This is a genomic window from Verrucomicrobiia bacterium (genome assembly GCA_019634625.1).
Lineage (GTDB): Bacteria > Verrucomicrobiota > Verrucomicrobiia > Limisphaerales > CAIMTB01 > CAIMTB01.
Map to the genome: position 1 here is coordinate 1 of JAHCBA010000026.1, position 57671 is coordinate 57671.

37 protein-coding genes and 1 pseudogene (1 of these 38 running past the window's edge) are annotated in these 57671 nt (G+C 65.9%); 14 read left to right on the forward strand and 24 right to left on the reverse strand.

Annotated elements, in window-relative coordinates; genetic code table 11:
- Positions 1-328: 328 nt before the first annotated feature.
- The 5 genes from KF833_15260 (at position 329) to KF833_15280 (ending at position 7269) form a co-directional block, all read left to right on the forward strand.
- Positions 329-2233 (forward strand): DUF1549 domain-containing protein, encoded by a 1905-nt coding sequence (locus tag KF833_15260; protein MBX3746666.1) that lies wholly within the window; start codon positions 329-331, stop codon positions 2231-2233.
- 26 nt (positions 2234-2259) lie between these two features.
- Positions 2260-3570, forward strand: a complete 1311-nt coding sequence (locus tag KF833_15265) for a DUF1501 domain-containing protein (protein MBX3746667.1) — start codon at positions 2260-2262, stop codon at positions 3568-3570.
- Positions 3571-3573: 3 nt separating this feature from the next.
- Positions 3574-4647: a hypothetical protein gene (locus KF833_15270; GenBank protein MBX3746668.1), complete on the forward strand. Its 1074-nt coding sequence runs from the start codon at positions 3574-3576 to the stop codon at positions 4645-4647.
- A 260-nt stretch (positions 4648-4907) separates the two neighbouring features.
- On the forward strand, positions 4908-6467 hold the full coding sequence (locus KF833_15275; protein ID MBX3746669.1) for a serine/threonine protein kinase: 1560 nt from the start codon (positions 4908-4910) through the stop codon (positions 6465-6467).
- Positions 6468-6510: 43 nt separating this feature from the next.
- Positions 6511-7269, forward strand: a complete 759-nt coding sequence (locus KF833_15280; protein MBX3746670.1) for a sigma-70 family RNA polymerase sigma factor — start codon at positions 6511-6513, stop codon at positions 7267-7269.
- A 76-nt stretch (positions 7270-7345) separates the two neighbouring features.
- On the opposite strand, the gene KF833_15285 is transcribed toward KF833_15280, so the two are convergent.
- Positions 7346-8407, reverse strand: coding sequence for a DUF1080 domain-containing protein (locus tag KF833_15285; GenBank protein ID MBX3746671.1), 1062 nt, complete (start codon positions 8405-8407; stop codon positions 7346-7348).
- 182 nt (positions 8408-8589) lie between these two features.
- On the opposite strand from KF833_15285, the gene KF833_15290 reads away from it, so the two are divergent.
- From KF833_15290 to KF833_15300, 3 genes are read left to right on the forward strand one after another with little or no spacing between them, the layout of a single operon-like run.
- Positions 8590-11925, forward strand: coding sequence for a PD40 domain-containing protein (locus KF833_15290; protein MBX3746672.1), 3336 nt, complete (start codon positions 8590-8592; stop codon positions 11923-11925).
- Positions 11926-11962: 37 nt separating this feature from the next.
- Complete coding sequence (locus tag KF833_15295; GenBank protein MBX3746673.1) at positions 11963-12172, forward strand: hypothetical protein; 210 nt, start codon at positions 11963-11965, stop codon at positions 12170-12172.
- On the forward strand, positions 12169-13392 hold the full coding sequence (locus KF833_15300; protein ID MBX3746674.1) for a Gfo/Idh/MocA family oxidoreductase: 1224 nt from the start codon (positions 12169-12171) through the stop codon (positions 13390-13392). Before KF833_15295 ends, KF833_15300 begins: the two co-directional genes overlap by 4 nt.
- A 29-nt stretch (positions 13393-13421) precedes the next feature.
- Here KF833_15300 and KF833_15305 read toward each other — a convergent pair whose 3' ends face one another.
- From KF833_15305 to KF833_15330, 6 genes are all read right to left on the reverse strand, one after another.
- Positions 13422-14009 carry a DUF4276 family protein gene (locus tag KF833_15305; protein MBX3746675.1) on the reverse strand — a complete coding sequence of 196 codons (588 nt, stop codon included), beginning with the start codon at positions 14007-14009 and terminating at the stop codon, positions 13422-13424.
- Positions 14006-15235: an AAA family ATPase gene (locus tag KF833_15310; protein ID MBX3746676.1), complete on the reverse strand. Its 1230-nt coding sequence runs from the start codon at positions 15233-15235 to the stop codon at positions 14006-14008. Before KF833_15310 ends, KF833_15305 begins: the two co-directional genes overlap by 4 nt.
- A 279-nt stretch (positions 15236-15514) precedes the next feature.
- Positions 15515-16318 carry a formylglycine-generating enzyme family protein gene (locus KF833_15315; protein MBX3746677.1) on the reverse strand — a complete coding sequence of 268 codons (804 nt, stop codon included), beginning with the start codon at positions 16316-16318 and terminating at the stop codon, positions 15515-15517.
- A 364-nt stretch (positions 16319-16682) separates the two neighbouring features.
- A complete protein-coding gene (locus tag KF833_15320) occupies positions 16683-19526 on the reverse strand; it encodes a formylglycine-generating enzyme family protein (protein MBX3746678.1) in 2844 nt (947 codons plus the stop codon).
- Entirely contained in the window at positions 19523-20533 is a 1011-nt protein-coding gene (locus tag KF833_15325) for a MoxR family ATPase (protein ID MBX3746679.1), read from the reverse strand. The genes KF833_15320 and KF833_15325 overlap by 4 nt, the downstream gene beginning before the upstream one ends.
- Before the next feature lie 36 nt (positions 20534-20569).
- A complete protein-coding gene (locus KF833_15330) occupies positions 20570-22003 on the reverse strand; it encodes a toll/interleukin-1 receptor domain-containing protein (protein ID MBX3746680.1) in 1434 nt (477 codons plus the stop codon).
- A 2062-nt stretch (positions 22004-24065) separates the two neighbouring features.
- Here KF833_15330 and KF833_15335 point away from each other — a divergent pair.
- The 4 genes and pseudogenes from KF833_15335 to KF833_15350 all read left to right on the forward strand — a co-directional run bounded on the left by KF833_15335 (position 24066) and on the right by KF833_15350 (position 34617).
- Positions 24066-24239, forward strand: a pseudogene (locus KF833_15335) (type II secretion system protein).
- A gap of 800 nt (positions 24240-25039) precedes the next feature.
- A complete protein-coding gene (locus KF833_15340) occupies positions 25040-30256 on the forward strand; it encodes a hypothetical protein (GenBank protein ID MBX3746681.1) in 5217 nt (1738 codons plus the stop codon).
- Positions 30257-30528: 272 nt separating this feature from the next.
- On the forward strand, positions 30529-33138 hold the full coding sequence (locus KF833_15345) for a PSD1 domain-containing protein (GenBank protein MBX3746682.1): 2610 nt from the start codon (positions 30529-30531) through the stop codon (positions 33136-33138).
- Between the two features lie 39 nt (positions 33139-33177).
- Positions 33178-34617 carry a DUF1501 domain-containing protein gene (locus KF833_15350; GenBank protein ID MBX3746683.1) on the forward strand — a complete coding sequence of 480 codons (1440 nt, stop codon included), beginning with the start codon at positions 33178-33180 and terminating at the stop codon, positions 34615-34617.
- An 89-nt stretch (positions 34618-34706) separates the two neighbouring features.
- Here the strand turns inward: KF833_15350 and cysK are convergent, their stop codons facing one another.
- The 14 genes from cysK to KF833_15420 all read right to left on the reverse strand — a co-directional run bounded on the left by cysK (position 34707) and on the right by KF833_15420 (position 52631).
- Entirely contained in the window at positions 34707-35684 is a 978-nt protein-coding gene (gene cysK / locus KF833_15355; protein ID MBX3746684.1) for a cysteine synthase A, read from the reverse strand.
- 134 nt (positions 35685-35818) lie between these two features.
- Complete coding sequence (locus KF833_15360; protein MBX3746685.1) at positions 35819-35986, reverse strand: YezD family protein; 168 nt, start codon at positions 35984-35986, stop codon at positions 35819-35821.
- 156 nt (positions 35987-36142) lie between these two features.
- Positions 36143-36574 carry a biopolymer transporter ExbD gene (locus KF833_15365; GenBank protein ID MBX3746686.1) on the reverse strand — a complete coding sequence of 144 codons (432 nt, stop codon included), beginning with the start codon at positions 36572-36574 and terminating at the stop codon, positions 36143-36145.
- On the reverse strand, positions 36571-37263 hold the full coding sequence (locus tag KF833_15370) for a TonB C-terminal domain-containing protein (protein ID MBX3746687.1): 693 nt from the start codon (positions 37261-37263) through the stop codon (positions 36571-36573). The genes KF833_15365 and KF833_15370 overlap by 4 nt, the downstream gene beginning before the upstream one ends.
- Before the next feature lie 15 nt (positions 37264-37278).
- On the reverse strand, positions 37279-37686 hold the full coding sequence (locus KF833_15375) for a biopolymer transporter ExbD (GenBank protein ID MBX3746688.1): 408 nt from the start codon (positions 37684-37686) through the stop codon (positions 37279-37281).
- 17 nt (positions 37687-37703) lie between these two features.
- Entirely contained in the window at positions 37704-38483 is a 780-nt protein-coding gene (locus KF833_15380; GenBank protein MBX3746689.1) for a MotA/TolQ/ExbB proton channel family protein, read from the reverse strand.
- Positions 38484-38519: 36 nt separating this feature from the next.
- The gene (locus KF833_15385; GenBank protein ID MBX3746690.1) at positions 38520-42608 is read right to left on the reverse strand and encodes a filamentous hemagglutinin N-terminal domain-containing protein; all 4089 of its coding nucleotides are present in this window, start codon (positions 42606-42608) and stop codon (positions 38520-38522) included.
- Positions 42608-45085, reverse strand: a complete 2478-nt coding sequence (locus KF833_15390; GenBank protein ID MBX3746691.1) for a BamA/TamA family outer membrane protein — start codon at positions 45083-45085, stop codon at positions 42608-42610. The genes KF833_15385 and KF833_15390 overlap by 1 nt, the downstream gene beginning before the upstream one ends.
- 81 nt (positions 45086-45166) lie before the next feature.
- Positions 45167-46300, reverse strand: a complete 1134-nt coding sequence (locus tag KF833_15395) for a hypothetical protein (GenBank protein ID MBX3746692.1) — start codon at positions 46298-46300, stop codon at positions 45167-45169.
- A 78-nt stretch (positions 46301-46378) separates the two neighbouring features.
- Positions 46379-47389, reverse strand: coding sequence for a hypothetical protein (locus KF833_15400; protein MBX3746693.1), 1011 nt, complete (start codon positions 47387-47389; stop codon positions 46379-46381).
- A 185-nt stretch (positions 47390-47574) separates the two neighbouring features.
- The gene (locus KF833_15405; GenBank protein MBX3746694.1) at positions 47575-49338 is read right to left on the reverse strand and encodes a porin; all 1764 of its coding nucleotides are present in this window, start codon (positions 49336-49338) and stop codon (positions 47575-47577) included.
- Between the two features lie 380 nt (positions 49339-49718).
- Positions 49719-50549, reverse strand: a complete 831-nt coding sequence (locus tag KF833_15410) for a succinylglutamate desuccinylase/aspartoacylase family protein (GenBank protein MBX3746695.1) — start codon at positions 50547-50549, stop codon at positions 49719-49721.
- On the reverse strand, positions 50546-51571 hold the full coding sequence (locus tag KF833_15415; protein ID MBX3746696.1) for a sulfate ABC transporter substrate-binding protein: 1026 nt from the start codon (positions 51569-51571) through the stop codon (positions 50546-50548). Before KF833_15415 ends, KF833_15410 begins: the two co-directional genes overlap by 4 nt.
- A 40-nt stretch (positions 51572-51611) precedes the next feature.
- Positions 51612-52631: a sulfate ABC transporter substrate-binding protein gene (locus tag KF833_15420; GenBank protein MBX3746697.1), complete on the reverse strand. Its 1020-nt coding sequence runs from the start codon at positions 52629-52631 to the stop codon at positions 51612-51614.
- 291 nt (positions 52632-52922) lie between these two features.
- Here KF833_15420 and KF833_15425 point away from each other — a divergent pair, with 291 nt between their 5' ends.
- Complete coding sequence (locus KF833_15425) at positions 52923-53537, forward strand: lytic transglycosylase domain-containing protein (protein MBX3746698.1); 615 nt, start codon at positions 52923-52925, stop codon at positions 53535-53537.
- Positions 53538-53590: 53 nt separating this feature from the next.
- On the opposite strand, the gene KF833_15430 is transcribed toward KF833_15425, so the two are convergent.
- From KF833_15430 to KF833_15440, 3 genes are all read right to left on the reverse strand, one after another.
- Entirely contained in the window at positions 53591-54694 is a 1104-nt protein-coding gene (locus tag KF833_15430; protein MBX3746699.1) for a mandelate racemase/muconate lactonizing enzyme family protein, read from the reverse strand.
- A 16-nt stretch (positions 54695-54710) separates the two neighbouring features.
- Positions 54711-56081 (reverse strand): sulfatase, encoded by a 1371-nt coding sequence (locus KF833_15435; protein ID MBX3746700.1) that lies wholly within the window; start codon positions 56079-56081, stop codon positions 54711-54713.
- Between the two features lie 308 nt (positions 56082-56389).
- Positions 56390-56839, reverse strand: coding sequence for an arsenate reductase ArsC (locus tag KF833_15440; GenBank protein MBX3746701.1), 450 nt, complete (start codon positions 56837-56839; stop codon positions 56390-56392).
- 352 nt (positions 56840-57191) lie between these two features.
- Between KF833_15440 and KF833_15445 the strand changes: the two genes are divergently transcribed.
- On the forward strand, positions 57192-57671 hold the 5' portion of the coding sequence (locus KF833_15445) for an RNA methyltransferase (protein ID MBX3746702.1). 360 nt of this gene lie beyond the right edge of the window; only the first 480 of its 840 coding nucleotides appear in the window; it begins with the start codon at positions 57192-57194; the stop codon falls past the right edge of the window.

The window sequence follows — 57671 nt, forward strand, 5'->3', positions numbered from 1 at the left end:
AGCCCTGACCCTCTACATCCACTTTCCCGGCTGGAGCGAACTCCTGGACTTCATGATGCGAGGTCTCGAATTGGGGCCGTACTCGAAAAAAGCCTGACCGGGTTCTCCGCCCCACCGCGGCCTTTCGGTCCGCGGGGCTTGCGCCTGCCCGAATCTCCCCTCCGCCCTCGTCTAGGGCCCTCCTCGTCGATCACGCCACCCTTCCACTACCCACGCGTCCACCCTCGCGCTCAGGCCACTCTTCCAAAATGAGAACTGCTGCGGCAATGGATCGCAGATTGCCCCCGGGGCGGGACTGGGCCTAGGGTTCCGGCCGTTCTCCCCGACCATGCGACGCCTTGCCTCCATTCTGATTGCCTGCTGGGCCGGCTACCTGCCTGCAGGCGAGGGGTCGGAGGCCTCGGCCCTGTGGTCGGGCGGGGTGCAGCGGCTGCTCGACGTCCATTGCGTGAAGTGCCACGGGCCGATCGAGCGGAAGAGCGGGCTCGAACTCGACACCCCGGAGGCGATCTGGAAGGGGGGGTACGACGGGGCGGTGGTGGTGCCGGGGGTGCCGGAGCAGAGCCGTCTCTACACCTACCTGGCGCCGGATTCCGACCCGCACATGCCGCCGCGCAAGCAGTTGACCGAGGCGGAGCAGGAGACGATCCGCGCGTGGATTGTGGCGTTGGGTGGGGAGGAAGGTTCTCCGGAACGGGTGGAGGAGTCGGAGCCGGAGCGGGCCTTCGCGTCGGTGGAGGAGGCCATTGACGGGTTTCTTTCGGAAACGTGGGCGGCGCGGGGGATCGAACCGGCGCCGGACCTGGATGACCGGACCTGGCTGCGGCGGGTGTACCTCGACCTGGCGGGTCGGATTCCGCGGGGCGACGAGGTGGAGGCGTTCATGGCGGCGCCGGGAACCGTGGCGGAGAAGCGGGCTGAACGGGTGGACCGGCTGCTCGGTTCGGACGAGCATGCGGTGCGCCTGAGGGAATTGTGGGATGTCTTCCTGATGGGCCGGGTGCGGCGGGAGAGTCACGAGGTGCGGCGTCGCGACCGCGGCTGGTGGGCGTACCTGGAGCGGGCGTTCCGGGAGGACCGGCCCTGGAACGACGTGGTGCGGGAGCTTCTGGTCGCGCGATCGTCGGGTGAGGAGGACCGGGGGGCGTCGTGGTTTCTGTTCGAGCGGCGCAACGATCACCAGGCGATCGCGGAAGCGGTCTCCCCGGTGGTGTACGGCGTGAGGATCGACTGCGCGCAGTGCCACGACCACGCGCTGGCCCGGGAGATCAAGCAGGCGCACTACTGGGGGCTGGTGGCGGCGTTTGCCCGGAGCCGGAACGTGGAAGGCACCGGAGACGTCGGGGAATCGGCGGTCGGCGGGCACGCGAACTTCACCAATCTCGAGAAGGAATCCCAACCGGCCCGGGTCGTTCTTCTCGACGGCCGGGTGCTGGACGATGCGCTGGACGATGCGCCGGTCGAAGGAGACACGACCGGGGAGGACCGGGATGCCCTGTATGTGGATCCGGAAGCGAAGGTGCGGGTTCCGAAACATTCCCGGCGGGCGACGTTTGCGGAGGCGGTCACGCGCGACAACCCGCGGCTGGCGCGGGCGATGGTCAACCGGCTCTGGGCCGTGCTGTTCGGTCGGGGCATCGTGCAGCCGGTGGACGAAATGACGGAGCGGAACGTGCCGGGTCATCCGGAGTTGCTGGAATGGTTGGCGGAGGATTTTGCGGGGAACGGGTACCGGGTGCGCCGGGTGATCCGGGGGATGGTTCTGAGCCGCGCCTACGGACTGGCCCGGGCGGACGTGCCGGAAGGGACGTTCGCGGGAGCGGGGGAGCGGCCGCTGACCGCCGAGCAACTGGCGAGGTCGTGGCGGGTGGCGTTGGGGTTGAGCCCGGAGGACGACGCGCTGCGCCGGGCGGTGGCGGCGGCGATGCCGGACGTGCTGCCCGAGATGTATGCGGCCAGCTACCAGCAGGCGCAGTTCCTGTCGCATGCGCCGGAACTGGAGGCGTTGCTGGAACCGGGACCGGGGAGTGCGGCAGAGCGTCTGGCGGCCGTGCCGGAGGTGGCCGTGCGGGTGCGGGAGGCCTTTCTGTGGGTGCATGGGCGGGAGCCGGATGCCGAGGAGGCGGCGGGCGCGGCAGCCTTCCTGCTGGGGCGGGAGGACCGGCCGGAGACGGCGACGCGCGACCTGTTGTGGGCCCTGCTGAACAGCGCCGAATTCCTGGTGATGCCGTGAACGAATCGCATGACTCCACGGGCCTGATGCCCGGCCAATGTCCGGTGGACGAACATCGGCTGCATCGGCGGTTGTTTCTGAAGGGACTGGCCGGGGGCGGCCTGGCGTCGGTGGCGAGCTTCTCGGGGCTGTTCGAAAACGCCGCCTTTGCCGAGGCGACCCGGAAGTCCGGGCGGCATTGCATCCTGCTGTGGCTTTGCGGGGCGCCGAGCCAGTTCGAGACGTGGGATCCGAAGCCGGGGCGCCCGACCGGAGGGCCGTTCGGGAGCATTCCGACCCGGATCCCGGGGGTCCATTTCTCGTCGCTGATGCCGCAGTGCGCCTCGATGGCCGACCGGCTGAACATCGTGCGGAGCATGAAGACCGCGCAACCGGAGCATCTGCAGGCGATCAACCTGCTGCAGCGCGGGAACCCGGAGCGGGCGGGCTTCACGCGGCCGACACTGGGAAGCGCGCTGTCGGAGGCGATCGGGCGGCTCGACGCGCCCATCCCGAACTTCATCTTCATCGATCCGATCCCGGGCGGGAACGAGTTCGAAGCCTTCAAGGCGGGCAACTGGGCGGGATGGCTCGGAGCGGAGCACGCGCCGGTGCGGATCGGCGGCGATTATTCCCGCGTCGTGCAAAGCGCGACCGACGCCATCCCCGAGCACGACCGGGAAACGCGGGAGACGTTGCGCCGGTTCCTGACCGCCAAGTTCGAGCGGGACCGTGGAAGCGGGGTGGCACGCAGCCAGAATGCGGCGTTCGAACGGATGCGCGGGATGGCGGCGAGCGCGCCGCTGTTCGATCTGGAGCGACTGCCGGCGAAGGACCGGGAGCGGTACGGTCCGGGGAGCTTCGCCCAGCACGCCCTGCTGGCGCGGCACCTGGTCGAGCACGGGGCGCCGTTCGTCATGGTCGCCAACGGGATGAACTGGGACAACCACGTCTTCCAGCACGAGATCCACCAGATGCTGGTGCCTGAACTGGACCGGGTGCTGTTCCACCTTGTCCACGACCTCGAGGAGCGCGGGCTGCTCGAATCGACGCTGGTGATCGCCATGGGTGAATTCGGCCGGACCCCCTGGCTCAACGCGGCGCGCGGGCGGGACCATTATCCCGATGCCTGGAGCCTGATGATGACCGGGTGCGGCTTGAAGCGGGGCGTGGTGACGGGCGCGACGGATGCCGATGGCGTGGACGTGATCGAGCGGCCGTACGACGAGCAGAACCTGTTTGCCACGATCTTCACGGCGCTGGGGATCGATCCCCATGCCGAGTATGACCTGCCCGGAATGCCCACCTTCCGCCGGGTCGAGGACCGGGCGAAACCCATTCGTGAACTGCTGGCCTGACCCATGAAGCTCACCCTCGCGCACGAACGCACCCTGCCCACCGGGGTGCTGGGACTGGCCCTGGCACCGGAGGGAACCCGCGCCTATGCGGCCTGCGTGGACGGAACGATCCTGGCCGTGGACCTGGAGAGCAGCGCCGTCGGGACGTTCGCGACCACGCATGCCTCTTTTGCCAGCGGGTGTGTCCTGCTTCCGGACGGCCGGACCCTGATCTCGGGCGGGTACGATGGCGTGCTGCTCTGGCACGACGTGGCCACCCGGCGGGCATGGCGGCGGGTCGTGGCGCACCGGTTCTGGAGCTGGCAACTGGCGTTGTCACCGGATGGCCGCCGGGTGGCCAGCGTCACCGGCCAGTACCTGCCGGGGGGGTGGAAGTACGAACCCGCCGCGGAGACGGAATCGTCGGTGCGGGTGTTCGAGACCGCGAGCGGGGACCCGGTGGCGGCGTTTTCCCACGGACCGCCGGTGTTGAGTTGTGCCTTCTCGCCGGACGGGGGGCATCTGGCGGCCGCCAACATGATGGGCGAGATGCGGGTCTGGGATCTGGGCGCGGGTGGGGCGGGAGCGCCGGCGGGGCACTGGACGGCGCCGGACTTCACCTCGTGGGGCACGATCAAAACGCACCATTACTGCGGCGGGATCTACGGGCTGGCGTTCGCACCTGACGGGACGTCGCTGCTGGGATGCGGCATGGGGCCGATGACCGACCCGATGGCAGGCAACGGGAGAATGACCTGGGAGCGGTGGGCCTGGCGCACAGGGGAACGGCTGGACCGGATTCGCGACGGGGAGCGGGGGTCGGGTCTGATGGAGACGGTGGCGTGGCATCCGGACGGGCGGCATTTCGTCATGGCGGGCCGGCAGGCCCAGGGGACCTGGAATGCGGCGGTGTTCAACGCTGCGGAAGGCGGCCTCGTGCATTCGCTCGACAACAAGATGCGCGTCACCCAGGCACGATTTGACCGGGACGGCGGGTGGCTGGTCCTGGCGGGGGCCGTCAGCCAACCAGCCCGCAAGGACGGAGCCTGGCCGGCGTGGGGACGGTTGCAGCGTTACCGGGTGGAAGGGGCGTCCTGACGGGTGCCGGGCGGTGCATCCCCAAGTTGTCGGTAACGAGCCAGCGAATCGGAGGGACGAGCTCCGCGAGTCCTCAACCCAACGCTCCACACCGTTGCGGCCTCGTGGAACTCGACCCTCCGAAGCGCCGCTTGGCGCCATTCGCGGCTTTACCCACAACTCCGGGATGCACGGGGTGCCGGGGAAGGGCCATGAAGAATCTCTCAGCCGCCGCCGTTGTCCGGTAACCTCTCCCGCGCCGTGTCTCAGGAAGCCCTTGCATGGACACCATCCCTTCGCCCACCTGCCCCGCCTGCGGCACCGAAATCCCGGCCGACGCGCCACAAGCCCTCTGCCCGCGCTGTGCCCTCGGCGGCGCCGCCGCCCCTACCGACTCCGCCACGGCCCGCGGCGAACCGCCCTCGCTCGACGCCGTGCGCGCCGCGTTCCCCCAGCTCGAAATCCTGGGCCTGCTCGGTGCGGGCGGCATGGGCTTCGTCTTCCAGGCCCGCCAGCCGCATCTCGAACGGCTGGTGGCTCTGAAGCTCCTTCCCGTTCCCCTCGCCGCGGACCCGCACTTCTCCGAACGCTTCCTACGCGAGGGCCGTCTGCTCGCACGCCTGGCCCATCCCGGCATCGTCAGCGTGCATGACTTCGGACAGGCCGGCGGCTTCGCCTACCTCCTGATGGAATACGTGGACGGCGTGAACCTCCGGGTAGCCATGAACGCCGGACGGTTTACGCCCGCCGAGGCTCTCGCGCTGGTGCCCGGAATCTGCGAGGCCCTCCAGTACGCGCATGAACGGGGTGTCCTTCACCGCGACATCAAACCGGAAAACCTGCTGCTCGACGCGCAGGGCCGCGTGAAGATCGCCGACTTCGGCATCGCCAAGCTGGTCGGCGCCCCGGCCCGCGGGGGCACCCTCACCGCCAGCGGAGCACGCCTCGGCACACCCCAGTACATGGCGCCCGAGCAGATCGAGCAGCCCGCCGCCGTGGACCATCGCGCCGACATTTACAGCCTGGGCGTGGTCTTCTACGAGATGCTCACAGGCGAACTGCCCCTGGGCCGCTTCGCGCCGCCGTCCCGGAAGACACCGCTCGACGCACGCGTGGACCGGATCGTGCTGCGTGCGCTGGCCAAGGAACGCGAACTGCGCCAGCAGAGTGCCGCCGAGGTGAAAACCGAGGTGGAAGGACTCGCCGCTCCGGAGGGGCGGACTGCCACGATTTCAGGCAACGAGGGCTCCGACGCGACCGCCCCCGCAGGAGCCCGCCCCTCCGAGTACAAGTCCGCCCGCACGCTCTTCGGCCTCCCGCTGCTGCACATCGTTCGCGGATCGGATCCCGTCACGGGGCGGGTTCGCGAGGCGCGCGGCATCGTGGCGATCGGTGGCCATGCGACGGGCGTCCTGGCCATCGGCGGGCTGGCACGGGGTGCCATCGCCTTCGGCGGCGTGGCGTTCGGCCTCTTCGCGTTCGGCGGTCTGGCATTCGGCGTCGCCACCGTGGGCGGACTGGCCGTGGGCCTGTTCAGCTTCGGCGGGCTGGCCGTGGGACTGATCCTGGCACTGGGCGGCGTTGCGGCCGGATGGAACGGGTTTGGCGGGTTGGTGGTGGCGCACCAGGGCATCGGCGGATTCATGGCCGTCGGCCACCGGCTGCCGGCCACCGGTGCGGCAGGAACACTCATCCGCTCGCTGCCGTGGCTGTGGATTCCCATCGTGCCGCTCTCGCTGGTGCCTGGACTGGTGTCGGCGTGGGCATACCGGAAGCTGGATCGGGCCGGAGCCGGCCCGCGCCCGAACCCCTGGCCGCACGAACCGCATCGGCGCCGCTGAACCCGCATCCGTGGAAACGACATCTTCAACCCCTCGAAGCCCCGTGGCAGCAACCGCCACCCAAACCGCCTTCGCCCCCACACGATGGTCGCTCGTGCTGGCGGCGCAGGGCGACGCGCCCTCCGCGCGGGTTGCGCTGGGCGAACTCTGCGAGGCGTACTGGCCGGCCGTCATCCGCTTCCTGCGCCGCGAGGGCCGCGACGCCGATGCCGCGCAGGAACTGGCGCAGGAGTTCTTTGCCCGCGTGCTTGCGGGCCCGGGCTTCGCCGGGGCGGATCCGGCCCGCGGTCGCTTCCGAAGCTTCCTGCTCGGCGCGCTCAAACACTTCCTTGCCGACACACGAAAGCACGACCGGCGGCTGAAACGCGCCGCGGAACGGGTGCCGTTCCATGCACCCGACGACGCCACCGCAGCCGCCGCTGAACCCGTCGCGCCGGCGGACGCGGGCGACGCCTTCTTCGACCGGGCCTGGGCGCTGGCGGTGATGGACCGCGCCCTTGCGGCGCTGGCGGCCGAGGCGGCGGCGGCCGGACGGGCGGAACACTTCGCCACGCTCAAACCCTGGCTCGCCGGCGGTGCGGCAGACCTGACGCAGGCGGCGGCCGCGGCGCAGCTCGGGATGGGCGAGGGCGCGGTGAAGGTGGCCATTCACCGCCTGCGCCGGCGCTTCCGCCAGTGGGTCCGTGCCGAAGTCGCCCAAACCCTCGGCCCCGGCGACCATGTGGACGAAGAACTGCGCTACCTGGTGGACGTGCTGGCCAAGGCACAGCAGCGGGCCGGAGAGTCGGGGTCAGATCTCTGAATTTGACATTTACCGTCGAGTCGCGCCCTGGCGGGTCTCGAATTGTCAAATTCAGAGATCTGACCCCGAAGCCCCCTCAGGGCTGGCGCCGTCCCGTGCGCGCCTCCCCCGAAACGCGAAGGACCACCGACTCCGCAGTCCCGTCGGGTCCCGTCCGAAAATCGATCTCCCCATCAAAACTCCGGATGTAGAAGCGATCCCTCGACTCCGCATGCAACGGGAAGGTCATGCCCCGCCCCGGGAACCCGAAGGTCGCCTCCAGCAAATCCCCCGGCCGCGCGATCGACACCGTCAGCCCGTCCTCAAACCGGAAGGTCCCCCGAAGCCGGTCCAGCGTCGCCCGTGAAAACACCATCTCCGCCCGCCGCGCGTCCGCCCCCAGTTCGCGAACCCAGATGTTCCGGAACCGCACCGGGTTCCCGTGGTCCTGCAGCGAAAGGGGCAGCTTGTCGGCATGAGGCCGGTAGGGCTGGCGCTGCAGCCATCCGGTCGGCCCGACCAGCGCCACCTCGTGCTGCACCAGTACCCCATTGTGGAAGACCGTCATGCGCGCCGGCGACACCACCCGCCCCTCCGCATCGAACCGGGGCCTCGTGAAAATGATGTCGTAACTCTGCCACTCGCCCGCCGGGCGCGCGGCGTTGACCAGCGGCGGATGCTGCCCGTACACGGCCCCCGCCTGCCCGTCGGCGTAAGTCTCGTTGTCGTGCGAATCGAGGATCTGCACCTCGTACTGTCCCATCAGGAACACCCCGCTGTTGCCGCGCCCCTGGCTGCTCCCCCGCGGTGGCGTCGGAGCCGCCCATTCCAGATGCACCTGGCAGTCGCCAAACGCCCGCAGGCTCCGGACGTATCCCCCGCCCCGCACGCACTCCAACGCCCCGTCGCGAATCACCCATCGCGGCGGGCTCCCATCCGCCGCCACCCATCCGTCCAGACTCGACCCGTCGAACAGCACCACGGCATCGGACGGCGCACGCCCCGCGCGGTCGGGCGTGCTGGCGCTTCCGGGATCGATGATCGGCGGCAGGGGCCGCGTCCGGTCGTGCTGCGGCCAGTCAAACACCGGATTCGCCACCACCGTCAGGGTTGCCGGCACAAGGGCCGCCGCCAGGCGCAAAGTCGCAGGAAGTCTCATGGGTCGTATCGGAGTCGCGTCCAGCTTGCCGCCAATCGTCCCCCCATGACCAGCGCGGACCTATCCCCCCACGGCCTCCCGGAATGGACCGGGGCCGCTCTTGGACCGGCGCGCCCATCGCCCATCTGCTGGATCCCTCAGCCGTCCTCGCCTACCCTCCCGGCGTTCCGAAGCCCTTTGCCATGCGCCCCCATCGCCTTCCCTGCTGGTGCCCGGCCCGCGCCGCGGCCGTCTTCGTCCTTGCCACCCTTGGCGCCGGGGCGATCGATCCATCCGACACCCGCCTCGCCTCGGACCCGGCCGTCAGTGCAACCCACCTCGCCTTCGCCTACGCCAACGACCTTTGGATCGCGGCCCCCGATGGCGCCCAACCGCGCCGCCTGACCACCCATCCCGGCATCGAATCCGGCCCCGTCTTCTCGCCCGACGGTTCCCTGGTGGCCTTCACCGGCCGCTACGAAGGCAACACCGATGTCTATGTCGTCCCCTCCTCCGGCGGCGTCCCGCGTCGCCTGACCTGGCATCCCGGCGACGACATCGCATTGGGGTTCACTCCCGACGGCCGATCCATCCTCTTCAGCTCCGCCCGCGAAGTGTACACCGGCCGCTATACCCAGCTCTTCACCGTCCCCGTCGAAGGCGGCTTCCCCGCCCGGCTCCCCATCCCCAACGCCAGCCGCGCCGCCATCGCCCCGGACGGCCGCACCATCGCCTACGTCCCCCTCGCCGAACCCTTCCGCCAGTGGAAACACTACCGGGGCGGCCGGACCTCCCGCATCCTCCTCTTCGACACCACCACCCATGAGGTCGAACAGGTCCCCCAACCCCAGGGCCGCTGCAACGACACCGATCCCATGTGGCTCGGCGATCGCCTCTGCTTCCGGTCCGACCGCGATGGAGAATTCAACCTCTTCACCTTCGACCCCGCCCACCGCGCCGTCACCCGCCTGACCCACCATGCCGACTTCCCCGTCCTCGGCGCCTCGGCCGGCGGCGGTCGTATCGCCTACGAACAGGCCGGCAGCCTGCACCTCTTCCAGCCGGACACCTCCGAATCCACCCGCCTGCGCCTCGCCCTCACCACCGATCTTCTCGAAGTCCGACCCCGCTGGGCCTCCGGCACCTCCTGGCTCCGCGGCTACCACCCCTCCCCCTCCGGCAATCGCCTGGCCATCGAGTTCCGCGGCGAGATCCTCACCCTGCCCCGCGAAAAGGGCGAGGACCGCAACCTCACCCAATCGCCCGGCACCCACGACCGCTCCCCCGCCTGGTCGCCCGACGGACGCTGGATCGCCTGGTTCTCCGACACCTCCGGCAACTACGACCTCCACATCGCCCCCCAGGACGGACAGGGGCCCACCCGAATCCTCCCCCTCCGCGGCCCCGGCTTCTACGCCAACCCGAAATGGTCCCCCGACTCCCGCCGCATCAGCTTCACCGACAACGCCCATTCGATTCATTTCATCGACCTCGCCACCGCCCAGCAGACCCGCGTCTCGACCGACGCCATCTTCGGTCCCGCCCCCGCCCTCCATCACGCCTGGTCCCCCGATTCCCGATGGATCGCCCACACCCGCAACACCCCCACCTACCACCAGCAGATCTTCCTCTTCTCCGTCGCCGACGGGCGCTCCTTCGCCGTCACCGATGGCCTCGCCGACGCCCATACCCCGGTCTTCGATCCCGACGGCCGGTTCCTCTACTTCCTCGTCTCCACCGACGCCGGCCCCGTCCGCGACTGGTTCTCCCAGGCCAGCGCCGATATGCGCGCCGTCCAGCGCCCCTACCTGGCCGTCCTCCCCAGGGACGTTCCCTCTCCCCTCGCCCCCGAATCCGACGAGGAAAAGCCCGATCCCCAGCCCGCACCAGACACTGAACCCGCCTCCGACACCTCCCCCGAGGCGGGCGGGAAATCCAGGAACTCCAAAGACCCCAAAGACCCCGAAGGCTCCAAGGCTCCGCCCGAAACCCGCTTCGACCCGGAAGGCCTCGCCTCCCGCATCCTCGCTCTCCCCCTTCCCGCCGGAGCCTATGCCGACCTCGCCGTCGGAACCGCCGGCCAGCTCTTCTACCGCCGCGCCCCGACCGCCGACGCCGATTCCCAACACGCCGTCTTCCGCTACGACCTTGCCCCGCGCAAGGAAACCCGGCTGCTCGAACACGCCGACAGCCTCGAGGTCGTCCCCGGAGGCAAACGCGCCCTCCTCCGCATCAAGGAAGCCCTCCACCTCGTGGACCTCGGCGACAAGCCCGACCTCTCCCGCTTCAAGATCGATCTCGACCGGGTCCGCGTCCGCGTCGATCCGCCATCCGAATGGGCCCAGATCTTCCACGAAGCCTGGCGCATCAATCGCGATTTCTTCTACGACCCCGGCTTCCATGGCGCCAACTGGCCCGCCATGCGCGCCAGGTACGAAGCCTTCCTCCCCCACCTCACCTCCCGCGAGGACCTCTTCCGCGTCATCCAGTGGATGCTCTCCGAACTCGCCGTCGGCCACTCCTACCAGTCCCCGGGCGACCGCGCCTTCCCCGCCGACACCATTCCCGTCGGCCTGCTCGGCGCCGACTACGAGATCACCGACGGACGTTACCGCTTCCGCAAGGTCTTCGGCGGCCTCAACTGGAACCCCGACCTCCGCTCGCCCCTCACCGAACCCGGCGTCAACGTCCGGGAAGGCGAGTACCTCCTGGCCGTCGCCGGACGCGACCTCCATCCCCCCGACAACCTCTACCGCGCCTTCGAACGCCTCGCCGGTCGCCCCGTCGAGATCACCGTCGGCCCCAACCCCGACGGCACCCATGCCCGCACCGTCCGCGTGGTACCCCTCGAAAGCGAACTCGCCCTCCGCAACCGCGACTGGGTCGAAGGCAACCTCCGGCGCGTCACCGAAGCCACCGCCGGTCGCGTCGCCTACGTGTACGTCCCCAACACCGCCGCCCTCGGCCACACCTACTTCAAACGCTACTTCTTCCCCCAGGCCGATCGCGAAGCCATCATCGTGGACGAACGCCACAACGGCGGCGGTCTCGTCGCCGACTACTACATCGACATCCTCCGCCGCCCGGTGACGGCCCGCTGGGCCATGCGCTACGGACCCGACCTCAAGACCCCCATCGCCGGCATTCACGGCCCCAAGGTCATGCTCATCGACGAAACCGCTGGTTCCGGCGGCGATCTCCTTCCCTGGATGTTCCGCCAGCTCGAACTCGGCCCCCTCATCGGCAGACGCACCTGGGGCGGGCTCGTCGGCATTCTCGGCTTCCCCGTCCTCATGGACGGCGGCCGCATCACCGCCCCCAACCTCGCCTTCTGGAACAAGGACGGCTTCGGCATCGAAAACGAAGGCGTCGCCCCGGACATCGAAGTCGAACAAACCCCGAAGGAAGTCATCGCCGGCCGCGATCCCCAGCTCGAAACCGCCATCCAGGTGATCCTCCAGCAGCTCGCCGAATCCCCAACCCGCCATCCCGTCCGCCCCCCCTTCCCCGTCCGCACCCGCCCCGCCCTCAGCCCCTGACTCCACCTTCGCCCAGGGGGAACTCCGCCAACGTCCGATGGCCCTTCGGCGCCCGCCGTCGCAGGGCGTCGCCCAATCCATCCAGAAATTCCGCCGCCTCGCCGGCCGGAGGCCACATCCCGAGAAACAGCCGCATCGACGTCCAGCATCCCACGTCACCCACGGCAATGCGATTCCCGTCGCCGCCCGCATCTGGTACACGATGCCCAACCAATCCCCACGCCAGTCCACCCTCCAGCCGCCATGAACCCATCCGTTCCCTCCCCTTCCCTCCCGACCCGCCGCACCTTCCTCGCCTCGACCGGCGCCGCCGCCGCGCTCCTGGTCTCGCCCCGAACCGCCTTCGGGTCGGACGCCAACAGCCGCGTCTCCTGGGGCCTGATCGGATGCGGCGGGCGAGGCCGCTGGATCGCCGACCTGTTCAGGAAGCATGGCGGCTACGAGTTGTCGGCCGTCGCGGACTACTTCCCCGAGCGCACCTCGAGTGTTGGCAGTGAGTTCGGCGTCCCCGGGGAACGCCGGTTCTCCGGACTCTCCGGTTACCAACGTCTGCTCGAACTGTCCCTCGACGCCGTGGTCATCCAGACACCGCCGTATTTCCATCCCCAACAGGCCGCCGACGCCGTCGATGCCGGCAGGCACGTCTTCCTCGCCAAACCCGTCGCCGTCGATGTCCCGGGCTGCCTCTCCATCGAACAGTCCGGACGACGGGCCACCGACAAGCGGCTCTGTTTCCTGGTGGATTTCCAGACCCGCGCCCACCCGGCCTATCAGGAAGTGGCCCGCTGGATTCACCAGGGACGCATCGGCAGGATCGTATCCGTCGAATCCAACTACCAGACCAGCCTCATGTTCGCCCAGATGGGCGAGCAGCTCGCCCGCGACCCCGACAACCCCGAACTCCGCCTCCGCTGCTGGGCCATCGACAAGGTCCTCTCCGGCGATGTGATCACCGAGCAGAACATCCATTCCCTCGACGTCGCCACCTGGTTCCTCGACGCCAACCCCGTCCGGGCCGTCGGCACCGGCGGAAGGGTCCGTCCCTTCGGCACCTGCTGGGATCACTTCGCGGTCCTCTACACCTTCCCCGACCAGGTCATCGCCACCTTCAGCTCCAAACAGGTCGGTCACGGTTACGACGACATCCTCTGTCGTGCCTATGGCACCGAAGGGACCGCCGACACCCATTACTTCGGGGAAGTCTGGGTCCGCTCCCGCGAGGACGGCTACCACGGCGGACGCCTCGGCAATCTCTACACCGAGGGAGCCGTCAACAACATCGCCACCTTCCATCGCGACATCCTCGCCGGCCGCACCGACAATCCCACGGTCCAACCCAGCGTCCGCAGCAATCTCACCACCATCCTTGGCGGCGCCGCGGCCTACGCCCAGGGCGAAGTCACCTGGACCGGACTCCTCCGCCGCGCCGAGAAATGGGAGTTCCCCACCCACCGACTCCAATCCTGATATCTCGACCGGGTCGGGCATCCAATCCCTCATGGATCCCCGCGACGCCGCACTCTCGACTCGACTCTGTCCCAGAAATGGCGGAACGACGCGGAGTGGGGCCGCGCCCGCCCAGGGTCAAACTTGGTTGCCATGGACTTTGCGAAGTCGATCTCATTAAAGCTGGCCTGCTTGCCAAGGCGGTTCCGCAGGAGCGAGCGCACCTTGCCCTTGGCAACCCTTCCAGTATCCGAGGGTGCACTCCATGCGCATCCCGGAATCACGGCGTTGATCGCGGCCGCATCAGCCAGGTACCATGATTCCAGTTCCTTGACCGCAATGCACACCTGAAGGAAGCGGGCGCCCTTGTCTGGAAGAAGCACGACACTCCGGACTGCCGCATCAAACAGTTCAAAGACACTTCCCAGGCAGGGGTCGTCGTCGAGATCCACAAGGACGAATCCAGCCGTGTAGCGGCAGTCGCGGAAAGTCTCCAGCAGTTTTGGCGTTTCGCGGATGAGTTTGTCGCGGTTCTTCATGTTTCTCACGTCAAACCTGCAACCGCGAAAATGCTTGTGGAAAACCTTGTTCCAGAACTGATAGTCCGAAGGTCCCTCGACCCCGATGCCGATGGTCATGGTATCCCTCCCAGGGTCCCCTGCTCCCATAGTTCACCCAGACGGAAGTGTTTGCGAAAGGACTTGATCTCCGCCACCTCCGAGGCGTGGCGGACCACCGTGAATCCTTCAGCCTTGTCACATAAAAGCACTTCCTCCGGCTCCAGTTCGTCGAGGAAATCCGGATTGTGAGTTGTGACGAGCACCTGACGGGTTTCCGAGGCCGTACGAAGCAGTTCCACAATGTGCCCGGACAGGTGCGGGTGCAGGCCATTCTCCGGTTCCTCGATGGCAAGCAGCGTCGATCGGCGGGCCGACCAGTGCGCGATGACCATCAAGGCCAGCAGGCGGATGGTGCCATCGGAAACGGACCGGGGATTAATGGCACCACGGATGCGGTCCTCAACCACTTGAAAAGTCCACTTGCCCTCAACTTCGAGCGGCTTTGTCCGTACGCTCTTGAATCCCGGCACGGCACCGCGAAGACCGTTCAGAATCTGATCCAGCGAACCCTCATCCCCGTGTTGCTTCTCCAATTTGTGCAAAATGGCGGCAAGGAACTCCCCCGATTCGCCAAGCGCCAGCTCGGGCACTTCCTTGCACGGCTGCCGGGCAATCGAGGGGCTGATGTTGTAAAAGGACCACCCTTCGATGTAGTCGCGGAACAAAACCAGCGGTGGGCTCAAAAACGCCGCGCCAGCCGCCAGCCGCGAGCTGTCCCGGGCCTCGATGGGAATCGACTCGGTTGGAGTCTTGCGAAAAATGCCGTCGTGGAGGATGACCTCACTCCGGGTGCGCTCCATCCTGTATCGCAACTCGGTTTCACTCCCTTCCGTGGCTTCAACCATGACCACCCCAAGATTCTCTCGCAGCACGAGTGGCTCTTCATCATTCGACCGGACATCGATCTCCACAAGGTAATCGAACGACCTGACATTCAGGGGGGCCGCCTTCACACGCCGGAATGTTCCCAGCTTCGCACCATCGATCCTGAGAAGCAGCCGGACTGGCTTCGCCTCCTTGCGTTCACGCTGGATCTTGTTGCGAACCTCGCCCGGCCCTTCAAACTCGCCCACCGCAATCTCCACGTTCTGCAGCAATGCGATCTTCAGGAAACGGAGTGCTGAGAGAAGATTCGTCTTGCCAGAAGCATTGGCACCTACAACGAAATTCAGGGGTCGCAGAGATAGCGGATTCATCTCAGAACCGAAACTCTTGAAGTTCTCGACCTGAAGACGGGTGATCATAACGACCGTGCGATGGTCGCGGAGGAGCCAGTCGTTGTAAACGCCATACCGGAGGGATGACAGTCATTGGTCGCGGGTCGAACCCCGGCCAATTTCTGGAACCCCTCCCGATTTCACCGTCGGTCCTTCCGCGCAATGGATGTCCCGCCCCCTCATCGAACCTCAAAATCCCGCCCGCCGCTCCGCGGCGGGCGGGGCCTCCGGGCTTCGTCCCTCAGCCCCGGCTCCGCCTCTCCGGCCCCCCAATCCGGTCGCTCCGCTCCCTCCCGGCTCCGCCGCCTAAAGCTCCTGACCTGCGGCCAAGCGAAAGCCCCGGAAGTAGTCCCGGAAGCCAGGGTCCCTGAGGGACCGGAAGGCGGCACGGCAGTCGCGCGCGCGGTCGATCCACGAGCCGCCGCGGACCACCCGGTTGGCGCCATCCTCTGCGGGGTCATGCTCAGGATCCACCACCTCCTCCGCACCGTACGAGGACCACCCATCCCGGCACCACTCCCAGACGTTCCCGTGCATGTCGTAAAGCCCCCATGCATTGGGACGCTTCTCCTTCACGTCGTGGGTTTGCCCTCCGCTGTTTTCGCCATACCACCCCAGCCGCTCCAGGGCCGGGTCCTTCCCTCCCGGCACCGTGCAGGCCGAGCCGTCATGAAACGCTCCCGTCGTCCCGGCCCGGCACGCATACTCCCACTGCGCCTCCGTCGGCAGGGTGGCAGACAGGCCGGGAACCGCTTCCGACAATTGTGCGGCGAACGCGACCCCCTCGCGCCACGTCACCCGCTCCACGGGACGCCGTTCGCCCTGGAACTGGCTGGGATTCTCTCCCATCAGCGCCATCCACTGTGCCTGGGTCACCGGCGTCTCCCCCATCCAGAATCCCTGGGTCAGGGTGACCTCGTGCTGTGGCCCCTCATCGTCCCAGCGCCCCGTCTCGTCCTCCGGCGATCCCATGCGAAACCGCCCTCTCGGAATCCAGCGCCACACGAACTCCACGCCCTTCAAGGTGAACGCCGCAAACACCCCATGCCGATCCTCCCCGAACACCTCCGCCCACACGGGCGGAAAGAAGGGGATCAACGGTGCCTCGATGACGTCGGGTTTGCTCACGGGAGAACCAGCGCCGCCAACCCTCGCCTCCTCCACCCCATGCGCCCCTCCTCCGCCATCCCGGAGGGATGACAGACATTAGCCGGGGGTCGAACCCGGCCCCGCGGGTTCGACCCCCGGTTCCCATCCCATTTCGTCCTCACCCCGGCCGGGGTGACACCGACACCGCCCCATGGAACCTCCCATCGCCTCCACACCCCCTGCGACCCCGTCCGGGGTCGGCTCGTCCGTTGCGCTACCCGCTCCGGGGGTATCCCCCGCGGACGCGGGCTCAACCCCCGGCTAATCTCTGGAAACCCTCCGGGTTTCGCCGTCGTTCGCTCCAAGGGATGGAAGAACCGCATTCTCATGTCGCCTCGAATATCTTGCCGCCGCTCCGCGGCGGGCGGGGCCTCCGGGCTTCGTCCCTCAGCCCCGGCTCCGCCTCTCCGGCCCCCGATCCGGGCGCTCCGCTCCCTCGCGGCTCCGCCGCCCCGAGCTCCTGACCTGCGGCCAAGCGAAAGCCCCGGCCGTTGCCCCGGTCGCCAGGGTCCCAGCGGTACCGGTAGGCGGCACGGCAGACGCGCGCGTGGGGGCCCCACGAGCCGCCGCGGACCACCCGGCTGGCGCCGGCCTTGGTTTCGAGGACCGGATTCACCCCCGACTCGGTCTCATACCGGTCACGCCACCCATCCCGACACCATTCCCAGACATTGCCCAGCATGTCGTACAGCCCCCACGGATTCGGGTCCTTCAGCCGGACCCGATGGGTGCCGGCCCCCTCGTGCGGGTGCCGCTTGTTCGGCCAGTCCCGGCTGTCGTGGGGATTTCTCACCTCGACATCGAGCCCACTGTTCCCTCCATACCACGCAATAGGATCCAGTTCCGGCGCATTGTTCTCGCCCTCGATGGTGATACCCCCCGTGTACAGGGCTGTGGTCGTCCCCGCCCGGCATGCGTACTCCCATTGCGCCTCAGTGGGCAATCCGAACCCCGGCCCCATGGGCAGCACCCCATCCAGCAGCCGGCAAAACGCCTCGCAGTCGGTGTGGCTCACCTGCTCGACCGGAAGGTCGACCGGCCCCTGGAAGTAGCTGGGCGAAGGATTCACCCCCCCGGCCTCGCGACCCGCCGCCTCGACCACCGCCCGCCACTGCGCCTGCGTCACCGGCGTCTCGCCCAGCCAGAACCCCCGCGACAGCGTCACCTCATGCTGCGGACCCTCCCAGTCGGCGCGGCCCGGCTCGTCCTCGGGCGATCCCATGAGAAACGTCCCCGGCGGAATCCATCGCAGCCCAAACCTCACCCCCCCCACCTCGAACTCCGCGGCGAGGCCAAACCGGTCGTACGTCATCCGCTCCGCCCATGGCGGGCGTTCGAGGGCCTCGAAGCGGACGCGATGGATATCCGAGACAAGCGTCATGGCGGTCGGTCTCTCGATCTTCGGAAGCTCAATCACCTCGCCCGGCTCCGTGATGCGGTAGCTGTGGTGTCCTCCCGCGGGCGACGGGAACCCAACATGGATCCGGGGACTCGCGGCCCGAAATCCCCCCAGCGGAACCGCTTGGCCTCCCGCGCTGCCCGACACCGCCGGGATGAGCCGCAACGACGCGAAGCGGGCCTGCCCGGCCAATTCGATCCGGTACTCGACAGGCTCGGGATAGCGGCTCGCCGCCTCGTCCGTGATCTGCCGAAAGGTCTCCTCATCGACACCTTCCGGGACGCGCACATGCACGCTCTTCAAGGCGGCATGCGCGAGGGCGAGTCCCTGGGCCACCAGTTCCCTGGCCGCGGGATCTCCCCGCATCGTCGGCGACAACCGTCCGACCATGTCGATGAACCACCTCGGAATCGCGCCCTCCGAAGGCGCCCGATCGGCGGTCGATGTCGCCAGCAACCAGAGCCGATCCACCACGGACCGGAGAATCCCCTTCGCCCTTTCCATCGCGGTGTCATCCGGCGACCCGCTCAGGCAGGCGCGCAATTCCGCCTCGACTGCAATAGCCAGGCTCACGGACCGGTGATGCTCGCGAATGAGCCTCCCAACGTCCTTGAAGAGCGCCGGGTCCTTCCTGCCCGAGGTTGAGCGACGTTGAAGCCGGCTGTCATACGACTCACCCGGGGAAAGCCCGAAGCAATCCGGCCCCCGCCAGCAGTCCGCGTGGTGCCAGGCGTCCCACTCGGTGCCGGCATCCGCACCAGCCCCCAGCCGCAGTCGGGCCGCGCGAAGCAGCGGAGCCTCGATCCGGCTGGACGGTGCCAGCAGATCCAGGAGTCCGTCCGCGGTGGAACTGTCATCCTCAATCGAAACCGCCGCCGGCTGCCGCAGACCGCCATGCCGGGGAAGGCGATGTCGCCGATCCCAGACCGCACCGGGCCAGGCCCTCGCGACCTCCTTCTTCCAGCGCCCCCTCGGACATGGCGTCAGCACTTGTATCGGGTGGCCACGAGACGCCAGATAGCCGGCCAACGCCCGCCAGGCGGCCATCGTTTCCCCGGACCGAATGAACTGTCCCAGCGCGGAGAGAAGCACAATGGGCGTTCCCGGTGGAATCCCCGCCACCTGGGCCGGTGCGGGAACCGAACGAAAGACGCGAACGCCCAACCCGCCGGCACCGCGCTCCCGCTTCAATCGCTGGATCGCCCACTCGATGTCGCACCGGAACGGGTCCATCTCCGAAGTGGCATCCCACCAGATCGCGGCCTGGGGTGCCCATGCCAGCCGCGACCGACGAGGCAGGGCCGTGACCGGCAGCCCCTCGCCGATGTGCCTCGTCAACCGGCGCAGGTCGATGCGCGTGCTGGCCGTCACCGCACCCAGCCGTCGCTTCAGGAATGGCGCCAGCCGCGCCCAAGGATTCAGAGGCCGAATCGCCGGATCCGGTACCGCCCAGTTCACCTCCAGAGCTGCATCCGAAATCGGGTTCCCCCGCGGGCGGGCACGCTTCTGGGAAGGCGTGGTCTCGGCCTTGACGGCGACGAGGAATCGCAACCGCCCGCGTTCGGCAGGGATGGAAGGTGGAACCGGCAACGACCCGCCCTGGCTTCCGCTTGCCTCGACTCCGTCGTCGGGCTTTCTCCCGGACCCGACATGACTCCCGGCCTCGGCAAGACGCTCGTACCCGAGCAAGCGCGCCATCGCCTCGAAGTCACCCGTCTTGCCTCGCAAACGAAGCAGATCCGCTCGACCGAGAGCCGGGAAGGTCTTCATACCCCGTCGGACAAGTCCTTCTTCAAGGCAAATGGGGCGATCTCCTTCAGCGCCCCGCGCTGCCGCTCCGCATCGCCAGGGTACATCTCCACCAGGGCCCGGATCAGATCGAGGAACTCCGCCGCGCCCGGGACGATCAGCGAATCCCTCGCGGCACTCGTCCGCTCGGCCAACAACTGATCCACCACGATGCGACAGACGGCGTCGTTGATCTGTTCGGGTCCCCAGAAGACCCGCGCCCGCTCCTCGATCAGGAAGTGCTCCGCCTCCTCGCGTCCCGCCGGAAATGGCATCTTCAGGACGAGGCATCGCCTCATGAACGCAGGTGGCAGTTCACGCTCGCGATTGGTCGTGATGATGACCAACGGAGCCGGCGCACCCGGCTTCAAGGCAACGGGCTTATCAAGCTGGGCCGTTCGAAATCCTCGCCCCCCCAGGGCCTCAAGAAGTCCGTTCGGAACCGAGGGATCGGCCTTGTCGATCTCGTCCACCAGCACCACCGGCCCGCACGGTCGGGCCGCATCGGGGGACCAATCGTCGGGCTTCGCAGGCACCTCGCAGGTTCGGCAATGTCTCGAAAAGGTCTCTGCCTGCCTTTGCGCATCCGCCCATGCGAATGCCCACCACAGGATGCCCGGCCGGATGAAGTTCGGCTCGGCCAGTCTTGCCCGCCAGCCATCGGCGTCCCTGCCGGCCGTCACCGCACTCACCTGGGCCTCCGCCAGCCTCGCAACCGCATCGTACGAGTACATCAGGTCGTCGCGTTCGGTGCGTTCGTCCACGACGTGATACAGGAAGGGCACTCGAACGGCCTGGGCCACGGCCCGCGCCACCTGGCTCTTCCCAATCCCCGATTCGCCTCCAAGCAGCAACGGGCGTTGCGCCGCGATCGCCGCCTGCACCGCCCAAACGGTCTGAGGATCGAACCGATGCCGGGTTGGCGGCCAGGAATCCTGCTGGGGAATCTCGATCGGCGTTGACAGGTCTGGGGAGAAGTCGAGGGGCATGGGGACTGGATTCGGACTCGGTTGGGTGAGCGTTTGCTAGGTCGCCCGGGAACTCTTCCGGGCCTCGACCTCCTCATAGATCTTCCACAGGAATCGCAGCGCCCGTACGTAATCCGTCAGCAGGCCCTGCGGGTCATCCCCGCTGGGATGAATGAGCAGGAGGTCCTCGACCTTCAGTTCGCGACGTATCAGTTCGGTCAGTTCGCGGTAGCCGTCTCCGCTGGCCACGTAAGGGGTCCGATCATCCCGGTAGGCTGCGGAAATCACCGCCTTGGCCCGATTAAACTGAATCTCGATCCGCCGGGCGTCCCCGGCATCGACAGGCTCGTCCTTCAGGATGTACCGGATGAAGTGCAGCTTGATCTCCCGGGCCAGATCGCCGGGCAGTATCCCCTTCATCACCTTGGAAACGCCAGGCATGCGAAACTCGTCGAGTGGCGGCCTTCCAAACACCTTCTCGAGCCGGGCCATGCCGCCCGCCAACGCGCAGCCGGCGACGTGAAGGAGATTGGCCGTGCGTCCTCCGCCCACTCCGATCGATTCGTCATCCGCCGGATACTCCGCACTCTGGCACCGGGCCGCTTGGCGGCTGCGGAGAACCCACTCCCGATCGACGGCCAGAACCACCAGTCCACCCGCCCATTCACCCAGCGCGCCCCAATCCAGCCGGTCTCCGTGGAAGTCCGGCAATCCGCCGACGATGGCACCGAGATGAGGACATACATCGAAGCGTCGTGAGGCGACGTCTTGCGAGAGACGCCACCTTGCCCCCTCCCACCGGACGAGTCCGGTCGTCGTTCGCTCCAGGAACTCCCGCAGGACCTGACGCCTCGCCAGAAGCGCCTCCATCTCGCTGACCGTCTGGGCGTAGATCTCGGCCAGTTGCGTTGCGTCCGGGAAACTCTCATCGACCCACTGACGGTACGCCTCCGCCGAACCCGGCGAGAGCTGGTCGGCAATGAACTGCAGTATCGCGTCCACGTTGTCGGCGATCTCCTTGATCCTGAAGAACTCCGCCAGCGTTCCGGGAGCCAGCCCGTCGGTGGCATTCCTCTCGATGACCGGCTTCACCCGTTCCCTCTCGGCTCGCCAATGGTCGAGATACATTGCACGCGAGACGATGTCCCGTATTCCCGTCGCGTCCGGCATCACCCAAGCCTTGACCTGTCGGCGGAAGCTCTCGGTGTCCTCTCCACTTCGCTTCCAGGCGATCAGGAGTTCATACATGCAGTTGGGCGACCGCAGGTAGGCCTCGCTGAGGAAGACGCACAGGAAGTCCGATGCGCCGATCGTTCGCATGAACCCGGTCAACGAGTCCCCGTGCCGAACCCGATCCGTGTCGCGAATCACCTCGACACCTCGCGACCCGAGGTGCGTGCAAAACGCATCCACGGCTCCGCGACAAGTCCCATCCCTCTCCTCCTTCCAGGAGTACGAGACCGCGACTTTGGGTTGGCCGTCGGGCGACATGGCGTTCTGGGCGATGCCCGCGTTGCCTACCCGTTTTGCCCCGCCGCCGCAAGGGCGGCAATGGGGCCAACTCCTTGCACGATGCATCCCGGAGTTGTGGGGGAGCAGGCAGCGCATCGGAGGGACGAGCTCCGCGAGTCCTCAACCCAATGCACCACACCCTTGCGGCCTCGTGGAACTCGGCCCTCCGATCTCACCACCCTGCTTCACCCTTCGGAGGGACGAGCTCCGCGAGTCCTCATTCCAATGCACCACTCCATTTCCCCCTCTCCCGTCCTCGTACTCAGCCCGAAGGGCGGTACTCGTACTCGTTCTCGTCCTCGACTCGCAGGCACACCGTTTCAGCGTCGCCTCATGGCTGGCCCGATGGGTTCGATCCTGTTCGCACCTCCCATGCCGCATGCGAACAGGGCAGGGCGATTACGAGTACGAGCACGAGCACGAGCACGAGCACGAGCACGAGCACGAGCACGAGCACGAGCACGAGTACGAGTACGAGTACGAGGTTCTGCTGCAAAAAGGCTGAGGTGCGCTGGCAGGGCAGGGACGTGGAGGGGGCAAAGGCTGGGACGGACTCTGTTGGGTGTGCACGCTGTAGCGTGTCGGGGCGGATGTGGGAGGCTCACGCTGAAGCGTGGACACCCAACGGCCCCTCCGATCCCACCTCTTCCGCTTCACCCTTCGGAGGGACGAGCTCCGCGAGTCCTCATTCCATTGCTCCACTCTCTTTCCCCCTCCCACGTCCTCGTACTCAGCCCGAAGGGCGGTACTCGTAATCGTCCTCGTCCTCGACTCGCAGGCACACCGTTTCAGCGTCGCCTCATGGCTGGCCCGATGGGTTCGATCCTGTTCGAACCTCCCATTCCGCATGCGAACAGGGCAGGGCAATTACGATTACGATTACGATTACGAGGACGAGGACGATTACGAGGACGAGTACGAGGCCCGCTGCAAGAGTCTGAGATGCGCTGGGAGGGCGGGGACGTGGTGGGGGGGGTAGAGGCTGGGTCGAACTCTGTTGGGTGTGCACGCTTTAGCGTGTCGGGGCGGATTTGGGAGGCTCACGCTGAAGCGTGGACACCCAACGGTCCCTCCGATCCCACCTCTTCCGCTTCACCCTTCGGAGGGACGAGCTCCGCGAGTCCTCATCCCAATGCTCCAATCCCTTTCCCCTTCCCCGGGACTCGTACTCAGCCCGAAGGGCGGTACTCGTACTCGTTCTCGTCCTCGACTCGCAGGCACACCGTCTCAGCGTCGCCTCCTGGCGGGTCCGATGGGTTCGATCCTGCTCGCACCTCCGATTCCGCACGCGAACAGGGCAGGGCGAGTACGATTACGATTACGAGTACCAGCGGCGCACCGGGGTCAAATCCGTACATTGACAATTCGACTCCCGAGCGTCGTTGGGGCTGCGCCCTTCCTGCTCCCCATCGAGTACGAGCACAAGTCCGAATCCCACCCTCAGGAATCCGCCTTTTGCCGCCATCCCGGAGGGATGACAGACATTCGCCCGGGGTCGAACCCCGCTCCGCGGGTTCGACCCCAGGTTCCCATCCCATTTCATCCTCACCCCGGCAGGCGCCCTTCGTTCCCCCCGGCCGATGTCGATGGTCCCCTCGGCCAACATTGCATATTTTTTCTATAGACAATGTAGCCTGATTTCTCCAACCTCTCTTCCGCGACATCGGCTCCGATGAGCGTTGCGACCCCGGACGGTGCACCGACTGGTCCTCCAGAAGTTCCCTCCATGAAATCGATCATGAGCTTGAACCTATGGAACCTACGTACTACCCGGGGCCTCTCCCGTTCGGCCCCTCGCCTCTCGGACCGGATTCGGACTCCTTGACGCCGCGGCACCCTTCCGATTCCGCCGCGACGCATCCCCCCACTGCTTCGGCGTTTTGGCGGACTTCTCAGTCCTTTTCGGAACGTCCGACTTCCCCTGCCTCCACCGGACGAACCGGGTCCGGCCCTTCGCTCCACCTTCGGGACCCCGATTCTCTGCGGGCGCCCGTTGGCTATCCGTCCAGGCCCGCCTACACCGACTGATCCCATGCAGGCCATGAAGACTCGTTATTGCAACGTCGCGGGCCCTGCCCCACGCAAGGGATTCACGCTGATCGAACTCCTGGTGGTGATCGCGATCATCGCGATTCTCGCCAGCATGCTGCTGCCTGCCCTGGCCAAGGCCAAGGGGAAGGCTCACGCCGCCTCATGCCTCTCCAACCTGCGTCAGTGGGGAGTGACGTGGCATCTGTACGGCCAGGATCACGAGGACAAGCTGCCGACGGGCTCCACCGTATCCTGGGCCCGCGGAGAATGGTTCAACGCCCTGCAGCGACGGATCGGCGAACGCAAGGATCTCCTGCTGTGCCCGGTAGCCACCCGCCGTCGCCCGATCCCGAACGCGAAGGGCTTCGAGGCCTTCGGCGGTGTGCAGTACGCCTACGAAATGGGCCTGGGCGAACACGCTGAGGGCGAAGCGGCCAGCTACGGTGCCAATCTGTGGATGTACAAGGCCGACGACGACATCCAGGGCCGCATGCGGGAATGGCATTGGGGCACCCTTACTCCCGTGGCCAACGTCACTGAGATCCCACTCATGGGCGACTCGATGTGGCGCGGCGGGGGCCCGCACTACGCCAGCCGCATCGCCTACAGTCCGCCCGAGCAACCGGGGACCTACTCCAGCATCGAGGGCTTCGCCTCATACGAGATGCAGCACTTCGCCCTGCCCCGCCACGATCGCCGGGTCCAATTCGTGTACTTCGACGGCTCCGCACGGGCGATCCGCCCGCGCCAACTGTGGGCACAGCAATGGCACCGCGAGTGGGATCCAGAGGCTTACAAGACCATTGTCTCCTTCCCCGCCTGGTTGCGCGGCAACTGACGGATTCCACCGACTCGAATCGCACCGCTGCGCCAACCCGGCGTCGCTGGCGCAAGGTGACATCCGCCGCCCGATACCTACCCCATGATACATCCCAATGACCTATGACTTTTTCGAAAGAATCCACAAACCATGCAGGTTCTGACTTGGGCCGCCGGCTGCTTCTGCTGGCCCTGGTTGTCCTTGCTCCCGTCCGGCCTGCATCGGCGGGCTCGGTGGTCCGTCTCTACTACGACAATCTCTCCGTCAGTTCCTCGCCGACAATCTTCCGCATCGGACTGGCCTCGCTCACAAACTCAACCCGGTTCCCGGACCAACCCTCGTTCCGGGAGCAGCTCGACGACTTCACGGCCCTTCCGGGGTCGCCCCTGAGGGCCGGGCTCCAGGGGAAGGACAATTCCGGCAACGACTTCGGCTCCTATATCAGGGGCTATATCGAGGCCCCAGTCACCGGAGAATATCTGTTCAACGTCGCCAGCGACGATAACTCGGCCCTCCTGTTGAGCACGGACCACACCGAGGCGAACAAGCGAACCATCGCCTTCGAGACGGAGAGCGGGGCGCCCCTGTTCGGCGGTCCGCGACAGGACCAGCGCCTTTCGGCGCCCATCTCGCTGGTGCGCGGCCGGAAGTACTACTTCGAGGTGCTTCACAAGCAGGCCGGAGGATCAAGTTACATCCAGGTCGGCTGGCAACGTCCCGACGGAGTTCAGGAGATCGTCCCCGCATTGCACCTTGCCCAGTACCCGATCGATCCCTTCCTGGGCACCGGCCAAACCGACCTCGCTCCTGTCTTTAATGTCAGGGGGCGCGAGGGCGGGAACCTGCCCGCCTCGGTAAGTCTGGAGGAGGGAAGCGCACTGCTCCTCGAGTTGGATGTGGTGGCCGCCCAACCGACCGTCTTTCGATGGACCATCGACGGCGAGGTCATCCCTGACGAGAACCTGTCCTTCCTTTCCATTCCACGGGTCCCGGCCACCCTTCACGGCAAGCGCATCGCCGCACGGGTCGAGAATGCCTTCGGCTCCCTTGATTCCGCCGTCGCGACGCTGTCCGTGAAGCCCGATACCACCCGCCCCTCCGTCATCGGAGTCGAGACAGGGGGGAATCCGAATCTCCTGCGGATCACCTACAGCGAACCCGTGGAGCCCGCATCGGCGCTCGATGTCGCCAACTACGAGGTCCGGAGCGTCGGGGGGGACACCTTGACCGTCGGGTCCGCCGTGTCCGTTTCGGGCGACCGGGTCGTGGAGCTATCGGGCGCGTTCGGTTTCCGGGCCGGGGTGGATTACCATGTCACGGTTCGAAACGTACGCGACCGGGCCACTGCCCCCAATCCGATTGCGCCGGATCCCACCACGGTGGCGTTCGTCTTCTCCGCGCCGATCGGGACCACTTACACCTTCGATGGGGGACGTCCGTCCGGATTCCGATTCTTCGGGTCCGCCGATGTCATCTCGACCGGAAGTCACGACGGCAGCGGCTTCCTGCAACTCACCGACGCCTTCCGGAATCGAAACGGCGCCGTTCTCCTGGAGGAGCGCCGCGATGTGGACCAGGTCCGAATCCGGTTCAAGGCCCGGTTCGGGGACGGGGATTCGACCAGCGGTCTCGATCTTCCGGGCGACGGAATGAGCGTCAACGTGGCCGGAGATCTCCCCCTGGGAACGCTCACCGCACCGGAGGAGGGATTTGCACCCGACGTGCCCGGGGACCGGATCGCCTTCACCTTCGACACTCATCCCGACAGCTCCATCGATCCCGTGGCCTTTGGCGTTGTCTTCAACAACCAGGTTCTCACAAACGTTCTCGCGGGCACGAACGGTTTAACCCTGAACGGCATTCCGCCCATCACCCGACTCGATGGGCGCTGGGTGGACGTGGACATCGACCTTCGCCGCAACGGACTCCTCACCCTGCGCTTCGACGGTGTCACGATTCTGGACGAGTTCCCCACCCCGTTTGAGATCGTACGCAACGCCCAGATCGGATTGGCAGCACGCACGCGGTCGTGGTTCCAGACCCACTGGATCGACGACCTCAACATCAATTACGGCGAGGGAGACATCGGCGATGTCGGCCTCTCCTCCGACAGTATTCTCGGCGGCGAATTCCCGGAGGGTTCCGAGGTGCGACTCGAGGCCCTGCCCGTCGGGGCGGGACCGTTCGTATACGAATGGGTCAGGAACGGAGTGGCGATCCCGAACGAATCCTCTCGCATCCTCCGATTCCCCGCCACCGCCGGGGCCGGCGGCCAGTTCTCGGTTCGCGTTCGCAATGCGTTCAGCGAGTTCACCAGCGAGCCCCGAAGCGTCTCCGTCCTGGCGGATCTGCAACCGCCCGAATTGATCGCGATCCGCGGACTGGCCGGCGGCGTGAACCGTATCGAACTGACCTTCGACGAACCGCTCGATCCCGTCACCGCAACGGATCCGGCGACGTACTCCTCGCCTCTGCTTCGGGTCGGCTCCGCCACGCTGGGCGCGGATGGGCGAACCGTCGTCCTCGAGACAACGCCGCAACGCGTGGGCATCACCTATCCCGTGGTCATCCGGGGTCTTCGAGACCGGGCTGTCGCCGGCAATTCGTTGAACACTGATGTGTCGTTCGTCTCGGCCATCACCTATCGGGACGAGGTACTCGCCGACCAGCCGACGCGCTTCTTTCGGTTCGAGGAGACTTCCGGCACGGTGGCGTTCACCGAGGCGGTCGCCGGAGACCGAGCCAACACCAACGGCACCTACATCAATCTGCCCATACTCGGGGTTCCCAGCCTGGTGCCGTCGGCGACCGGTGAGTTCGCCGTGCATCTCGTCGGCGCCCAAACGAATTACATCGCGGTTCCGAACGGGGGGGACATCAACGACTTCCGGGGACCCTGGGCCAAGAAGACGGTCGAGTTCTGGTTCCGGGCCCACAGCGTCCCGCCTCCCGGCGCCACATCGTTGCCGCACAATACCGCAGGTCTGTACGAGGAGGGTGGCGGACAACGCAGCATTCACCTGCACCTCTGGCGCGATCCCGCCAAGAGCAATCCCGCCGAGTCGGAGTTGGTGTTTCATGCCTTCAACGACGGCCCCGACGGTCCCGGCGCCCCCTTCGGCATTCGTCAGTTCGATCCGGTGTATGTCACCCACACCATCCGCACCAACGTGACTTACCACGTCGTGGGAGTCTTCGACGGCCGGACCGACAGCCTCGACGGCGAGCTGAGACTCTATATCGACAGCGAGTTGGTGGCACGATCCACCAACGGCGTCGGGCAAATCTACAATCACAACGGCGACGTCCGGATCGGAAGCGGCAGCGCGCGGACCTTCTTCAACGTCAGCGCAGCGTTCGGCCCGCTCGACGGCATCATCGACGACTTATCCCTGTACAACACCGTGCTCTCCGAGGAGCGCATCCGAGCGCGCTACCTGGCCGGCATCGGGGCCAGTTTGGCGGCGACGAACCCGCCGACGATCATCGAGTCCGTCGATCCGCGCGGACACCCGCGCCGCGTCAACGTCGTCTTCAACCAGCCCGTCGGTCCGCAATCGGCGAATCGCGTTGAGAACTACTCTCTGCGCACGGACCAGGGAACCGTCCTGGCCATCGGATCCGCCCAATTGCAGGACGACCTCGTCACGGTCCGGCTCGACGGTCCCTTCGACTTCGCCGCCGGAGGTCGGTACGAACTCACAGTGCAGGACGTCGCCGACATCCTCGCACCCGAAAACGTTGTGGTCCCAACCACTGTGGCGTTCTCGTTTGCGTCGGAGGGACCCGTGGCGATCGGGACCGGTAGCGACCTGGGCGCCAGGCAGATCGTCGAGAACCAGACCGCGCGCTTCTCAGTCGTTCCCGCCGGGCAGCCGCCCTTCACCTTCCAGTGGACACGAAACGGTGTCCCTCTCGAAGGAGAGAACGGGTCGGCCCTGGAGTTCGAGGCGACGATCGCCTCGGCGGGCGAATACTCGGTCGTGGTCAGCAACGAGTTCAGCTTCGTCGTCGGCCCCCCCGCCTCGTTGACCGTTGTGCCGGACATCGTGGCTCCAGCGTTGGTGGGCGTTCGTGGCCTGTCCGGTTCGCTCAACCAGGTCCGGCTGCGCTTCAGTGAACCGCTGGACCCCCTTACCGCCGCAAACCCTGCCACGTACCGGATTGCCGGGCTGAACCTCGTTGAGGCCGTCTTGTCGGCCGACGGGCGCGAAGTCGTCCTCGAAACCTCGCCGCAGACTCACGGCACGCGGTATTCGGTCTCGGTCGAAGGATTACGCGACCGGGCCTTCATCCCGAATGCCCTCACCACCACTGCCAGTTTCGTCTCGGCGGTGAGTTATCGGGACGAGATTCTGGCCGAGAATCCAGTGCGCTACTGGCCGTTGAACGAGACCTCGGGCGGAAACTTCTTCACTCTGGTCTCCCGATTCGACCAGGTGCCGGAGAACTTGGTGGGAATCATTACCAACGGCCCCACCCTCGGTGTTCCAAGCCTGGTCTCCAACCTGCCGACCGATACCGCGATCGGATTTCGCGGCGATAGCCTGAACTACCTGCATCTGCCCAACGGCAGAGATATCAACGCGCTTCTGGGCCCATGGGCCAAGCGAACCCATCTCTTCCACTTCCGTGCCGATTCGCTCCCGCGGATCACCGACGGAACCAACGTCGCCGCGCCGGCGATCTTCGGGCACGACCGCATCGGCATCTACCTTTACGGAACCCAGGACACCAACGCGCCCACCGAGGCCCTGCTGGTCTTCACCGCGCACAATAGCGTCAGCGAGGGACCGGCAAGTCCCTGGGGCGCCCTCAGTGGAAATCCCGACACCGCCAAGTTCGTCTCGGTACCCGTCCAGGCCGGGCGGGTGTACCACGTCGCCGCGGTGCTCGACGGTTCCGCCACCACGTTCACCGGTCAATTGCGCCTCTATCTGGACGGTGAACTCGTCGGAGTCGTCGGGGGCATCGGCCAGATCTACAAGCATCCCAACACCCGAATCGGGTTGGGCAGCGCTCCGTTCCGCCGTCACGACGGCATCAACACCTCGATCGATCCCTCATCGGCCAATCGCAACGAGAGTCTCGATGGGGTCATCGACGAGTTCGTCATCATCGACCGCGCACTGTCCGCGGCGCGCATAGCGGAACTCCATCGACTCGCACAGATCCCGCCCCCGGAAGACAACGGGAGCGGTCCGCCCCGGATTACCTCGGTGGGGATCCAGGCGGGAAACGTGGTTGTGGCTTGGGAAGGTCCTGGGCAGTTGCAGCGCAGCGATGCTCCCGACGGTCCGTTCGTCACCGTACCCGGGGCCACCAATCCACACACCGAACCGGTGGACGCGGCACGGCGCTTCTATCGAATCGCGCGGTAGTCCGATTCGTTCATCGAACACCCGCAAACCGTCGCCAACCTATCGTGAACACTCACCTTCCTATTCGGCGTCCTTCGTGCCGCCGTTCCTCGGCGAGGGCCCGTTATTCGTATCGCGCCTCCGCCTGGGCGGTTCGACCGACTTGGCGTTTCCCCATCCATCCACCGACAAACCCCAACCTTCCCCCGGTCCCCGAGGCACCCCCTGCCAAAGGGATCGGGGTCACTCAACCTCCGAATTCCTGCAACCTTAGCAACATTAGCATCCCTACCATGATATCCTTCCGATCATCCAGCAGGCTGCGGCTCGCCGCGATCCTGCTCTGCATTGTCTTCCCGATCGCCACTGCCGTCATGGGGGCGCCCAGAAGGGCCTCCATCGCGCCCGAGGAACTCGAGTTCTTCGAGAAGAAGATCCGACCCGTTCTCGCGAACAGTTGCTATGAGTGCCACTCGGAGGAAAAGGACGCCATGAAAGGCGACCTTGTCCTCGACACCCGCGACGGAATTCGGGCCGGAGGCGAGCGGGGGCCCGCCGTCGTTCCCCGGAACCTCGATGACAGCATCCTCCTCCGGGCCATCCGCCAGGAGGGGCGGCTTCGAATGCCACCGGACAATCGCGGCGGTCCACTGCCCGACGATGTCATCGCCGACTTCGAGAAGTGGATCTCGATGGGGGCGCCGGACCCTCGAAACTCAGCCAGCGTTGGGGGAGCCGCTTCGTCGCGTCCCGAACGGGAAGTCGATTGGGACAAGGAACGCGAGTTCTGGGCCTATAAGAGACCGGAGCCCACCCCCGCGCCGACCGTGACGGATGCCGAGTGGCCCTACAGCGACATCGATCGCTTCGTGCTCGCAAAGCAAGAGGAGCGTGGTATCCGACCCGTGGCCGACGCCGACACCCGATCTTTGGTAAGGCGGGTGTACTACGATCTTACCGGGCTGCCTCCGACCCCCGAGGAACTGGAGACCTTCGCCAGCGACGATTCGCCCGATGCCTTCGAAAGGCTGGTGGATCGGTTGATCGCCTCCGAACGGTTCGGTGAAAAGTGGGGCCGCCATTGGCTCGACGTGGCCCGTTACGGCGAGTCCACCGGGCTCGACCGCAACCTCAACTATCCGTACGCGTTCAGATACCGGAACTACGTGATCGACGCGCTCAACAAGGACACACCCTACGATCGATTCATTCTCGAGCAGCTCGCGGGAGACCTTCTACCCGCCAGAAACCAGGAGCATCGGGATGAGCTCACGATTGCCACCGGCTTTCTCGCCGTCGGGCCCAAGGGCATGAACGAGACACGACCGAAGTACTTCAAGTGGAACGTCGTGGACGACCAGATCGACGTCACGACCCGCGGGTTTCTCGGGCTCACCGTGAGCTGCTCCCGTTGCCACGATCACAAGTTCGATCCCATCCCCACCCGCGACTACCACGCCCTGGCCGGGATCTTCTCCAGCAGCGAGACCCTGCATGGCACCGTGAGAGGACGGGGAAATCGACGCCCTTCGCTCCTGGTCGGACTCGCCGGAAATCCCGACCGGCCGGTGCTCTTCGGCAATGGACCCACCCCGAACAACACAAGGAACACGAACGCCTTCTTCAACCTCGGTTCCAGAACCAACGGGCCCGCCGCCGGAACGAATGCCGCCCGGGCGCGCGCCCCTCGCACGCGCTCCACCAACAGCGAGCCGGTGGAACGTGTGCCCGCACGAGGACCCTATGCCATGGCCGTTCGGGACCTCGACGAACCTGTGGACGCGCCGCTGTACTTCCGGGGCGATCTCTCCAAGCCACGCGGCATCGTCCCCCGTGGGTACCTTCGAATCCTATCGCTCCCCGGGGCCCCTGCCATTCCAGAGGACAGCAGCGGGCGACTCCAACTGGCCCAGTGGATCATCCATCCGGACAATCCGTTGACCGCCCGGGTGATGGTCAATCGCGCGTGGCAGCACCTTTTCGGCGAGGGCATCGTCGGCACACCGGACAACTTCGGAGAACTGGGCAGCCGTCCCACGCATCCCGAGCTACTCGACCATCTGGCCCTCAAGTTCGTCATCGAGCAGCGGTGGTCGGTCAAGCAACTGGTTCGTTCCCTGGTCCTGACCCGCACCTACCGCCTGGGCACCCAGGTCGATGCCAGGGCCAACGAAATCGACCCGGAGAACACCCTTCTCTGGCGGGCCACTCCTCGGCGACTGACCGCCGAAGCCCTTCGCGACACAATCCTCGCCTCCAGCGGACGACTCGATCTCGAACGCCCCGAGACCTCCGTCACCGCGGAGTTCGGCGACGGATACTACGGCGACAACATCTGGCCCGACGACTTCCCGGCCGAGTATCTCAAGCGCAGCGTTTATCTGCCCGTACCCCGGGATCTGGTGCCCGAGTCGCTGGCGCTCTTCGACTTCCCGAATCCAAGCCTGATCACCGCCCGTCGGGAGAACACCATCTCGCCAAGCCAGGCCCTCTTTCTGATGAACAATCCGTTCGTCCAGACCGAGGCGCTTCATCTGGCGCGGCGCGTTCTGCTCGAACGCGGCGGCTCGGACACGGATCGCCTCCGGGAGATCTACCGCATCGCGCTCCTGCGCGAGCCAAAGACGGAGGAGATCGCTCGGGCCCGGGAGTTTATCGTCAACCAGGTCCGGACCTTCGCCGAAAGCGATCCGGGATGGCATGACGCCGAGGGATCCGACGTGGAGCCCACGGTCCTGCTCGTCCCATCGCAATCCGTCCGGGCCGACGGAAGGCCCGCCGAGATCGTCCGTCGGACAAGACAGCACATCGCGGCCCCCGAGCCGGCCAGTCCTCGCGAGTCGGCATGGACACTTCTCACTCAAGCGGTCTTCGCGAGCGCGGAGTTTCGCTACCTCGACTGAGTCAACCCGAACCTCAACCAACCAAAGCAATCCCTCATCATGAATCCCATCAAGACCAACACTCCCTTCCGCTGCGACGATCGCCTCCCCGGAGTCGTCTCCCGCCGCAACCTTCTGAAAACGCTTACCACCGGTTTCGGGTACATGGCCTTCGCCGGACTGGCGACGCGGTCCGCCCTGGCTGACGCCGCGGCAGATACCACTCCCGGCAAGAGTCTCCTACTGCCCCGCGAGCCGCACTTCACCCCGCGCGCCAAGCGGGTGATCTTCCTCGGTATGCAGGGAGCGCCGTCCCCGATGGACACGTTCGAATACAAACCCAAGCTCAAGGAAGACGACGGCAAGCCCGGGAGGGTCGATTCCGACCGGGTGGTCATTGGCTCGCCCTTCGAGTTCAAGCAGCATGGCCAGAGCGGCGCCTGGGTCTCCGAGCTGTTTCCCCATGTGTCCACCAAGGTGGACGAACTCACATTCCTGCGAGGCATGTGGACCGACGCCCCCGCATTGCATCCCCAGGCCTGGCCCGCCATGCATACCGGCAGCCCGTTGTTCGTTCGTCCGTCCATGGGATCCTGGATTCTGTACGGCCTGGGAACGGAAAACCAAAACCTGCCCGGCTTCGTGTCGATCAAGCCGACTCTGTCCATCGGCGGCGGGCAATCCTACGAGTCGGCCTTTCTCCCTTCGGTGTTCTCGGCCACTCGAATCGGGGATTCCAAGACGCCCATCGAGAAGTGCCGGGTCAGCAACATCGCGAACGAGCATCCCACGGCCCGCAGTCAGCGAAGCCAGCTCGATCTGCTCCAGGCGATGAATCGCGATTACCTCGATAGAGGGCACCTGGACCAACAGGTCGAAGGCGTCATCGAATCCTACGAACTCGCTTTCAAAATGCAGGTCGAGGTTCCCGACATCACCGACCTTTCCCAGGAATCCCAATCAACCTTCGACCTCTACGGAATCGGCACGGACGAGACGGACGACTTCGGCCGGCAGTGCCTGCTCGCCCGGCGCCTCGCCGAGGCCGGCGTCCGATTCGTCGAAGTCTGCTATGACGACTGGGATCATCACGGGCTGCTCTACAGCGGTCTCAAGAAGAGCTGCAAGGCCACCGATCAACCCATCGCCGCGCTGCTGACCGATCTCGATCAACGCGGGCTCCTCGACGATACCCTGGTTCTCTGGGGCGGAGAATTCGGTCGCACCCCTGACTGCCCGAGGCCGGACGGGCGCGATCACAACGGCAAGGGATGGACCATGTGGATGGCAGGCGGTGGAGTGAAGAAGGGATTCTCCTACGGCGAGACCGACGACTACGGAGTCGAGGCCCTCTCCGGACGGATGAACTATCACGACCTCCACGCCACCATGTTGCACCTGCTCGGCCTCGACCATGAACGCCTGACCTACCGGTACGGCGGACGAGACTTCCGACTGACCGACGTCGCCGGCGACGTTCACAAGGAAATCTTCGCCTGAAGGATCGGGATCGACGCCGACTATCGGCGTGAGCTCGGAATCCCGCGCCTCCCGCACCGTGGCCTCGATCGGAGGGACGGTGCGGGATTTTACTTTTCCGGACTCCACCCGGCAATGCGTCGGCGCGCTTCGTCCGCCAGGGTCGTGCTGAGGTATCGCTCCCCTGTGCTGCATCCAATCGTGACGATCAGCTTTCCCGCGTTCTCCGGTCGTGCCGCAACCTGCAGGGCCGCGATGACGTTGGCCCCGGTGGAAATGCCGGCGAGGATTCCCTCCTCTGCTGCCAGCCGCCGGGCTGTCAGAACGGCCTCCTCGCTGGACACGGCGATCACCTCGTCCAGTAGGGCGAGGTTCAGATTCTTCGGCACGAATCCGGCACCGGTCCCCTGAATTCTGTGAGGTCCCGGCTTGATCGGCTCACCCCTCAAGGTCTGCCCGATCACGGGCGACTCACTAGGTTCCACGGCGATGACCCGAAAACCCGGTTTTCGCTCCTTGAGGACTTCCCCCACCCCCGTAATCGTCCCCCCCGTCCCCACTGCGGATACCAGGATGTCCACTCGTCCGTCGGTATCGGACCAGATTTCCTCCGCCGTCGTCCGCCGATGGATCTCGGGATTTGCCGGATTCTCGAACTGTTGGGGCATCCAGGCCCCGGGCGTGGTTCGCACCAGTTCCTCGGCCCGGCGGACCGCTCCCTTCATGCCGTCGCCGGACGGAGTGAGAACCAGTTCCGCTCCAAGCAACGCGAGGAGGGTCCTGCGCTCGACACTCATGCTTTCCGGCATCGTCAGCACGAGTCGGTAGCCGCGCGCGGCCGCCACGAAAGCCAACGCGATCCCCGTATTGCCTGATGTGGCTTCGATCACCGTGGTATCGGGGGTCAGGTGTCCGGAGCGTTCCGCCGCGTCGATCATCGCCAGGCCGATGCGATCCTTGACACTTCCGAGGGGGTTCGAGAACTCCCCCTTGATCGCAACGGTAGCCTTGAGTGCGGAGGTCACTCGGTTGAGCCTAACCAAGGGCGTGCGGCCGATGGTGGAGAGGATGTCGGATTGGATGGGCATGAGAGGATTCGTGCTTGAGGTTGGGTCGAAGGCACCGGTCCGGTCGGTGCAGACATGGAAAGGATGCTGCGTTCAGGGGAATGCCCGGGCGTACCCGCTCGGGCCAAGGTTCCTGGCGGGCGCCTCCTCGCGCATCAGGGCGCGGAGCCCCTGGCCTCGTCGCGGCCCGGTGAGTGCGAAAACCGAATTCGTTCGTGTCGCTCGATCTGCACGATGCGGGAGTGATGCACCGTGATCTCCACCGATCCGAACTCCAACCCTTTCAGGGCAGTCAGAACCGAGTCGGCAAGTTCCTGTGGCATCCCATGGCTCAGGCGGGTGGAAACGGGGTTGGGCATCGCCCCCGCCTTTGGGCGTTCGTTGTTCTCGGGTGCACTCATGGCATGGTCGGATAGTTCCAGGGGTTGGTTCTCGGATGGAATCGTTCGGGGTCCGCGGGACACAATCGTACCGGTCACTCATCCGCTACCGCCGTCGGTATCTACGGTGGCCAGCCCCACTCTCCTGATCTCCAGTTGCTGGAGCACATCAAGCACGTCGATCATGTGCTGGTAGTCCACTTCGTCCGCGCCTTGGACCACGACGGCGGTGTCCGGATCGGTGGCTTTCAACCGTTCCAACCGCACCTTCAACAACGGCACGGTCAACAGTTCCTCGTTCAGGTAAGTCCGCCCGTCCGCCTCCACCACGATTCGATTGATCTGCGGCGGGGGAGCGGTCGGATCCGCCGGCGGGATCGGCTGGCCGGAGGGCAGGGCCATCTCCAGATTGTTCATCATCTGCGGGGTGGTGATGATGAAAATGATGAGCAGCGAGAACACCAGGTCGAGCAGCGGCGTCACGTTCAGCTCGTTGAGCGAGTGGTGGGACTTGCGCGAAAACTTCTTCATGGCCGCGGCTCCTCGGTGACTTCCTGGACATCGAACCGCACGAGGACCCGCGCCGGGAAGTCTTCCGGGGGGGGCCGGTTGACCGATGGCGTGGCCGCGATCGCGGCCCTCACACTCTCGTCCCAGCGGGCATGGCCGGACGACCTTTTCCACGACGGATCGGAGATCCGGCCCGTACGATCGATGCCCACCTCGACCTCGGCGACAAAGGTGTTGTCCGCCACGTCCACCGGACGGTTCCACCGGGAGCGCAGGGCGTATTCGACGACGCCTTTGTACAGTTGCAGCGGGTCCGTGGAAACCTGCACCGCGCGGCCGCCCTCGAAGGCGAACGACGGAAGCTGCGCGGCCGGCGGTGCAACGGCCGGTGGTGCAGTGAGTGCGGCGGGCGGCGGTGTTTGGGCCGGCGGCGCCACGGCGGTCCGGACGTTGACTTCCGGCTCGGGTTCCGGCGGCAACTCGTCCAGGGGCACTTCGGGGGCGGGTTCCGGCCCGGGTTCGTCCGGTGGCTCCGGCTCCGACTCCTTGATCATCTGCACGGCGATCGTCTTGAGTTGGGTGCCGAGCAACCCCTCGCGCGCCGCGAAGTAAAACAAGCCCAGCAGGATCGCGCCGTGAAACACGAAGGAGATGAGCAGGTTGACCTTCGACGAGTTGCGGCGTTTCCGGGGTTTGGTTTGCGGCACCATGCGACGGATCCCCGTTCAGTTCAGCGGTTCGGTGGCCAGTTCCACCTTCACCACGTTGGCCTGCTGGCAGGCGTCCAGGACAGCGCGGATCTCCCGATACTTGGTCCGGCCGTCGCCGCGCACGATCACGTTCAAATCCGGATCGTCGATCCGCAACGCCACCAGTTGCTGAGGTAGCGAAGCCAGCTCCACCTCCTGCCGGTTCAGGAAGATCCGCCCGCCCGCCTCGACGGTGATGAAGTTGGCCTTGGGCGGCGGATCCTTCGGTCGCTGGGAGGCGGCGGGCAGTGCGACATCCAGGTCGTTCACCAGCGGTGTGGTGGTGACAATGAAAATCACCAGCAACACGAACGCCAGGTTCAACAGCGGCACGATGTTCAGTTCCGTCACCGCCACATGCGCTGTCCTCGAGCACTTCTTCATGGGTTTGGTGAGTGCGGTCAGCCCGCGTGAGCCGCCAGCGCGTCGGACGGGGCATTCGCCGGTCCGGCCCGGCGGATGGCATCGACAATCTTCTCCTCGAGGTTGCGATTCTCCACGTAGGCGTGCTCGATCTGCACGGCGAACCGGCTGGCGAAGCTGTCCAGCTCCTGGGTGATCGCCCGCAATGAAGTGACCATGTAGTTGTAGGCAAACATCGCGGGAATGGCCACCAGCAGACCGACCACGGTGGTGAGGAGCGCACCCGCCACGCCGGGAGCCATCGCGGTCAGGCTGGCGGCGTTGGCGATGGCGACCCCCGCGAAGGTGTCCATCACACCCCAGACCGTACCCAACAGACCGATGAACGGCCCGCCCGCCACCGCCGTGGACAGCACAATCATCCCCTTCTCGAGCGCCAACCCCTCCGAGCCGGCGGCTTCTTCCAGAGTTACCTTGACGGCCTCGAAGGAGCCGGTGCTGATCCGGGTTTGTCCCTTGATGTCCCGACCGTTGTTGGTGAGTTGATAGTCCAGTTCGTCCGCCCCGCGGATATAGAGCTGGTAGATCGGCGCCCCTTCGAATTCCTCACCTCTGCGGCGGATGTCGAGCGGATCGCGGGTCGTTTCGTAGGCAGCCAGGAATCGCTTGGCCCACTTCCGGGCGATCACTAACTGCCGCAACTTGGTGATGATCACGGTCCAACTGAAAAGCGACAACAAGATGAGTGCAAGAATGGTCAGCTTGCCTTCAAGGGTCGCTTTCTCGAAGGCGAACTGCAACGCACCGGACGCGAGCAAGGGGGCGAAGGATAGTGAAGTCATGAGATGGGAATTTTAGGGGAGAATGACGGTCACCCGGCCTACCGTGCGGGTCAGGGTTGGTCTTGTTCCGGCGAACGACGGACGCTTCTCTTCCTCCTCGTCGTCGGCCCGGGCGGCGGCGTTGCGTGCCGAGTCGTCGCCCGCAAGGCTCTGGCTCGCGGCGGCCGCGGCTGTGCCCTGCCCGAATCCCACCTGCGAGGAGGAAACGTCGCCGCTGGCCGCGACATTCTGGGAGAGCAGCGCGGCATCCACCGAGGTGCCGCTGGCACTGACACTCCCCACGCCGATGATGGTGCCCGAGACGCTGCCGCCCGCGCCGACGTTCACATCGCCCTGCGCGAGCGCGGTCACATTCACGTTTTGCTGGGCGCTCAAGTCGATGTTCTCCCGCGCGAACACCAGTCCCTGGATGTCGCCCGTGGCCTCCAGCTTCACGGTGCCGCCGATCACCCCGGACCCGCTGGCGTTGATGCTGCCCTCGTGGATCACGTTTCCATCCGCATCCCGTGTTCCCGCCACCAGAGTCACCGTACCGGCAGAAGCGCCCAACCCGTTGAGAGGGATCTGCACCACGCCGCCCGCGCTGGCAATGATGTCGCCGCGCGGCGTCTCCACCAGGATGTTGCCGACGTCGTTCACTGAGGCTGGGAAGCCCGGATCCTGGGACACGGGAAAACTGGTGGCTAAAATGCCGCTGCCGGGAATCGTCGGGGCGTAGGAACGGATGGCCCGCGTCTCGGGATCGACGAAGATCTTCTCGACGGTGGCCGCCCCGGTGCCACCGGTGCCGGCGTCGATGTTTCCTTCCAGCGAGCGCACCAGGACATTGCCGCCGTCATAGGCCGCGATGCGGGAGCCGTTCACGTTGATGTTTCCCCGCGCGATCACCGTCACGTCGCTCGGGTCCACCGTGAAGATGCCTCGTGCCGCCGCGTCACTGACCGTGAAATCACGGGAGCCGACATTGACCTCGCCTTCCGCCAGCACGGTGATGTCGCCCCCGTTCACCGACGAGATCTTGCTGGAGAACATGTCGAGGTCGCCCGCCAGCGTCACGTTGATGTCCGCACCGCGCGTGAACAGTTGGGCGAGGGCGGAATTCGCGCGCGGCCCCTGCGACACGATGCCGACCGTGGCGCCGAGATCGAGATTCTGCGCCCGGATGTCGAACGCGCCGCCTCCGCCCAGACGGTAGCCGGTGTCGGGATTGAGCGGCACATCCTGACTGGCAGCAAACAACTGATGAAGGACCGTCGCCGGAAGAAACGCCGCGCTCTGCGTGGCCGGCTCGCCGTCCGGCAGGATGACCGGGATGCCGTCGGCATCGAACACGCGCACGGTCAGGTTCAACAAGGCCTGCAACTGCGCGCCGGTCATGCGGCCCTGAAAAGTCAGCGCTTGAGTCGCGGTGTCGTAGAAGAAGCGGTTCTCCACCCCCGCTGCGCCACCGGTCAGCGGCGGATAGACGAGGTCCAGCACCGGGTCGAACAAGGTAAAGTTCGGAGCCGCCTCGGAGAGGATGGTGGTGAACTCGTTTCGGTTGAGAATGTCCCCTCCGACATGGATGAACGTCACGTCATCGGCGCGCAGGTTCTGCCCTTCGAACCGGCTGTTGACCATGTTGCCGCCGACCGTGATCTCCGCGCGCTTCGCCGATCCCAGCAGAATGCCCCGTACGTCTCCGGCGATCGCGAGCCGCACCGGTTCGCCGTTATTGAGATGGACGGGCGTTGCGGCATGGTCCGCGATGCCGAAATCGCCGAAAGCACGATACTGAATGCGTTCGCTGTCCGACAAAACGAGTTGGGTAAGCCCGCTGGACTTGGTGCCGACGAGCGAGCCGCCGTCCGTGGTGACGATGTCGAGCCCGCCCAATGGCGAAGGGAACAACAGGACATCGTTGCCGAGCACCACGCCGCCCGCGCCGGCCAGGATCGTCAGGGTGCCCGGATAGATGGGAGGCATGCCCTGTGAGAAAGCGTCGTTGAACCTGGGCAGACCGGTACCGCGCAACTGGACCGAATTGCCGGCGCTCAGGTGAGCGTAGGCCCCTGGGGCGTAATCGAAACGATGCCGGTTGGGCGACGTGCTGGCACCGAGGTTGTTGTACAACCCGTTTGGATTGCGCACCTCCTGGAGAAGAAGGTCGCGTCCGGCGGTAACCGTCCATCCGCCATCGATCAGACTCAACGCCAGCAGGCGCGAGGCGATTCCGGCATCGCGCACGGCCGTGATTTCACCCGAGCCATTCCGCACGACATAATGGCCGCTCACATCCCGGCCCGCCGAGATCGTTACATTACCCGGCTGGGCGCCGAAAGCACCGCTGCCGGCATTGGGCTGAGTACCCCCCGCGGCCGGCAGGAAACTCATGACGTCCAGCCCGGCGACGAGCGAGAGATCGCCGCCGGCGGCCGTGCCGATGCCGCCCAGATTGGGGTGAACAGTGTAGCCGGTGGGCTGGAATTGAAAGCCGTTGGCCTTGGTGCCGGTGTTGATGCTGCCCGCCAGCGCCTCGACCGCGATCGATCCCCCTGCAGTGGTGCGGACATGACCCGCCGCCACGGTGACGTTGTTGCCCGCGCGCAATTGAATGTCGCCGTCCCGGGTGTCGAGGAAGCCCGTGCCGGCAAAGACAATGTTCCCCGATCCGGACGTCACCGCGCCTTGGCCCGCGGCAAAATTGCGGCCCGCCTCCAGGGTCACCGACCAGTTGTCGCCGGCCAGGATGCCCGCGCCATCGGCAATGGAGATGTCGTTGCCCGCCTCCAGCTTGAGCCGGCTGCCGGACTCGCTCGAACCGGTGGAGACCGCCAGATCCCAGAACGTCCCGGCCGCGAGCGTGATGTTCCGCAACGCCTGCAAGGTGATCTGCGAAAACCCGAGGAACGACGAGTTCACGTCCAGGTTCAACGTGCCGTCGGCGGGAGGATCGCCCGCACCCACCGAGCCCGAACCGGCGCTGCCGCTGCCAGAGCTGCCGATCACGATATCCAACGGGTCGATCAGGAGTTGCCCACCCCGATGACCGGCGGCGGCGCGGGCATCGATTTCCGAACGGATCGCGTGCATGTGGGGCGCGGAAACCTCAATGAACCCACCGTCACCGCCCTGCCTTCCCCCTGTGACTCGAATCGTCGAACCGGCCGCATCGGCATACGAACCCTCCGACTTGATGACGATCCCGCCGCCGGAACCGTCACCCTCACCTCCGTGGGCGGAGAGCTTCGAAGTCTGGCCGAGCGCGATGGCATCGCTGGCGAACAATTCGATGATGCCGTTGCGCTCGCGCACCGAATTCGCCTGAACCAACCCTTCCTGATTCACCACCCGTGCGTGCAACGCGATGGTGCCCGCATCGGCGATCAGGCGTCCGGAGTTGTCCACCGAACCGGATGGCAGCGCCACCGCCGCGCTCAGGCCACGTCCGTCCGGACGCTCGCTCAACAGCACTTCCTGACCGGCCAGCAAGCCGATGTTCCCGCCCGGAGCGGAGATCGTTCCGTGATTCTGAATCTGTTCTGCGATCAAGAAGGCCGGACCGCCGTTGCCGACATTCAACTGGCCATAATTGATGATGCTCGCGGATGGCGGGGCACCGTTGAACTGCCAGAAGAGGCCCGCGCCGGATTCGACCGGCGTGACCGGCGCCGTCGAAACCACCAGCCCCGCCGCGCTCACGAACGAGTCTGGTCCGAAGTGGAAGCCCGCCTGGTTCATCAGCACCACGGTGCCGTTGGCCTCGAGGCTGCCGTGAATCTGCGACGGGTTCCGATCGTGAATCCGGTTCCAGACCACCGATGATGCGGAGGGCTGGATGAATCGCGTCGTCTCGCCGGCGCCGATGTTGAACGACTGCCAGTTAATGACGGCGTTGTGAGACGCCGTGACGTTAAGCTGGGCTCCGTTGACCGAAACGTTCGCGGTGCCGCTCTGGACGCTCGGCCCGTTCGGATTGCCCAGCGCCGACCAGGGAGAGAACATCACTCCCGCCGCACCGAGACACAGCCAGCGCGCAGCCGGCGTGAGTCGCCCCGCACCAGCCAACATCCGGGCGCGGAACCGTTCGGGGAAAAGTCGCTTGAAGATTTTCCGCTTCATCAGAATTGGCCTCCGAGGGAGAAGTAGGCGCGCGGCCCATTGACCGATGTGTTGATCGATTCCAGCAGTGGCCAACCCACGACGATGCGCAGGTCCACCGTGTTGTTCACGTTGGCGGAGACTCCGAAGCCCGTGCCCCAGAGCTGGAGGCGCGAGTCCGACACCGCACCGGGGTGGAGCAGATAGCCCTCCCCGTAGTCCATGAAAACGGAACCCCGCACCCACACCGGCCAGTCCCCGGACCAGCCGGGCGCGTGCGTGTTGAGGAAGGGTGTGCGCAACTCCACGCTTCCCAGCCAGCCGGAGTCACCATACTGGTCCCCCTCGTAGTAACCGCGCACACTGTTGACACCCCCCAACGCAAACTGCTCGTTGCCGATCAATGGCCCCGTCGCGGCCTGGCCGCTGGCACGCAGCAGCAGCGACCAGTCTTTGAACACCCGTTGGTCCCGCGCGAGCGCCAGCACGGCCCTGCCATACAGGGCACGGGCCCGGGGAGAATAGGAGAGCGCGGAGAAACTGCCGTCCCCACCCATGAAGTTGCCGCTGAAGCCGACGCTGGCCGAGAAGGTTCCCCCCGCGTCGCTTCGAGAGAAGTCGCCGCCAACGAACAGCGGCAGGTACTCCACGTCGTTGCGCCGGACCGGCTGCGGAGAGGCGACCCGGCTTTCGATCGTCTGCGATCCCTGCGCGTTGGTCACCACGGTGGTGATGATGAAATTGTTCGTGTTGAAACTCTCCAGCGAATAGCGCTTCCAGTCGGGTCCGAAGGAGTAACTGAACCGTCGCCGCTCATCCAATGTTTGCGGGACGCTCAGACGCGCTCCGACCCCCTCGTTCAACGAGATGTTCTGCCCGCTGTCCTGCGAGACGATCGTCAGCAACGGCGTCTGCGAGACGATGGTGGCGGGGCCAAGCTGAACTCCGGTGTCGCTCGACGAGGCGCTGCCAAACACCGTCAGGTCGGACCGCGATCCCGGCGGCGGCAGGCGGAACTGGCGCGTGGCCTCGTCGTAACCGAAGGCCCCCGAACGACCGATCCGGTCCTCGATGGACTCGGCCGCCCCAAAAGGCAGCCGGTAGTAGGCGCCGTAGTTGGCGATGAGCGGGCGGTTGAACAGGTAATCCGAAACGGCGCCCCTTTCCTTGTAGGCTTCGGGTGTGAACCCATAGGACAGCCCGACCTGATGCTCCCTCTGCCAGAGGTTGTTATACTGCGCGGAGGCGTTGATGCGCCAATCGGGGGTGCCGGGCGTGGAGTGATTGTTGAGATCCACGCGGCCGTGCAGCGGCAGACGGTCTTTCACCCGCAACGTCAGCGCGCTGGTGCCCGGCTCGGGGCCGGGGCCTATGGTCGGATAAATCTGGCGGTCTCGGTTCTGGTTCGCGAGATCGAGTTCGCGCTGAAAGATCAAACTGTTGAGATGGGTGTTGGTGCGGAGACTCGGCAGCGCCCGCATCACATTGTCTTTGCTGAAATGCCTGTTGCCCAGCACCTGGATGTCCGCCAGCACCCCTTCGGTGACCTGGACTTTCACGGTGGCGTCCGTCAGTTGCTGCTGGGGCAGGCTGACGGAGACGGTGGCATAGCCGCGCTCGCGGTAGGCCAGTTGCAGTTCGCCCAAGGCGGCCTGAATTTGACTCAGGCTGACTTCGGAGCCGACGGCGGCGGCCAGGATTCCCTCGATGGTTTCCGGGCGGAGCAGCGTGTTGCCCGCCACCTCGTAGCGGCGCACTTCAAAGACCGGACCATCGGCCGGAGTTTCCTCCACCGTGGCGGCCAGTTGTGTCCGGTCACGATCCGGCTCGGGCGTCAGCCCCTCGTCGATCCAAATGGCCACGGTGCCGTCGGTGAGGAGTTGCTGCCGCAATTGCACCGCCACCCGCGTGTAACCACGCTGCCGGTAGGCCTCGCGCAGGCGGTGCAGGGCGTCCTGCAAAGTCTCCACACTGGTGTTCGGTCCGGCCGCCGGGCCGAGAATGCGGTCAATCTCCTCCACCGGCAGCAGGGTGTTGCCGCGGACCTCGAAATGCCGCACGTCATAGGCCGGGGCCGTCCAGGCCGGCACAGTCGAGGGATCGATTGCCTCGGCTGGCTCCGGGCCCCGTTGGGACGGTCCTTCCACCCCTTCCACCACCCGCAACCGCACCACCCCGTCCGTCATTGCCTGCCGCGGAAGCTGCACCGCCGCGCCGGCATAACCTCGATCGCGATAGGCCTGTTGAAGCTTCGCCAGCGTCCGGCGGATCAACGGCACACTCACCGCCGGCCCGACGGCCTCGGCCATGATCTGGTCGATTCTCCTCTGATCCAGCACCGTGCTGCCGCTGACCTCGTAGCGTCGCACTTCAAAGGTGGGCACGGCGGCACGCGCACCGGCTGGGTCGGCCGCCCCCTCCGGCGCGGGCTGCGCCCAGACCAGGCCACCACCCAGCAACAGGGCCAGGAAAGTGTGGAGTGAGGGTCGCAAACGCATGATGCTCAGAGAATCGCCGGGGTTTTTCCCAATGCCCGGCGCGAGGGGCCGCCCCGCGCCGGGTCTTCGGGTGGATGGTGGTTATTCGAGCGGAGCCACCGGGGCACCATCCGCCTGGCGCTCCACGCGGAGGCGGCTGGACGGAATGGTGGAGAAAGAGGTCTCCAGCTCGTTTTCGATCGCGGCAACCAGCGCGCCGAGGAAGCTGCGGACATTCTGTGAAGCCGTGGTCCGGTTCAGCAGATGCTCGTACACCCAGAGGCTGTACTGGCCGTTGATGATCGGGGAGTAGTCATTGCTGGTGTTGTTGAACGTGCCGGCGAAAGACTTGAAGCCGTCGTAGGCGATCACATTCTGACCGGCGTTCAGCAGGTTGTAGGAATCGGCCGAGATCAGATAGCTGATGGCCGGCTGGGCACTTGTGGCCAGAGCTTGGGCGATTTGATTGGGGTTGCGGCCGGGAATAAAGGTCGGTGCCTGACCCACATCGACGACGTAATTGCCGCTGCCCTCGGGGTCCAGGCGGTATGAGATCGGTTCTCCGTTGAAACCGGCATTGAGGAACAATGTCACGCGCTGGCCGGCCGTCGGATCTCGGTTCACGAAATAGACGGTCTGTGTGTCTGCCGGATTGCCGGTCAGAAACGAGGCGGGCACGGACCCGTTGGCCGCCAGCGTCCGAATCTGGTGCGCCGTGATGTTGGTGATGCCGGCCGGGGCGGAAGTGCTCTTGACCAGATGGATGGGGGTGGCGCCAAACAACCGGTCCTCCAACACGGGCTCGGTGAACTCCGTGGCCTGCTGGAAGATCGAGGAAAAAGCGATGTCCGATTGGAGGAGCACCTGGGTCACATCTCCCTGCGTGGAGGAGGCCAGGAAGGAGACGTTGCGGTTCTGCGTCAAGTCCTGCACGCCCGCGACCGCGCCGTTGTAAAAGGCTCGCACGGTGACCGCTTGCTGACCGAACAACTGCGGGATGGTTCCGGTCCACGTCGCCTTGAGTGCGGCGGATTTGTTCACGGTCACGGGCACATTGAACTGGTCGCTTGTGTTCTCGGACGCGAGATTGGCACCGTAGAGCGCACGAATGGCGTGGTAGGCGGTGTCACGGAAGGCGACGGCGCCGGAGATGTTGATTTCCACCTGCGCCTGCGCGCCGGGGGCGGCGAGCAACAGGCCCGCCGCAAGGAATCCAGAGTTTTTCGAGATTTTCATTTTTGTAAGTCAGGAAAGGTTTTCTGTCTTGGTCGGTACTGAGCGATCAATGGTCTTCAAGTGGCTGACAGGCCGTCTTTACGGTTGTGCTTCGATGATGAAGAAGCGGATGGCATCCGTACTGGTGTCCTGGAGGGTCTTCTCCGTGCCGTCACCGCGGACGCTGGCGCCGGCCGTCCATGTCGAGACGGGCGAGGTCAGCCCGTCCGCACCGGTGGTGCGCAACACGTAGGTGACCCCATTGACCGTGAGAAATGTCAGTGTGGTCACTCCCTCCGCGTGGCTGATGCCGGTGATTCTCGGGGTGGGAACCGCGACCGTCGTGTTGAACGTCAAGGTGCCGTCGGCCTTCAACTCAAAGAAGCCCAGATAACGGGCGGGGGCGTTGAGGGTGCCGCCGCTCGTGGTTCCGGGCTCCACTTCGTACAAGTCCGAGCGTGACACGTTGGACGGGTTGCCTGCGAAGTCATCCGGCGTCCGATTCTCCACATTGCCCTGGAATTGGTTGGCGTAATTGCCGCCGGGTCCGATGGGATCGCTGAGGTTGAAGTTCTGGAACGCGCCTGTCAGCGGAACGATCACCCCGGTCGCGGTGTTGTCCGGACCCGCCGCCAGCAGGTCGTTGCCGGCATAGTCCGCGCGGACACCGATGGCATCCACCTGGGCGCCCGTGTTGCCCTGCAGGGAGGTGCCGCGCCGCAGCCAGGGCGCGCTTTGCTGCGACAGGTCGGCGCGGGGCCGCGCGATCCAGAGCGTCTGAGGCGGGTGCTCTGGGAAGGTCACCGGCAACCGATTCACACCGGCCACGGACCAGCGCACGCCGTTGAGATCCGGAAACGCCAGGACGAGCTGCGCCGCCGAGAGGCTGTCGATGTTCACGACCGTGCCGGGTGGCAGGTTGTTGTAGTTTGTGGCCTGGCCGAGGTTCACCGCGAAGTCCGCGGGGCTGCCGGTCTTGCGGAAGAGCAGCACCAGATCGCCTTTGGCGTACTGGAAGGTCTGCGCCTGCAGCGCGGCATTGAACAGGACAAGCCCGCCCGCCACCGCCATCAGGGCGCGGTGGATCGTGTAGGGTCGGGAGGTTTTCATTATGTGTTGTCGATGGGTCGTGTTGGGCCGAAGCGGAACGACGAGTCCTTCCGCTCCGACCGTCTCCTGCGGGTGCATCCGGTGGTCCGGTCGGCTCCCGATGTGGACGATCAGTTTTCGGTTGGGCCTCCCGTTGCCGGGTAGGCGAGAATGTTGGAACCGCTCACGCACAGGGTCGGACAGGATCAAAAGGCCAGTTGGATGCGGGTCATCAGCGCGTTCTCATCCTGTCGCGTCACGGTGGCGGGCGGGAGATAGGTGCTCGGGTCCACCACGCTGGCGGGCGCGCCGCCTCCCTCGAACGACGTGTGCGTGAAGCTGGTCAGCACCCGCAGATTTCGATTCAGCCACCAGTTGACGCCCACGGACCATGAAGTGGCCGCGCTCGCGGAGTTGGCCGGATTGGAGAAGCCCTGAAAGGCCCCGTCGTCGATGTCGAGCTGCCCGAAGCGACCGACCAACTGCCACGCGCCCCAGCCGCCCCCCTGCGGGGAGAACGGACGGTTCGGCACGATGCCGCCGAAGGAGGCCGGTTCACCGGTCAACATCCATTGCGCGGCGACCTGCCAGGCGTGGTGCTCCAAATCCGCCGAGCGGAAGGTCGTGCTGTTGTAAACAGCATGCTTGGAGATGGCGTACTCACCGATCAGTCCGAAGGGCCCGACGCGATACTCCAGTTGCGGCGAAACCCGCCAGAAGGCGCCGTCCCCGACCACCGGCCCCGCCAGCGGGTTGTAGGCGAAGAACTGCTGCCCCGCCGGGGTCGTGTAACCGGACACCCGGCCTCCGCGCGAGGACGGCAGGCCGAGTGCATTCGAACTGACCTGGCTGTAGCTGCCGCCGACTCCGAAGCCGAGATCCTTCAACCACTTGTTCCCGGAGGAAAGGAACGGACGAAGAAACAGGCGCCCGGCGTATTCCCGATCGTCGCCGAAGTCCGCGTTCTCGGGATTGCGGCCGTCCCCGGCGACGTTGAAGACGCCCGCCGCGTACTCCACCCGCCCGTCGGCCAGCTTGCCGGACAACTGCACGCCCACGTTGCGCAGCGGCACGAGCGCGGAGGGCAGCCCGCGCTCGTTGAATCCCAGCGCTGAGAGGATGTGCAACTGCTCCAGCCCCACCGGCCCCTTGAATTTGCCCGCGGTGAGCGCCAGTTCCGGACGGAGCTCATAGGCCACGTAGGCATCGAAGATCTGCGCACCGCCGCCGCCGAAGTCCGGCTGGATGCGGTAGGCGATGTTGCGGAACATCGTGCCTTCAAGGATCGGCCGCGCCCGGCGCAGGAGAAACGTGTCGTTGCCCTCGTTCCACTCGTCGTCGTTGAAGAAGGTGCGCGAGTCCAGTTGCACCAGCCCGGCCATTCGGACGGTGAAGTTCGTGTCGGCCGAGCGGAAGGAAATCCCCTGTTCACCAATGGACAACTCCGGCAGCGCGCGGGCCCGCGCTTCCGCCGCCTCGGCGTCCAGCTCGCGCCGGCGCTCGGCGACCAGGATCCTTTGCTCCAGCTCCCCTACGGTGGGCCCATCGTCCGGCGGGAGGATGATTTCCGGCAGCAACCGGCCGGCCTGTAACGCGCCCACCTCGCCCTCCAGTTGAGCAATCCGTTGGGTGAACCGGCGCGCCTGCTCCTCCTGCGCGGCCCGGGCTCTCCCCTCTTCCTCCCGGGCCGATTCCGCAGCACGAGTCTGGCCCGCCTCCCGCTGTTCCAGTTGTTCCAGCCGGCTCAACAGTCGCCTCACCGTCTCGGATTGTTCCGCCCGAACGGCGGCCAGTTGGTTGGTGAGCGCGACGAGTTGCTCCGCCGCCCGCGCCTGCTCGTCCCGCAAACGCACCGCCTCGGCCTGGAGTTCCTGATTGGGCTGCGGTCCGCACCCGGCCGTCAGCAAGAAGACCGTTACTCCGGTCAGAGCAAGCCAGCGGGAGACGTTTATTCCTTGGGTGGTGGTCATAAACATTCGGCGACTGCAAATCCTCGAGTCGTCGCCGTTCAGGCCATCGGGCTCACCGCGCTGCTGCCCACCCATGGGAACCGACCCTCAACGGGTACCAAGCCAATGCGAAAATCTACACTTTGGCTATGGAGTTGTGGTACAAATCGATTTGGATCGACCCACGAATTGCCCATGGTTACGGCATCCTCGGATGGGAATGATTGGCTGGTTTTCAAATTTTTTTGGGATTATCCGATTCTCCGCGTCCCGACAGGTCCTGCCGACGCTCTATACTCTATTCACCTATCGAGATGATAGACTTCTTGAAGACGACGTTACCCAATGCGAAGGCGGTGGCAGCCCTTCTTTCCGCGGAAGTCCGCGCACCTGCGGATTTGTCAGATCCCCTGTCCGATGGCCATCAGATACCGGAACTCCAGAAGGATGGTCCGCAGCGCAGCCGCGGCGGCTTCGACTTGAAGATGAACCGGAGCCCGGCCCGGGGTCTCGAAGGTGATCTCGAACGGCCGTGGCCGAAGTCCCGGCACCGCCCGAAGAATCCCGTGGTAGCCCTCCGTGATGATCCCCCGCCGGGCGGGAAAACCGTCGATCGCTCCACGGACATTCCGGGGAAGATGCACCTCCGCGGCCCGCAGCGCCGGTTCCAGCAGGTGCTCGGACAGCACCTCGCCATTCACGAAGCCATAGAGTCCGTCGCTGGTGTCGTCCGAGTGGAGGGTCACCAACCCGTGAAAGGCATGGGTCCAGATCTCCGTCTCGATCGCCCGGACCTCCATCTCCAGGGAGCCTCTCCAGAACTCACGGTTGAGATCCTTCCCGCTCCGGGAATGGCGCGTGCCCTGGACGAAGCCGGACGGGTTGCACACAGGGTAGAAGTATAAGGCATAGCCCCGGGCCAGATCCGGGTCCGCCTCCAGCAGCGAGGCCAAACGGCACACGGCCAGCGCACCCTCCGGTTCGTCGCCATGAATCGTCGCGAAAATCCCCAATCGCAGATAGTCCCCCCCGCCCCGCGGCCCGAGCATGAAATAGCGCGGCATCACCTCGCTCCCATCCGAGCTCGCCCCCAGGGGCTTTCTGAAAAGATGGTCGGAATTTCGGGCGATCTCGTCGAGGGGCGCCAGAAGCCGGCTCACGGACCGCCGCGCCGGGGTGTCCGGCAGCGCCGGCGTATCGAATTGTGGATGGACTGCAGGACTGGTTTTCATGGACGACGATGACGTTCGTAAATGCTGTCGAAAATCCCTCCGCTCCCGAAATGGGTGGCGTTCACCTTGGACCACGGGCCAAGAGCATCCTCCACGCGGAACAACTCCATCTCGCCGAAGGACGCCGCGTGCCGCTGCCGCACACCGGCATCCGACGGCCGGTAGAAATGTCGGGCCATGATCTCCTGGGCCGGTTCGGAGAACAGGTATTCCAGGTATGCGCGTGCCAGCCGCTCCGTTCCCTTTCGCGCAACGACTCCTTCAACAAGGGCCACCGGCATCTCGGCAAGGACGCTGGTGCACGGCCGCACCATGTCCACCCGGGCACCTCCCAACTCCCGCAGAGTCAGGTGGACTTCCGCCTCGAAGGTGAGCAGCACATCGCCGATCTCCCTTTGAACGAATGTCGCCGTGGCACCCCGTCCGCCTGTGTCCAGGATCGGAACATTGGCAAAGATCCGGGCCACGAAGTCCCGCGCTCCCGCTTCGTCCAGACCGAGGCGCCGAAGCGCATGCGCGTAGGCCGCCAGGTAGCTGTACCTCCCGTTGCCTGAAGTCTTCGGATTGGGAACGATCACCTGGAGCCCCGCCCGCGCCAGGTCGTCCCAATCCCGGATGCCCCTGGGATTCCCCTTTCGGACCAGAAACACGATGGTCGAGGCGTACGGCACGCTGCCGTGAGGCCATCGGTTCCGCCAATCCGCCGAGATCAGTCCACCCCGGTCCACCAGGGCCTCTACATCCGTGATTTGATTCAGGGTGACGACGTCCGCGCGCAAGCCGTCGAGGACCGCCCTCGCCTGACGGGTCGATCCCCCGTGGGACTGTCTCACCGCCACACGGCGACCCGTCGTCTGCGCATGATGAGCGACAAACGACCGGTTGATCTCCTCGTAGAGCTCCCTGGAAATGTCGAACGATACATTCAGGATCTCCCGCGGTTCGGCGGCGGAGGCCCAGAACCCCCAGGACGCCGCCACCAGCCCCGCGCACCATCGCCGCGCTTTTCTGTGGATGTTCATGCGTGCGGATGGATGACCGATGGCCCGCCTGATCCCTGCCTCACCGCCGAAAGATGCGGTCGAAGGTGCCCCCATCGGCGAAGTGAACCGCATGGGCCTTCTCCCAACCCCCAAACGCGCCATCGACCGTGACCATCTCCACTTCCGCGAACTTTTCCGGGAGTGCGTCCAGCACCTCCTGCCGCCGCGGCCGGTAGAAGTGCCGGGCCGCCAGCGTCTGCCCTTCGACCGAATACAGGTACTCGAGGTAGGCCCGCGCCACGGCCTCGCTCCCTTTCCGCTGAACATTCCGGTCCACCCACGCCACCGAAGGTTCGGCAAGAATGCTCAGGGACGGCACGACGATCTCGAACTTGTCCGCCCCGTACTCCTTCCGCGCCAGGAACGCCTCGTTCTCCCAACTGATGAACACATCACCAATCTCCCGCTGGACGAAGGTCGTCGTCGCGCTGCGCGCCCCGGTGTCCAGCACCGGCGCGTTCCGGTACAGTTGCGCCACATAGTCCCGCACCCGCGCGTCGTCCCCCTTGAATTCCCGCTCGGCCCACGCCCACGCGGCCAGGTAGTTCCACCGCGCCCCCCCCGAGGTCTTCGGATTCGGCGTGACCACCGTCACTCCCTGCCGCACCAGATCGCCCCAGTCCCGGATGCCTTTCGGATTCCCGGTCCGCACCAGAAAGACAATTGTCGAGGTGTAGGGCGCGCTGTTGTCCGGCAGCCGCTTCTGCCAGTCCCGCGGCAGAAGCCGCGCCCGCTGCGCGATGCTGTCGATGTCGTGCGCCAGCGCCAGGGTCACCACGTCCGCCCGCAACCCATCCATCACCGACCGCGCCTGCCGGCCGGAACCGCCGTGGGATTGCTGTACGGTCACCCGGTCCCCGGTCCGCCCCGCCCAATGCTTCGCGAACGCCTCGTTGAATTCCTGGTAGAACTCCCGAGTGGGATCGTACGAGACGTTCAGCAACGTGATGTCCCGGGCGACAACCCCGGCGGTCGTGTGGAGGATCGCCAGCAGGAACAGGACCTGCCAGCGTCGTGGATTGCGATTCGTCGGATTCATGAATTCAGCATCGTCAAGGTTCCGTAGGACAGGGTCAACCGGCCTCATCCACCGCCCATGGAACCGGGTGCATCCCGGAGTCGTGGGGAGAGGTGCGAACTTCGCGAGGCGTTGCCTCCTCATCGAAATCTCGTGGATGCACTGCGCGGACACTCATTCCGTGCCACCAGCTTTCCCTTGGATTGTCTATAAAGTCAACAGGGATATAGTTTTTTTGAAAAGACGTTGATCATCAACTGGATAAACGCTGCATCCAATCCAACAGCAGTGCCCGAAACCGGTTCTCCTTCGATGGCTGCCCCCATTCAGGATCCCCGCCCTTCCCCACCGCCACGTCCCACACGATCCCTCCGCCGCTGGGCCTGGGTGGCCGTGCTCCTGCTCGTTCTCATCCCGATCGATGTCTCCCTCATCCATACCTGGCGCCAGCAACGCCGGGCCGACCACGTGGAGGGCTTCATCCAGGAGGCCGCCCTCCGTCACGGCGTCGATTCCGCCCTCGTCAAGGCGGTCGTCTGGCGGGAAAGCCGCTTCCACGAATCCGCCCGGGGCGGCGTCGGCGAACTGGGCCTGATGCAGGTCGGCGCCCTCGCCGCGCAGGAGTGGGCGGAGGCCCATCGCCTCACGTCCTTTCAACATGAGGACCTGCTCGATCCCGAACGGAACACCCAGGCGGGCACATGGTACCTGGCCAAACTCCTCCGCCGCTACGCCCACACCGATCACCCGGAAACCTTCGCCCTCGCGGATTACAATGCCGGCCGGGTGAACGTGCGCCGCTGGCTGACCGGCCCCGCCGTGACCAATGCGGCGGCCTTCCTTGAAGTCATGGATTTCCCCGGCACCCGTGCCTACGTGCGGGCCGTCCTGGAACGTCGCGAACTCTACCGACAGGGACGCGACTGACCCGAGACTCCGCGGACCCCCCCCCGGCGCCACCGCGATCCCACGCCGTCGCGCTACCCGATCTCCAGCACCGGGCTCCCCAGCACGTCCATCCTCGGTCGCACGCCCAACCCCGGCTCACGCGATGCCGCCAGCCGGCCGTTGACCCGTTGCGGCGCCCCTTCGGCGGTGGAGACGGTGACGTAGCTGTTGAAGTCGGTGCTGGTGTAGAGGAACTCCGGCGGAGTGCTGTGCGCCAGGTGCGCGATGGCAGCCGTCGCCAGATCCCCGCCCCAGGTGTCCTCGAGGGTCATCGCCAGTCCCAGGCTCACACACAGATCCCGCACCTGCCTCGTCCGCGTCAGGCCGCCCAGCTTGCTGATCTTCAGATTGACCGCGTCCATCGCCAGATCCCCCCGCGCCCGCAACAGCACGTCGATCCCATCCATCGTCTCGTCGAGGACGAACGGATGCGGGCACAGGCGCCGGACCGCGAGGCATTCCTCGTAGGTCCGGCAGGGCTGTTCGATGGCGACATCCACCTCGCGCACCGCCTGGACCACCCGCACCGCCTCGTGCTGGAGCCATCCCGTATTGGCGTCGGCGATCAACCGGTCCCCCCGTTCCAGCCGCGCCGCCACCGCCCGGATCCGGTCGATGTCCTCGTCCGGGTCCCCGCCCACCTTGAGCTGGAACCGCCGGTACCCTTCCGCACGGTACTCCGCGACCCGGGCCGCCATGGCGTCCGGTGCCTCCTGGGAAATGGCCCGGTAGAGCGGGAAATCCTCCCCGTACCGCCCGCCCAGCAATTCGCAGACCGGCAGTCCCGTCGCCTGACCCAGCAGATCCCAGCAGGCCACATCGATTCCCGTCTTCACATACGGGTGGCCCTTGAGCAGGGCATCCATCCGGCGGTTCAACCGGCCCAGGGCGAGCGGGTCTTCACCGATCAGTTGCGGCCCGATCTCCCGCAACCCCGCACGAACACCTCCGGCGTAGGCCGGCAGGTAGGCCGGCCCCAGAGGACACACCTCGCCGTGTCCGGCCAGGCCCGTGTCGGTCTCGACCCGGACAATCGTGCTGTCGAAGACGGTCACCGCGTTGCCGCCGCTCCACCGGTACGTGGTTTCGCGCAGCGGCAGCTCGACGCGGTACGCCAGGATGCGTTGGATCTTCATGAATCTTGGCCGTGGTTCACCTCAACTGCGGCACGCCCGGCACCACCAACGCCCGGTGCGCCTCGACGTGCGCCCGGATGCCCGCCACCACTTCCGGGTAGGCCGCCGCGACATCGAATCGTTCCGAGGGATCGCGCCCCAGATGAAACAGCAGCGGCGTCTCATGCACCGTCCGTGCCGCCGGACCCGATCCGCCCGAACCCCCATGCGTGATGAAGTGCGCCTTCCAATCCCCGAGCCGGCAGGCGTACACCGCATCGGTCCGGTAGAAGAAATAGGGCCGCGCCGGCAGCGGACGTCCCTCGAACAGCAGGGACGACAGGTCGTTCCCGTCCAGCGTCACTCCGGCAGGCAGGGGCACACCGGCCATCGCCAGGGCGGTCGGAAACACATCCAGCGTGCTGGCGGGCTCGTGCGTCACCCCCGGCCGGATCCGGCCCGGCATCCAGGCGATGCCCGGAACGCGCATGCCCCCTTCCCAGGTGCTGCCCTTGCCGTCCCGCAACAACCCGGCGCTGCCCCCCTGCTCCCGTTCCGTCAGCCAGGGCCCGTTGTCGCTGGTGAACACCACCAGCGTATTCCCGGCAAGCCCTTCCCGACGCAGCGCCTCCAGCACCTGACCGACACTCCAGTCCAGTTCCTCGACCACATCCCCATACAACCCGCGCCGGCTCGTCCCCCGGAACGCCTCCGACGCGAACAGCGGCGTGTGCGGCATCGTGTGCGCCAGGTAGAGAAAAAACGGCCGGTCCTTCTGAGCCTCGATGAACCGCACCGCCTCCTCCGTGTAGCGCCGCGTCAACGTCGCCTGCCACGCCGGCCGTTCCACAATCGCCCCGTCCCGGATCAACGGCACGTTCCAGCCATCCGCCGGCGGGTCCGGCAGGAACCGCGCCGTCCCGGGCAGGCCCGGTCTCAAATCCATGTCGTTCGAGTAGGGCAGTCCAAAGCTGACATCGAACCCCTGGTCTCCCGGACGCGACCCGGCATGGATCCCCAGATGCCACTTCCCAAGGTGCGCCGTGGCGTATCCCGACGGCTTCAACGCCTCCGCCAGCGTGATCTCGTCCGGAGGCAACCCGCCTGCCGAATCCGGAAACAGCACCCCGCGCGTCCCCGCCATCTGGATCATCCCGCTCCGCACCGCATGGCGCCCCGTCAGCAACGCCGCCCGGCTCGGCGTGCAGACCGGCGCCGCCGAATAGAAGTCCGTGAACCGCAGCCCCTCCGCCGCCATCCGGTCCAGATGCGGCGTCCGGATCCCCGGATGCCCGTAACACCCCAGATCCCCATACCCCAGGTCGTCCGCAAAGATCACCACCACGTTCGGACTCCGCGCCCCCGCCGTCACCGCCATCAGCATCACGCCCGCGACGACAACACCCATCGCCCGCACGAACCGGAGTGGAACAAGGAATCTCATGATCTGACACCGAATCCCCCCCCCGGGAATGCTCCGGCTCCGGGAACACGGCGAAGGCGCGACCCTCCCCCTCCCACCCGCCTGCCATCAAGGACAACCGCTCCGCTTCGGTGTCCACCCGTGCATCCCGGAGTTGTGGGCGAGAAGGCAGCGGATCGGAGGGACGATCTCTGCGAGTCCTCAACCCAGCGCTCCACACCCTTGCGGCCTCGTGGAACTCGGCCCTCCGAAGCGCCTCCGCCCGGGAGATCCGGACCCTGTCCCTTGCCGCGTCATGGTGTTGTGGGGGAATGAGCCTCCAGCGCTCCGGGCAGGGATTCGACAAACCGCCGGATCTCGTCCCGAACGCGCCGGTAAACGGCCAGCTTCTCCTCTCCGTCCGGGAGATGCCCTGTCAGCTTCGGAGGGTCTTCAAAGCCGGCATGCACGATGCGCGCTCCACCCGGAAACGCAGGGCAATGTTCATCCGCATGACCGCAGACCGTCACCACGTAATCGAACCCGACGGGTCCGATGTCGGCCGGCGTCTTGGAGAACTGCCGGGAGATGTCCACGCCGGCCTCCGCCATCACCTGAACCGCATGCGGATTCATCCCGTGCTGCTCGATTCCGGCGGAGAACGGCTCCAGGAGGTCGTTCTTGAGGTGGCGGGCCCAGCCTTCAGCCATCTGGCTGCGGCAGGAGTTTCCCGTGCAGAGGAACAATACCTTCAGCTTTTCCATAAGGGATCCGCCGCCCGCTCACCCACGCGCGCAGGACGGCTTCATGTTTCGTTGTGTCGCGAAACATAAAACAACGCCGCGCTTCGGCTGTCAACGTGTCGATGCCGGAAGGGCGGTACTCGTCCTCGTCCTCGAACCCGCAGGTGCACCCTTTCGAGCGTTGCCTTGTGGCGGGTGCAATCGGTTCGGTCTTGTTCGAACCTCCCATTCCGCGTGGAAACCTGGGAGGGCGAGGGGCAGGGCGATTACGATTACGATTACGATTACGATTACGAGTACGATTACGATTACGAGTACGACGGGAACCCGGGCGGGACTGGCACACTCGCCCGTCGCGTGATGGGATCGACCCGTGCTTCGCGTCCGCCCCATCGATTCCCTCGATCTCCCCGAACTGGCGCCCTACCGCACTCTCCGGCAACCCCATGACCATTACCGCGAGCGTTACTTTGTGGCAGAGGGAGCCACTGTGGTGCGGCGCCTCATCGAGAGCGATTTGACCCTCTTTTCGGTCCTCCTTCCCGAGGATCGCTTTGAGCCCCTGCGGCCCGCCCTCGAAGCACGGCCCGAAACCATTGATGCCTTCATCGGGCCCATGCCGCTTCTCGAGACCATGACCGGCTTCAACCTCTACCAAGGGGTCCTGGCCTGTGCCCGGATCCCGCCTCCCGCGGAACTCGATGTTGCCTTCGCCATGGCCGATCGACCGCGCTTCTTTGTGGCCACCGACGAACTGGCCAACGCGGAGAACCTCGGCGGACTCCTCCGCACGGCCGCCGGTCTGGGCGCCCACGCCCTCCTGGTCGGGGAAACCTGCGCCCATCCCTACCTC

Coding starts and splice junctions, on each gene's coding strand:
- KF833_15260 (MBX3746666.1), top strand. CDS start 329: ATGCGACGCCTTGCCTCCATTCTGATTGCCTGCTGGGCCGGCTACCTG.
- KF833_15265 (MBX3746667.1), top strand. CDS start 2,260: ATGCCCGGCCAATGTCCGGTGGACGAACATCGGCTGCATCGGCGGTTG.
- KF833_15270 (MBX3746668.1), top strand. CDS start 3,574: ATGAAGCTCACCCTCGCGCACGAACGCACCCTGCCCACCGGGGTGCTG.
- KF833_15275 (MBX3746669.1), top strand. CDS start 4,908: ATGGACACCATCCCTTCGCCCACCTGCCCCGCCTGCGGCACCGAAATC.
- KF833_15285 (MBX3746671.1), bottom strand. CDS start 8,407: ATGAGACTTCCTGCGACTTTGCGCCTGGCGGCGGCCCTTGTGCCGGCA.
- KF833_15290 (MBX3746672.1), top strand. CDS start 8,590: ATGCGCCCCCATCGCCTTCCCTGCTGGTGCCCGGCCCGCGCCGCGGCC.
- KF833_15295 (MBX3746673.1), top strand. CDS start 11,963: ATGGCCCTTCGGCGCCCGCCGTCGCAGGGCGTCGCCCAATCCATCCAG.
- KF833_15300 (MBX3746674.1), top strand. CDS start 12,169: ATGAACCCATCCGTTCCCTCCCCTTCCCTCCCGACCCGCCGCACCTTC.
- KF833_15305 (MBX3746675.1), bottom strand. CDS start 14,009: ATGACCATCGGCATCGGGGTCGAGGGACCTTCGGACTATCAGTTCTGG.
- KF833_15310 (MBX3746676.1), bottom strand. CDS start 15,235: ATGATCACCCGTCTTCAGGTCGAGAACTTCAAGAGTTTCGGTTCTGAG.
- KF833_15320 (MBX3746678.1), bottom strand. CDS start 19,526: ATGAAGACCTTCCCGGCTCTCGGTCGAGCGGATCTGCTTCGTTTGCGA.
- KF833_15325 (MBX3746679.1), bottom strand. CDS start 20,533: ATGCCCCTCGACTTCTCCCCAGACCTGTCAACGCCGATCGAGATTCCC.
- KF833_15330 (MBX3746680.1), bottom strand. CDS start 22,003: ATGTCGCCCGACGGCCAACCCAAAGTCGCGGTCTCGTACTCCTGGAAG.
- KF833_15345 (MBX3746682.1), top strand. CDS start 30,529: ATGATATCCTTCCGATCATCCAGCAGGCTGCGGCTCGCCGCGATCCTG.
- KF833_15350 (MBX3746683.1), top strand. CDS start 33,178: ATGAATCCCATCAAGACCAACACTCCCTTCCGCTGCGACGATCGCCTC.
- cysK (MBX3746684.1), bottom strand. CDS start 35,684: ATGCCCATCCAATCCGACATCCTCTCCACCATCGGCCGCACGCCCTTG.
- KF833_15360 (MBX3746685.1), bottom strand. CDS start 35,986: ATGCCACAGGAACTTGCCGACTCGGTTCTGACTGCCCTGAAAGGGTTG.
- KF833_15365 (MBX3746686.1), bottom strand. CDS start 36,574: ATGAAGAAGTTTTCGCGCAAGTCCCACCACTCGCTCAACGAGCTGAAC.
- KF833_15370 (MBX3746687.1), bottom strand. CDS start 37,263: ATGGTGCCGCAAACCAAACCCCGGAAACGCCGCAACTCGTCGAAGGTC.
- KF833_15375 (MBX3746688.1), bottom strand. CDS start 37,686: ATGAAGAAGTGCTCGAGGACAGCGCATGTGGCGGTGACGGAACTGAAC.
- KF833_15385 (MBX3746690.1), bottom strand. CDS start 42,608: ATGAAGCGGAAAATCTTCAAGCGACTTTTCCCCGAACGGTTCCGCGCC.
- KF833_15390 (MBX3746691.1), bottom strand. CDS start 45,085: ATGCGTTTGCGACCCTCACTCCACACTTTCCTGGCCCTGTTGCTGGGT.
- KF833_15395 (MBX3746692.1), bottom strand. CDS start 46,300: ATGAAAATCTCGAAAAACTCTGGATTCCTTGCGGCGGGCCTGTTGCTC.
- KF833_15400 (MBX3746693.1), bottom strand. CDS start 47,389: ATGAAAACCTCCCGACCCTACACGATCCACCGCGCCCTGATGGCGGTG.
- KF833_15405 (MBX3746694.1), bottom strand. CDS start 49,338: ATGACCACCACCCAAGGAATAAACGTCTCCCGCTGGCTTGCTCTGACC.
- KF833_15410 (MBX3746695.1), bottom strand. CDS start 50,549: ATGAAAACCAGTCCTGCAGTCCATCCACAATTCGATACGCCGGCGCTG.
- KF833_15415 (MBX3746696.1), bottom strand. CDS start 51,571: ATGAACATCCACAGAAAAGCGCGGCGATGGTGCGCGGGGCTGGTGGCG.
- KF833_15420 (MBX3746697.1), bottom strand. CDS start 52,631: ATGAATCCGACGAATCGCAATCCACGACGCTGGCAGGTCCTGTTCCTG.
- KF833_15425 (MBX3746698.1), top strand. CDS start 52,923: ATGGCTGCCCCCATTCAGGATCCCCGCCCTTCCCCACCGCCACGTCCC.
- KF833_15430 (MBX3746699.1), bottom strand. CDS start 54,694: ATGAAGATCCAACGCATCCTGGCGTACCGCGTCGAGCTGCCGCTGCGC.
- KF833_15435 (MBX3746700.1), bottom strand. CDS start 56,081: ATGGGTGTTGTCGTCGCGGGCGTGATGCTGATGGCGGTGACGGCGGGG.
- KF833_15440 (MBX3746701.1), bottom strand. CDS start 56,839: ATGGAAAAGCTGAAGGTATTGTTCCTCTGCACGGGAAACTCCTGCCGC.